General features: G+C 67.1%; 50 protein-coding genes (2 of these 50 cut by a window edge). 22 read left to right on the top strand and 28 right to left on the bottom strand.

All coding sequences use genetic code 11. The features are described from left to right. The 3 genes from dusB to phoU form a co-directional block, all read left to right on the top strand. Positions 1 to 1,127: the 3' portion of a tRNA dihydrouridine synthase DusB gene (dusB, locus tag ABZS43_RS04640; protein WP_355034690.1), read on the top strand. Its footprint begins 16 nt before the window's first position; the window shows 1,127 of its 1,143 coding nt (coding positions 17-1,143); its start codon lies beyond the left edge, outside the window; the stop codon is at positions 1,125 to 1,127. Positions 1,128 to 1,370: 243 nt separating this feature from the next. Next, positions 1,371 to 3,575 (top strand): LCP family protein, encoded by a 2,205-nt coding sequence (locus ABZS43_RS04645; protein WP_355034436.1) that lies wholly within the window; start codon positions 1,371 to 1,373, stop codon positions 3,573 to 3,575. Between the two features lie 98 nt (positions 3,576 to 3,673). After that, the gene (gene phoU / locus ABZS43_RS04650; protein ID WP_355034437.1) at positions 3,674 to 4,336 is read left to right on the top strand and encodes a phosphate signaling complex protein PhoU; all 663 of its coding nucleotides are present in this window, start codon (positions 3,674 to 3,676) and stop codon (positions 4,334 to 4,336) included. Positions 4,337 to 4,482: 146 nt separating this feature from the next. Here phoU and pstB read toward each other — a convergent pair whose 3' ends face one another. From pstB to ABZS43_RS04680, 6 genes are all read right to left on the bottom strand, one after another. After that, positions 4,483 to 5,259 (bottom strand): phosphate ABC transporter ATP-binding protein PstB, encoded by a 777-nt coding sequence (gene pstB / locus ABZS43_RS04655; RefSeq protein WP_355034438.1) that lies wholly within the window; start codon positions 5,257 to 5,259, stop codon positions 4,483 to 4,485. A 16-nt stretch (positions 5,260 to 5,275) separates the two neighbouring features. Continuing rightward, positions 5,276 to 6,181 (bottom strand): phosphate ABC transporter permease PstA, encoded by a 906-nt coding sequence (pstA, locus tag ABZS43_RS04660; protein ID WP_355034439.1) that lies wholly within the window; start codon positions 6,179 to 6,181, stop codon positions 5,276 to 5,278. After that, entirely contained in the window at positions 6,181 to 7,260 is a 1,080-nt protein-coding gene (pstC, locus tag ABZS43_RS04665; protein WP_355034440.1) for a phosphate ABC transporter permease subunit PstC, read from the bottom strand. Before pstC ends, pstA begins: the two co-directional genes overlap by 1 nt. A 10-nt stretch (positions 7,261 to 7,270) precedes the next feature. After that, positions 7,271 to 8,383, bottom strand: coding sequence for a phosphate ABC transporter substrate-binding protein PstS (gene pstS, locus ABZS43_RS04670; protein WP_355034441.1), 1,113 nt, complete (start codon positions 8,381 to 8,383; stop codon positions 7,271 to 7,273). Positions 8,384 to 8,626: 243 nt separating this feature from the next. Beyond that, complete coding sequence (gene mshD / locus ABZS43_RS04675; RefSeq protein WP_355034442.1) at positions 8,627 to 9,550, bottom strand: mycothiol synthase; 924 nt, start codon at positions 9,548 to 9,550, stop codon at positions 8,627 to 8,629. A 165-nt stretch (positions 9,551 to 9,715) separates the two neighbouring features. Next, positions 9,716 to 10,483 (bottom strand): response regulator transcription factor, encoded by a 768-nt coding sequence (locus ABZS43_RS04680; protein WP_355034443.1) that lies wholly within the window; start codon positions 10,481 to 10,483, stop codon positions 9,716 to 9,718. Positions 10,484 to 10,667: 184 nt separating this feature from the next. On the opposite strand from ABZS43_RS04680, the gene ABZS43_RS04685 reads away from it, so the two are divergent. From ABZS43_RS04685 to ABZS43_RS04710, 6 genes are all read left to right on the top strand, one after another. Then, positions 10,668 to 11,486: an LmeA family phospholipid-binding protein gene (locus ABZS43_RS04685; protein WP_355034444.1), complete on the top strand. Its 819-nt coding sequence runs from the start codon at positions 10,668 to 10,670 to the stop codon at positions 11,484 to 11,486. After that, positions 11,483 to 11,932, top strand: coding sequence for a thioredoxin family protein (locus ABZS43_RS04690; protein WP_355034445.1), 450 nt, complete (start codon positions 11,483 to 11,485; stop codon positions 11,930 to 11,932). Before ABZS43_RS04685 ends, ABZS43_RS04690 begins: the two co-directional genes overlap by 4 nt. A 279-nt stretch (positions 11,933 to 12,211) precedes the next feature. Next, complete coding sequence (locus ABZS43_RS04695) at positions 12,212 to 12,718, top strand: DUF4395 domain-containing protein (RefSeq protein ID WP_355034446.1); 507 nt, start codon at positions 12,212 to 12,214, stop codon at positions 12,716 to 12,718. A gap of 31 nt (positions 12,719 to 12,749) precedes the next feature. Beyond that, positions 12,750 to 13,583 carry a sulfurtransferase gene (locus ABZS43_RS04700; protein ID WP_355034447.1) on the top strand — a complete coding sequence of 278 codons (834 nt, stop codon included), beginning with the start codon at positions 12,750 to 12,752 and terminating at the stop codon, positions 13,581 to 13,583. 5 nt (positions 13,584 to 13,588) lie between these two features. Next, positions 13,589 to 13,894 (top strand): DUF1416 domain-containing protein, encoded by a 306-nt coding sequence (locus ABZS43_RS04705; protein WP_355034448.1) that lies wholly within the window; start codon positions 13,589 to 13,591, stop codon positions 13,892 to 13,894. Positions 13,895 to 14,075: 181 nt separating this feature from the next. Then, complete coding sequence (locus tag ABZS43_RS04710; RefSeq protein ID WP_355034449.1) at positions 14,076 to 14,774, top strand: FABP family protein; 699 nt, start codon at positions 14,076 to 14,078, stop codon at positions 14,772 to 14,774. Positions 14,775 to 14,796: 22 nt separating this feature from the next. On the opposite strand, the gene ABZS43_RS04715 is transcribed toward ABZS43_RS04710, so the two are convergent. From ABZS43_RS04715 to ABZS43_RS04740, 6 genes are all read right to left on the bottom strand, one after another. After that, positions 14,797 to 15,384: a Uma2 family endonuclease gene (locus ABZS43_RS04715; RefSeq protein WP_355034450.1), complete on the bottom strand. Its 588-nt coding sequence runs from the start codon at positions 15,382 to 15,384 to the stop codon at positions 14,797 to 14,799. A 284-nt stretch (positions 15,385 to 15,668) separates the two neighbouring features. Then, complete coding sequence (gene cydC, locus ABZS43_RS04720) at positions 15,669 to 17,378, bottom strand: thiol reductant ABC exporter subunit CydC (RefSeq protein WP_355034691.1); 1,710 nt, start codon at positions 17,376 to 17,378, stop codon at positions 15,669 to 15,671. A gap of 113 nt (positions 17,379 to 17,491) precedes the next feature. Next, a complete protein-coding gene (locus ABZS43_RS04725) occupies positions 17,492 to 19,330 on the bottom strand; it encodes an ATP-binding cassette domain-containing protein (RefSeq protein ID WP_355034451.1) in 1,839 nt (612 codons plus the stop codon). Between the two features lie 6 nt (positions 19,331 to 19,336). Then, positions 19,337 to 20,368 carry a cytochrome d ubiquinol oxidase subunit II gene (cydB, locus tag ABZS43_RS04730; protein ID WP_355034452.1) on the bottom strand — a complete coding sequence of 344 codons (1,032 nt, stop codon included), beginning with the start codon at positions 20,366 to 20,368 and terminating at the stop codon, positions 19,337 to 19,339. Between the two features lie 37 nt (positions 20,369 to 20,405). Further along, entirely contained in the window at positions 20,406 to 21,902 is a 1,497-nt protein-coding gene (locus ABZS43_RS04735; RefSeq protein WP_355034453.1) for a cytochrome ubiquinol oxidase subunit I, read from the bottom strand. A 242-nt stretch (positions 21,903 to 22,144) separates the two neighbouring features. Beyond that, on the bottom strand, positions 22,145 to 23,065 hold the full coding sequence (locus ABZS43_RS04740) for an aminodeoxychorismate lyase (RefSeq protein ID WP_355034454.1): 921 nt from the start codon (positions 23,063 to 23,065) through the stop codon (positions 22,145 to 22,147). Between the two features lie 284 nt (positions 23,066 to 23,349). Here ABZS43_RS04740 and ABZS43_RS04745 point away from each other — a divergent pair, with 284 nt between their 5' ends. The 4 genes from ABZS43_RS04745 (at position 23,350) to ABZS43_RS04760 (ending at position 26,624) form a co-directional block, all read left to right on the top strand. After that, positions 23,350 to 24,474 (top strand): folate-binding protein, encoded by a 1,125-nt coding sequence (locus ABZS43_RS04745; protein WP_355034455.1) that lies wholly within the window; start codon positions 23,350 to 23,352, stop codon positions 24,472 to 24,474. Between the two features lie 117 nt (positions 24,475 to 24,591). Continuing rightward, positions 24,592 to 25,290 (top strand): MOSC domain-containing protein, encoded by a 699-nt coding sequence (locus ABZS43_RS04750; RefSeq protein ID WP_355034456.1) that lies wholly within the window; start codon positions 24,592 to 24,594, stop codon positions 25,288 to 25,290. After that, positions 25,290 to 26,240 (top strand): asparaginase, encoded by a 951-nt coding sequence (locus ABZS43_RS04755; RefSeq protein WP_355034457.1) that lies wholly within the window; start codon positions 25,290 to 25,292, stop codon positions 26,238 to 26,240. Before ABZS43_RS04750 ends, ABZS43_RS04755 begins: the two co-directional genes overlap by 1 nt. Positions 26,241 to 26,411: 171 nt before the next feature. Further along, on the top strand, positions 26,412 to 26,624 hold the full coding sequence (locus ABZS43_RS04760) for a DUF3073 domain-containing protein (RefSeq protein ID WP_355034458.1): 213 nt from the start codon (positions 26,412 to 26,414) through the stop codon (positions 26,622 to 26,624). A gap of 233 nt (positions 26,625 to 26,857) precedes the next feature. Here ABZS43_RS04760 and purM read toward each other — a convergent pair whose 3' ends face one another. Continuing rightward, entirely contained in the window at positions 26,858 to 27,931 is a 1,074-nt protein-coding gene (gene purM, locus ABZS43_RS04765) for a phosphoribosylformylglycinamidine cyclo-ligase (RefSeq protein WP_355034459.1), read from the bottom strand. 184 nt (positions 27,932 to 28,115) lie between these two features. After that, the gene (purF, locus tag ABZS43_RS04770) at positions 28,116 to 29,720 is read right to left on the bottom strand and encodes an amidophosphoribosyltransferase (protein ID WP_355034460.1); all 1,605 of its coding nucleotides are present in this window, start codon (positions 29,718 to 29,720) and stop codon (positions 28,116 to 28,118) included. 217 nt (positions 29,721 to 29,937) lie between these two features. Between purF and ABZS43_RS04775 the strand changes: the two genes are divergently transcribed. The 5 genes from ABZS43_RS04775 to ABZS43_RS04795 all read left to right on the top strand — a co-directional run bounded on the left by ABZS43_RS04775 (position 29,938) and on the right by ABZS43_RS04795 (position 37,848). Further along, positions 29,938 to 31,206, top strand: a complete 1,269-nt coding sequence (locus tag ABZS43_RS04775) for an ABC transporter permease (RefSeq protein ID WP_355034461.1) — start codon at positions 29,938 to 29,940, stop codon at positions 31,204 to 31,206. 50 nt (positions 31,207 to 31,256) lie between these two features. After that, on the top strand, positions 31,257 to 32,267 hold the full coding sequence (locus ABZS43_RS04780; RefSeq protein ID WP_355034462.1) for an acyl-CoA dehydrogenase family protein: 1,011 nt from the start codon (positions 31,257 to 31,259) through the stop codon (positions 32,265 to 32,267). Positions 32,268 to 32,385: 118 nt separating this feature from the next. After that, positions 32,386 to 32,625 carry a hypothetical protein gene (locus ABZS43_RS04785; RefSeq protein ID WP_355034463.1) on the top strand — a complete coding sequence of 80 codons (240 nt, stop codon included), beginning with the start codon at positions 32,386 to 32,388 and terminating at the stop codon, positions 32,623 to 32,625. An 82-nt stretch (positions 32,626 to 32,707) separates the two neighbouring features. Continuing rightward, positions 32,708 to 34,063 (top strand): LLM class flavin-dependent oxidoreductase, encoded by a 1,356-nt coding sequence (locus ABZS43_RS04790; RefSeq protein ID WP_355034464.1) that lies wholly within the window; start codon positions 32,708 to 32,710, stop codon positions 34,061 to 34,063. Then, positions 34,060 to 37,848 (top strand): ABC transporter ATP-binding protein, encoded by a 3,789-nt coding sequence (locus ABZS43_RS04795; RefSeq protein ID WP_355034465.1) that lies wholly within the window; start codon positions 34,060 to 34,062, stop codon positions 37,846 to 37,848. The genes ABZS43_RS04790 and ABZS43_RS04795 overlap by 4 nt, the downstream gene beginning before the upstream one ends. Before the next feature lie 10 nt (positions 37,849 to 37,858). On the opposite strand, the gene ABZS43_RS04800 is transcribed toward ABZS43_RS04795, so the two are convergent. The 4 genes from ABZS43_RS04800 to purL all read right to left on the bottom strand — a co-directional run bounded on the left by ABZS43_RS04800 (position 37,859) and on the right by purL (position 43,277). Continuing rightward, complete coding sequence (locus tag ABZS43_RS04800; protein ID WP_355034466.1) at positions 37,859 to 38,248, bottom strand: sterol carrier family protein; 390 nt, start codon at positions 38,246 to 38,248, stop codon at positions 37,859 to 37,861. Between the two features lie 34 nt (positions 38,249 to 38,282). After that, a complete protein-coding gene (locus ABZS43_RS04805; RefSeq protein ID WP_355034467.1) occupies positions 38,283 to 39,017 on the bottom strand; it encodes a CPBP family intramembrane glutamic endopeptidase in 735 nt (244 codons plus the stop codon). After that, positions 39,014 to 40,792 (bottom strand): alpha/beta hydrolase, encoded by a 1,779-nt coding sequence (locus ABZS43_RS04810; RefSeq protein ID WP_355034468.1) that lies wholly within the window; start codon positions 40,790 to 40,792, stop codon positions 39,014 to 39,016. The genes ABZS43_RS04805 and ABZS43_RS04810 overlap by 4 nt, the downstream gene beginning before the upstream one ends. Before the next feature lie 190 nt (positions 40,793 to 40,982). Continuing rightward, a complete protein-coding gene (gene purL, locus ABZS43_RS04815; RefSeq protein WP_355034469.1) occupies positions 40,983 to 43,277 on the bottom strand; it encodes a phosphoribosylformylglycinamidine synthase subunit PurL in 2,295 nt (764 codons plus the stop codon). Between the two features lie 349 nt (positions 43,278 to 43,626). Here purL and ABZS43_RS04820 point away from each other — a divergent pair, with 349 nt between their 5' ends. Then, positions 43,627 to 44,916 (top strand): glycosyltransferase 87 family protein, encoded by a 1,290-nt coding sequence (locus ABZS43_RS04820; RefSeq protein WP_355034470.1) that lies wholly within the window; start codon positions 43,627 to 43,629, stop codon positions 44,914 to 44,916. Here the strand turns inward: ABZS43_RS04820 and ABZS43_RS04825 are convergent, their stop codons facing one another. The 4 genes from ABZS43_RS04825 to purS form a co-directional block, all read right to left on the bottom strand. Next, complete coding sequence (locus tag ABZS43_RS04825; protein ID WP_355034471.1) at positions 44,917 to 46,215, bottom strand: M18 family aminopeptidase; 1,299 nt, start codon at positions 46,213 to 46,215, stop codon at positions 44,917 to 44,919. It lies immediately after the preceding gene. A gap of 417 nt (positions 46,216 to 46,632) precedes the next feature. Next, the gene (locus ABZS43_RS04830; protein WP_355034472.1) at positions 46,633 to 47,208 is read right to left on the bottom strand and encodes a MarR family transcriptional regulator; all 576 of its coding nucleotides are present in this window, start codon (positions 47,206 to 47,208) and stop codon (positions 46,633 to 46,635) included. A gap of 144 nt (positions 47,209 to 47,352) precedes the next feature. Beyond that, a complete protein-coding gene (gene purQ / locus ABZS43_RS04835) occupies positions 47,353 to 48,030 on the bottom strand; it encodes a phosphoribosylformylglycinamidine synthase subunit PurQ (protein WP_355034473.1) in 678 nt (225 codons plus the stop codon). After that, a complete protein-coding gene (gene purS, locus ABZS43_RS04840; protein WP_355034474.1) occupies positions 48,027 to 48,263 on the bottom strand; it encodes a phosphoribosylformylglycinamidine synthase subunit PurS in 237 nt (78 codons plus the stop codon). The genes purQ and purS overlap by 4 nt, the downstream gene beginning before the upstream one ends. Before the next feature lie 114 nt (positions 48,264 to 48,377). Between purS and ABZS43_RS04845 the strand changes: the two genes are divergently transcribed. Further along, positions 48,378 to 49,049 carry an MBL fold metallo-hydrolase gene (locus ABZS43_RS04845; RefSeq protein ID WP_355034475.1) on the top strand — a complete coding sequence of 224 codons (672 nt, stop codon included), beginning with the start codon at positions 48,378 to 48,380 and terminating at the stop codon, positions 49,047 to 49,049. Here ABZS43_RS04845 and ABZS43_RS04850 read toward each other — a convergent pair. Beyond that, the gene (locus ABZS43_RS04850; protein ID WP_355034476.1) at positions 49,031 to 50,431 is read right to left on the bottom strand and encodes a dipeptidase; all 1,401 of its coding nucleotides are present in this window, start codon (positions 50,429 to 50,431) and stop codon (positions 49,031 to 49,033) included. The two genes, ABZS43_RS04845 and ABZS43_RS04850, sit on opposite strands and share 19 nt — an antisense overlap. A 189-nt stretch (positions 50,432 to 50,620) precedes the next feature. After that, positions 50,621 to 50,797, bottom strand: a complete 177-nt coding sequence (locus ABZS43_RS04855) for a hypothetical protein (protein WP_355034477.1) — start codon at positions 50,795 to 50,797, stop codon at positions 50,621 to 50,623. A 64-nt stretch (positions 50,798 to 50,861) separates the two neighbouring features. Between ABZS43_RS04855 and ABZS43_RS04860 the strand changes: the two genes are divergently transcribed. Next, positions 50,862 to 52,259, top strand: coding sequence for a glutamate decarboxylase (locus ABZS43_RS04860; RefSeq protein WP_355034478.1), 1,398 nt, complete (start codon positions 50,862 to 50,864; stop codon positions 52,257 to 52,259). A gap of 129 nt (positions 52,260 to 52,388) precedes the next feature. Here ABZS43_RS04860 and ABZS43_RS04865 read toward each other — a convergent pair whose 3' ends face one another. After that, a complete protein-coding gene (locus ABZS43_RS04865; RefSeq protein WP_355034479.1) occupies positions 52,389 to 53,090 on the bottom strand; it encodes a DUF2334 domain-containing protein in 702 nt (233 codons plus the stop codon). 72 nt (positions 53,091 to 53,162) lie between these two features. Beyond that, positions 53,163 to 55,307, bottom strand: a complete 2,145-nt coding sequence (locus tag ABZS43_RS04870) for a S9 family peptidase (protein ID WP_355034480.1) — start codon at positions 55,305 to 55,307, stop codon at positions 53,163 to 53,165. A gap of 38 nt (positions 55,308 to 55,345) precedes the next feature. On the opposite strand from ABZS43_RS04870, the gene ABZS43_RS04875 reads away from it, so the two are divergent. Next, positions 55,346 to 56,440, top strand: coding sequence for a DUF2330 domain-containing protein (locus ABZS43_RS04875; protein WP_355034481.1), 1,095 nt, complete (start codon positions 55,346 to 55,348; stop codon positions 56,438 to 56,440). A 4-nt stretch (positions 56,441 to 56,444) separates the two neighbouring features. Here the strand turns inward: ABZS43_RS04875 and ABZS43_RS04880 are convergent, their stop codons facing one another. Together ABZS43_RS04880 and ABZS43_RS04885 are read right to left on the bottom strand one after the other, a co-directional pair. Beyond that, positions 56,445 to 57,377 carry an alpha/beta hydrolase family protein gene (locus tag ABZS43_RS04880; protein WP_355034482.1) on the bottom strand — a complete coding sequence of 311 codons (933 nt, stop codon included), beginning with the start codon at positions 57,375 to 57,377 and terminating at the stop codon, positions 56,445 to 56,447. Between the two features lie 163 nt (positions 57,378 to 57,540). Then, positions 57,541 to 57,671: the end of an HIT family protein gene (locus ABZS43_RS04885; protein WP_355034483.1), read on the bottom strand. It continues 298 nt past the right edge of the window; the window shows 131 of its 429 coding nt (coding positions 299-429); its start codon lies off the right edge, out of view; it ends in the stop codon at positions 57,541 to 57,543.

Consider the following 57,671-nt stretch of genomic DNA (forward strand, 5'->3'; position numbering starts at 1 on the left):
AGACCACGCTGCGGATCGGACCGTATCCGGTCGATCCCCCGGTCGTGCTCGCGCCGATGGCGGGCATCACGAATCTGGCGTTCCGCAAGTTGTGCCGCGAGTTCGGCAGTTCCACCTCCATCTACGTCTGCGAGATGATCACCGCGCGCGCGGTGGTGGAGCGCAATGAGAAAACGCTGCACATGATGTCCTTCGACGCCGACGAGCATCCCCGTTCGATGCAGCTCTACGGCGTCGATCCGGCCACCCTCGGCGAGGCGGTGCGCATCATCGTCGGCGAGGGCTGGGCCGATCACATCGATCTCAACCTCGGTTGCCCGGTGCCGAAGGTCACCCGCCTCGGCGGCGGCGCGGCGCTGCCGTACAAGCGTGCCCTGTTCCGCCGGATCGTGCAGGCCATGGTCGGCGCGGCCGAACCGGCGGGGGTTCCGGTGACGGTGAAATTCCGCATCGGCATCGACGACGACCATCCGACCTACCTCGACGCCGGGCGAATCGCCGAGGCCGAAGGGGCGAAAGCCGTCGCGCTGCACGCCCGAACCGCCGCTCAGCGCTATTCGGGTCAGGCCGATTGGTCGGCTATCGCACGCCTCAAGGAGGCCGTGCGGACCATTCCGGTACTGGGTAACGGCGACATCTTCTCCGCCGCGGACGCTGTCCGCATGATCGATGAAACCGGATGTGACGGAGTCGTCGTCGGCCGGGGATGCCTCGGACGCCCATGGCTTTTCGGTGAATTGCAGGCCGCGCTGCGCGGTCAGCCGCTGCCGGAAGCGCCGAATCTGGGGCGCGTGGGCGAGGTGCTGTACCGGCACGGCGCACTGCTGTCCGAACATCTCGGCCAGGAGAAGGCCATGCGCGATCTGCGCAAGCATATGGCCTGGTACCTCATGGGATTCCCGGTCGGGGCCGATCTGCGCCGCGCCTTCGCCACGGTGTCGAGTCTGACGCAGTTGCGGGATCTGATCGAGCAACTCGACCCGAGCGCGCCGTTCCCCAAAGATGCCGAAGGACCGCGCGGACGGCAGGGTTCGCCGGGGAAGGTCGCGCTGCCGCACGGCTGGCTCGATAACCCCGACGACACCGCGGTGCCGACCGCCGCCGACGTCATGCACAGCGGCGGCTGATCCGCGCCGCGCCTCATCCAGAGCACACGAATGTCCATGCGCCGATTCATTGTGGCGATCGCCGCCCGTCCCGCCCGGCAAACTCGCTTGCGCGGCGAATAATCAGCGCCGAGGATATGGACATCGGAATCGCTAATATGCAGCTAACGAACTTCGGCGAGCGGCGGCCAGCACTGCGGGGTACCGCACCTCGCGCTGGGCTCGCTCGTCGTGGCGGAATCGTTATCATTGTCGGAATCGGTCATGCCGGTCGAATTCGGGCCGGGCGGCGACAAAGACGAAAAGCGAGGTTCGTTGGTGGGTGACGATCGGCACGGGCAATCGCCACGGCCCGGAGGTCGCGCCCCGTGGGAGCGCTATCCCACGGCGGATAACACCGAACGAGATGGCGCTCATACGTCGCGGCGGTCGAGGCACGACGCCCCGGACGATTCCGGCTCGACACCGCTGACGGTGCAGGATCTCGTCGAGAAGGTCGACAACGAACGCACCGGCCGCAGACGCCGGGCCCAGGAACCCGCCGCGCAGGCCAGGAACCCCCGTCGCCCCGACACCCCGCCGCAGGCCGATCCCGGCCAACGTCCCGTCGATCCCGCGGCGCGCGCCCCCGAGTCCGCCCGGCCGCCGCGTCCGGCGAGTGGAACGCGGGCACCGGCCCATCCGGGCGCCGCGCCGCCGCGCAGCGGGGGTAACTCGCGTCCCTCCACGGGTTCGGTGGTCGTCGACGATATCGCCGGGAAGAATCCCCCGGCACCGCCCCGCGGCGCCGGTAAGCGAGCGCCGAAGGCGGAACCCGCCGAGGCCGTCACCGATGTGATCGAGCCGGTCACCGACAGCCCCGTGGCCGAACCCAAACGGGCGAGGAAAGCCACGCCGTCGCCCGCCACACGTGCGTCCGCCGAGCCGAAACCCGTCGGGAAACCACCGCTGTCCCGGCTCGCCGCGGGGAAACAGCGCCGCAACCGCAGGCTCAAGACGGCAGGCCGGGTCTCCGCCACCCTGTTCGCGGTGCTGGCCCTGTTGATCACCGGCGGCGGCTGGAGCTATCTGCGCGCCACCAACAATTCCTTCACGCAAGTCTCCGCGCTCGACGACAACTCCGAGGACATCGTCGACTCGAACGCGCAGCTCGGCGACGAGAACTTCCTGATCGTCGGCACCGATACCAGAGCGGGAGCCAATGGAAGGATCGGCGCGGGCACGATCGATGACGCCGAGGGCGCACGCGCCGACACCGCCATGCTCGTGCACATCCCCAAGAACCGGAAACGCGTCGTCGTGGTGTCGTTCCCGCGCGACCTCGACGTGACCAGGCCCCAGTGCGCGGGCTGGGACAACGACAAACCCGGTTACACCGAGCAGACCTTCCCCTCCGCGATCGGTGACAAACTCAACGCCGTATACGCCCTCGGCGGACCCAAATGCCTCGTGAGCACGATTCAGCGGCTGACGGGCAGCACCATCAACCACTTCATCGGGATCGACTTCGCCGGATTCGAGGCGATGGTCGACCAGGTCGGCGGCGTGGAGGTCTGCGCGCCCAAACCCATCGTCGACGAAATTCTCGGGACGGTGCTGGAGAAGTCCGGCAAACAGCGCATCGATGGCGCGACCGCGCTGAGCTACGTGCGCGCACGGCATGTCTACGGGGAAGAACGCAGCGATTACGACCGGATCAACCGCCAGCAGCGTTTCCTCGCGTCGCTGTTGCGTGGCGCACTGTCGAGCAGGGTGCTGTTCGATCCGGGCAAGCTGAACGGTTTCATCCGCGCGTTCACCGAAGCCACCTTCGTGGACAAGGTCGCACCGGACGATCTGCTGATGCTCGGCCGATCGCTGCAGAAAATGGACGCGGGCACCGTCACCTTCCTGACCATCCCCACCGCGGGCACCACCTCCTACGGCAACGAGATCCCCCGCGAATCCGATATCAAAGCCATCTTCAAGGCCATCAGGGACGACCAGCCGCTGCCCGGCGAGAAACACGCGGCGACCGACGCCACCACCACCACGACGACGCCCGCCGCCGAGCCGCCGAAGATGGTCGCCGTCGACCCCAACAACCTCTCCCTGCTGGTGTCGAACGGGTCCGGGGTGCCCGGCGCGGCGAATACGGCGGCCAACAAGCTGACCAACTTCGGTTTCAACCTCTACAGCACCGGCAACTACTCGCTGGGCAATTCCGCCACCACCAAAGTCAGATACGCACCGGGGCACGAGGCCGAGGCCGCGACCGTCGCCAGTTCGGTGCCCGGCTCCACCCTGGAGTCCGACAGTGAACTCGGCAGCATCATCGAGGTCGTCATCGGCAAGGACTACACCGGCGTCATCAAGGCCCCGACCCCGGTGGGTGACATCATTTCGAATGTCGCCACCGCACCGTCCGCCCCCGCGGCACTACCGCCAGATCTGGAACATATAAACGCCGCCGACGACACCTGCGTGTAGCCGCGCCGCCGTCGACGCTGGTGACGGGCCCACATCGACACCGGCCATTAACGGTCCGTTCGTGACTTGGACAAGGCTGGGAACTAGTCTCTGCTGTCATGCGTGTCATCTACAACGAGCAAATGGCCGATCTCGCCCACCTGTTGGGCGAGATGGCCGGTCTCGCGGGTTCGGCCATGGAACGTGCCACCCAGTCCCTGCTCCAGGCCGATCTCACGTTGGCCGAATCGGTCATCTCCGAATACGACCGGATCGCGGAACTGATCGGCGAAGCCGAGGAGCGGGCTTTCGCCCTGCTCGCGCTGCAGGCGCCGGTCGCGGGCGATCTGCGCCAGGTGGTCTCCGCCATCCAGATCGTCCAGGATGTGAACCGGATGGGCGCGCTGGCCCTGCATGTCGCCAAGGTGACCCGCCGCCGCCACCCCAATCACGCGTTGCCCGAATCGGTCAACGGCTACTTCGCCGAGATGGGTCGCATCGCGGTGAACATGGGTTCCGGGGCACAAGAGGTGCTGGAAACCCGCGACCCCGAGCGCGCCGCCCAGCTCAACGTCGACGACGAAGCGATGGACGACCTGCACCGGCACCTGTTCACCCTGCTGATGGACCGGGATTGGAAATACGGTGTCGCCGCGGCCGTCGACGTCACGCTGCTAGGCCGCTATTACGAGCGTTTCGCCGACCACGCGGTCGAAATCGGTCGCCGGGTCATCTTCCTGGTCACCGGCGTGTTGCCGCCGGATACCGACGCAGAGGTCTGACACCGGCGGATTCACCCGTTGGCAATGGCATAGAGACGCGTATCGCCGCCCCGGATTTCCGGGGCGGCTTCGCGTAGCCGGTTCCGAAAACTATGGCTCAAATACGAATGGCCCGCGCGTTTCCGCGCGGGCCATCTTTTTCGCTCTTATCCGAAGCGGCCGGAGATGTAATCCTCCGTGGCCTTCTGCCCGGGGTTGGAGAAGATCTTCTCGGTATCGTCGATCTCGATCAACCGGCCCGGCTTTCCCTGGGCCTCCAGGTTGAAGAAGCCGGTCTTGTCGCTCACCCGCGCCGCCTGCTGCATATTGTGCGTGACGATGACGATGGTGAATTCCTTCTTCAGCTCGGTGATCAGATCCTCGATCGCCAGGGTGGAGATCGGGTCGAGCGCCGAACAGGGCTCGTCCATCAGCAGGACGTCGGGCGAGACCGCGATGGCGCGCGCGATGCACAGACGCTGCTGCTGACCGCCGGAGAGTCCGCCGCCCGGTTTGTCCAGGCGGTCCTTCACCTCGTTCCAGAGATTGGCCCCGCGCAACGAACGCTCGGCGACCTCGTCGAGCTCCTTCTTGTTGCGCACGCCCTGCAATTTGAGCCCGGCCACCACATTGTCGCGAATCGACATGGTGGGGAACGGGTTCGGTCGCTGGAAGACCATGCCGATGGTGCGGCGCACACCGACCGGGTCGACGGTCGCACCGTAGATGTCCTCGCCGTCGAGCAGAACCGCACCCTCGACGCGGGCATTCGGGGTCACCTCGTGCATGCGATTGAGCGAACGCAGCACGGTGGACTTACCGCAACCCGACGGACCGATGAAGGCGGTGACGCTGCGCGGCAGAACCGACAACTTGACATCGGCAACCGCGTGGAATTTGCCGTAGAAGATATTCAGATCTTTGACGTCGATGCGTTTTGCCATCGGAGTTTCCGTTCGGTTATCGGTTGCGGGTGAGCAGCTTGTTGACGACCGCCGCCGCCGCGTACAGCAGCGCGATCAGCAGGATCAGGGTCAGGGCAGCGCCCCACACGCGTTCACGGCCCGCGGCCTCCGGATTACCCAACTCCTGGTAGATCAGCAGTGGCAACGAAGCCATATTGCCGTCGAAGAGATTGGTATTGATGGATTTCGAGTAACCCACCAGCACCAGCACCGGCGCTGTCTCACCCATGACGCGAGCAAGCGCGAGCAGGATGCCGCTGATCATGCCCGGCGCGGCGGTCGGAACGACGATCCTGACGATGGTCTTCCATTTCGGCACACCGAGGGCGTAGGAGGCCTCGCGCAATTCGTCCGGAACGAGTTTGAGCATTTCCTCACTGCTGCGTACCACGACCGGCAACATCAGCAGGACCAATGCCAGCGACACCGCGAACGCGCTCTGCGGTGCGCCGAGGGTGGCGATCCACAGCGCGAAGATGAACAATGCCGCGACGATCGAGGGCACACCCGCCAGGATGTCCACCATGAACGTCGTCACCTTGGCCAGCCTGCCCCTGCCGTATTCGACCAGGTAGATGGCGGCCATGATGCCGAGCGGCACCGCGATCACCGCGGCGATCGCCGACTGCACGACGGTGCCGTAGATGGCGTGGTAGACACCGCCGCCGGTCTCATCCGGGAGGATGCCCTTCTGCGAATTCTGCCACCAGTCCAGCGAGAGGATCGCCGTGATGCCCTTGCTGACGACCATCCACAGCACCCAGACGAGCGGTACCAGGGCGATGGCGAAACAGGCGGCGACCAGACCGGTGGCGACATGGTTCTTGATGCGGCGGCTCGTGCTCACGTGGCGGAAGGTGGGCGCCTTGACCGGCTTGTCGAGCGTCGACGTCGTGGTCATCACTGGTTAACCTTTCCGCCTGCCGCGAGCCGGGCGAGCGCGTTGACGACGAAGGTCAGCGCGAACAGCACGAAGCCCGCCGCGATGTAGGCGCCGGTCGGCAACGGGGTACTGAATTCCGATGCCGCCGAGGCGATTTTGGACGCGAAGGTGTAGCCGCCGTCGAACAGCGACCAATGTCCCGCCTGCGTCGAGGTACGCAGCACGAGCAGTACCGCGATCGTCTCGCCGAGGGCGCGGCCGAGGCCGAGCATGGATCCCGCGATGACACCGGAACGCCCGTAGGGCAGCACGGTCATGCGCACGACTTCCCATTTGGTCGCACCGAGCGCCTGCGCCGCCTCGATATGCGTCACCGGGGTCAGGTTGAAGACCTCACGCGAGACCGAGGTGATGATGGGCAGGATCATGACCGCCAGCACGATGCCCGCGGTGAAGATGGTGCCGCCGCCGCTGACCGACACGTTGCCCTCGTCGAAGAGGAATAGCCAGCCGAGTTTGTCGTTGAGGAATTCCTGCACCGGTCCCAGTTGGGGAGCCAGCACCAGGAATCCCCACAGACCGAAGACGATCGACGGCACGGCCGCCAGCAGATCGACCAGCGAGGCGAACGGCCGCGCCATCGCCTTCGGTGCGTAGTGGGTGAGGAACAGCGCGATGCCGACGCCGATCGGCACCGCGATGATGAGCGCGAAGACCGAACTCAGCACCGTGACCATCAGCAGGTCCTTGATGCCGAACCTCAGGTTATTGGCATCGGAGGTGTTGAACTCCGTGCTCGTGAAGAAGTTGACCCCGTCGGCCCTGAGGGAAGGTACCGCGCGAATCAGCAGGAACAGCGCGATGAGTGCGATGGACGCCACGATGATCGCGCCCGCCGCGACGGCCATGGACCGGAAAATGGTCTCGGCTCGCTGACTGTGTGGCTGACGCGCTGCCGAGGTCCCCTTGGATTGAGGCTCCTTGGTGAGGCTCACGTCATCTCTCGGTTCGCTCGGCATAAGGGCAGTATCTCCAGCCGCGTTCGGGCCCGTCGAGTCCGACGAGCCCGCTGCGGTCACCTCAGGGTGCACGGTCATGACTATGCGATCAGGAGATGGCGTTGATCGCGGTGGTCAACTTGGTCTTGAACTGGTCCGGGATCGGGATGTACCCATTCTCGTCCAGACCCTTCTGGCCGTTGGTCACGGCCGAGCTCAGGAACGCCTTGACCGCCTTGGAGGTGTCCGCGTCGCTGTACTTGGAGCAGACGATCTCGTAGGTGGCCAGCAGGATCGGGTAAGAGCCTGCCACGGTCGGCTTGTAGAACGAGGTGGTGTCGAGCACGAGATCGTTACCCTCGCCCTTGATCTTCACACCGTCGATGGCCTTGCCCGCGGACTCGACCGTCAGCTTCACCGGGGTCTTGCTCGCCGAGGTGATGATCTGGGCGACCGAGAGGTTCTGCGACTTGGCGAACGACCACTCGTTGTAGGTGACCGAGTTCTTGGTGCTCTTGATCGCGGCCGAGGTGCCCTCGTTGCCCTTCGCGCCCTCGCCGATACCACCGTTGAAGGCCTTGCCCGCACCCTTGCCCCAGGCGCCGTCGGAGGCCGCGTCGAGGTAGAGCTGGAAGTTGTCGGTGGTGCCCGACTCGTCGGAGCGGAAGATCACGGCGATCTTGTCCGAGGGCAGTTTGGCGCTCGGGTTGAGCGCCTTGATCTCGGGGGCGTCCCAGGTGGTGATCGCGCCGTTGAAGACCTTGGCGGCGGTCGGCCCGTCGAGCACGAGGTCGGTCACGCCGTCGATGTTGTAGGTGACCGCGATCGGGCCGAAGACGGTCGGCAGGTTCCACGCGGGGGCGCCGCAGCGTTCCTGCGCCTTGGCGGGTTCTTCCTTCTTCGCGCTCAGCGGCGAGTCGGAACCACCGAAATCGGTCTGGCCGCCGATGAACTCGTTCACGCCCGCACCGGAGCCGCTGGAGGTGTAGTTCAGGGTGGAGCCATCGCAATTGGCCTCGTAAGCGGCGATGAAGCGCTCCATGGCGTTCTTCTGCGCCGACGAACCGCTGGCCTTGAGCGCCTTCTTACCGCCGCAGACGAGACTGCTGTTGGCGGTGTTGCCGGAATCGGCCGAGGTGTTGTCGTCACTGCCACACGCGGCCAGCGGCATGGCTACCGCGGCCAGCACACCGACGAGGGCGCTGCTGCGCTTGAGCTTCACTATTCCTCCGGGAATCACGTCATACGCGCCCGGTCCCTCACCGGCCCGGGCGGCTGTTGTGGTGCCGTTCGCGGGGAACTAGCGCACCGGGCAGCGGCTGTGCTGCCTCTAAGTAACGTAAAGTCGCCCGGTTGACAGTTGGACCAGTCCCGGTGAACGGAAAGTGAACAGGCTGGCGCGATTACTTCCGTCGTATGTGACGTTTGCCCCAGCGTTACTCGGGCGGCCCCGCAGCGCCTTTTCCTATTCGGATACCGCGTCCGTCGCGGCCGTGTAGGCGACATCGACGTGGGCGGTTTCGAAGCCGAGCCGAGTGTAGGTGCGCACCGCCGCGGCGTTGTCGGCCTCGGTGTAGAGCAGCACCTCGCCCAGCCCGCCGTCACGCAGATGACGCAACCCGGCCAGGGTCAGCAGGCGGCCGAGTCCCCTGCCCTGCGCGGCCGGATCGATGCCGACCACGTACACCTCGCCGACCGGCGGGTTCTCTTCGTAATGCACCTTGGTCCAATGGAAACCGAGCAGGCGCTCCGGAGCCTGCTCGGCGGTCACCAGGAACAGCCCCTCGGGGTCGAACCACGGCTCGTCGCGCCGCACCGCGATATCGCTCTCGGACCACCCGCCCTGTTCCGGATGCCAGGAGAAGGCGGCGTTGTTCACCCGCAGCAGTTCCGCGTCGTCGGAGGGACCGGTATAGGTGCGCAGAACAAGATCCTCCGGCACGACGAGCTCGGGTAGCTCCGGCATTGCCAGCGGACGGCGCATCTGCCAGAGTTCGCGAGCGGTCACCAGACCGAGCCGCGCGGCCACCGCCTCGGCAGCCGGCCGGTTACCGTGCGCCCAGACCCGAGTCCCCGCGCCGCCCTCGGCCAGTGCCGCGGCGACCAACTCCGTCCCCACCCCGCGACCACGCGCCCCCGGATCGACCGCGACCTCGGCCATCGCCGGGTGGTCACCGTTGCCCTCGACCAGATTGGCGTAACCGACCACGGAGCCGTCGCGTTCGGCGACCAGATGACGCGCCGAATCCGGCGCCGTCAGCGAGAGCACGGCCTGCTCGGATACCGGGGCGACACCGTCGGCGGCGGTCGCCCGCGCCAGCAGATCGCGTACCGCGCCTGCGTCCTCGGCCGTCAGGCCGGCACTCCATCGCCGTGCCGAATCCGTCATCGCGTCGCCTCCCTCGTTCGCGGCACTGCGAGTCGCCGCAGGTGGTGCCATGACATCGCGGATACGGATGCCACGTGTTCCCCGTCTCACAGCGTCGCGGGTGCCCGGCCCATTCCCGGCACGCGGGCATACGGCAGCGACGCACGTCCCGTGCCGGATCGGCGTCTACTGCTGCGCGGCCCCGTTGACGGGAGCCAGCGGGGAGCCATCGGCCTCCGCGGCGTCCTCATCGGGATACGGGGCGGGTTCGCCCTTAGGGGCGGTGCGCGACGGACGGACCGCCTTGTACCCGACATTGCGAACCGTGCCGATGAGCGACTCGTACTCGCTGCCGAGTTTGGCGCGCAGCCGCCGCACGTGTACGTCGACCGTTCGGGTGCCGCCGAAGAAGTCGTAGCCCCAGACCTCCTGCAGCAGCTGCGCCCGGGTGAAGACCCGGCCCGCGTGCTGCGCGAGGTATTTCAGGAGCTCGAATTCCTTGTAGGTCAGATCGAGCGGACGCCCGCGCAGCCGCGCGGTGTAGGTGCCCTCGTCGATCACCAGCTCGCCGAGGGTGATCTTGCCGGTGTTCTCCGGGCTCGCCACACCACCGTTGCGCCCGACGAGCAGGCGCAGGCGCGCGTCCAACTCGGCCGGGCCGGTTCCCGGCAGCAGGATGTCGTCCAGTCCCCAGTCGGCGTTCACGGCCACCAGACCGCCCTCGGTGAGGACCGCGACGACCGGGACCGACGATCCGGTGCTGCCGAGTAGCCTGCACAGTCCCCTGGCGGCTGCCAGGTCTGTGCGCGCGTCGACAAGTGCGACATCCGCGGTACCCGCTTCGAGCAGGGAGGCCACCTCGGTCGGCGCAGGGCGCACATTGTGCGCGAGCAACGCGAGCGAGGGCAGCACCGACTCGGGATTGGGGTCGGAGGTCAGCAGGAGCAGCTCCACAGCACTCCTCCTATCTCGTAGCTCCGCAGGACACAGCAACACTGCTAAGCCACGTCGCTGATCACAGGTGATTCCGGATGCAAGATTAGCGCGTCAACCCCGATGACCTCGCCATCCGGGTGACGGAAGTACCCATATACAGACCATCGATACTCGAAATGCACCGCCAAGTACTGTTTCTTTCATGCGCAAGCTGATCATCGGGCTCCTGGTACTGGCGGGCTTGGCCGTGGTCATCGATTTCGGTGCGGCCGCCTACTCGGAATACCGCGTGTCGCGGGCGCTGCGCGTCGGTGCCGATCTCAGCGCGGACCCCGAGGTGACCATCCACGGATTCCCCTTCCTCGGCCAGGCGCTCGACGGTCGCTACCAGAGTGTCGGCATCCGCGCGCAGGCGGTGCGGCCGGATATTCCGGGCCAGATCTACGTGGAGGCGAACCTCACCGGAGTACGCCTGCCGTTCCGCGATCTGTCCGACGGCAGGGTCCGCCGGGTACCGGTGGAGAAGCTCGACGCGCGCATGGTGATCGAACCGGTCGAACTCGGCCGGTTGTTCAATATCCCGGATCTGCAAGTGCATTCGCGTCCCGCCGACAAATCCGACGGCACCGGCGGATCGGGCGGTTCGGGTATGACCACTACCGCCGACGCGCTGATCCTCACCGGCACGCTGCCCGGCACCGGCACGAGGCAGGGCAGCAACGGCGCACAGCTGGCGGGCGACAAGGTGGCCGTACAGGCCGATCTGAAGCTGGTGGGCGATCAAGTGGAGATCACGGCGACCGGGTTCTATCGCAGCACCGGCCCCGACTTCCCGACCGACGTCGAGATCCCCGAAGCCGACCGCCCCGCGGTGCTCGCCAGGTTCTCGCGCACAATTGGCACCAAGGAACTCCCGTTCGGAATCAAGCCGACCCGTGTATTCGCCCTCGGCGGACAGATCCAGGTCGAGGGTAAGGGTGAGAATGTGACGATCGATTTGGACAGATTGCAGCGACCATGACGCAAATCACAATTCTACTGGTGATGCTGGTCGCCGCGACCGCGGTCGGGGTGGCGCTGCGGCGACGCGGCGGCGCGGTCCGTGTCACCGAGAAGGCCGCGCCGGAAGAGTCGGCTCGCGGGCAGCTGCTTGCCACCGTCGGCGTCACCGGCGCCGGGCCCGCCGTCCTGCACTTCTCGGCGGACTGGTGTGGGCCGTGCGCCGCGGTGCGCCGCGTAGTCGCCGGTGTCACCGAGGAATTGGCCGAATCCTCACTTCCTCCGCTCGATATCGAAATCGATATCGACGCCGAACCCGCCCTCGCGCGCGAGCTGAATGTGCTGTCACTGCCGACCACCTTCGTCTTCGACATCAGCGGCCGCGAACGGTTCCGCATCTCGGGGGTGCCGAAGGCGGGCGATCTCCGGACGGCGCTGGCCCCCTTGACAGTGCCCGACCGGGCCTGACATCCCCCGCATACGCCCTGTTTCGCACCCGGGGTCCAATTCTCCTGCCGAATTGGGTAAACTCCTCCTCGTGCAATCCGACCACGAGCTGATGCTCACCCGACGCCGCACAGTTGATCTGTGTCGGCTCGGTGGTTGTTGCTGCCTGTGCCGCTGACCGGTCGGCCGTTCCAGATTTCCTGAAGCCGACCTATGTTCACCGCGCGAGTGATCACTGCGATCCCCCGATGAACTGGCAAATTTCCGCCAACAGAGTCCTTCAGCGCAGGAGTACCTCCCATGCCCTTCGAAACCCCCGGCACTACCCCCGATCACGTTGACGTCCGCGGCCCGCGCTTCGCGGCGTGGGTGACCACGGCCGTCCTCGTGCTCGTGCTGCTCGCCGCGACGTTCTCGACCGCCCTCGCCGCCGTGCTCATCGCGATCCAGGGCGTCGTCTTCGCGGTCGGCGCGGCCCTCGGCCCGCGGCGGCACCCCTACGGCCGGATCTTCGCCGCGCTCGTCGCGCCGCGCATCGGTCCGACCACGGAAACCGAGCCGACGGCCCCGCTGCGGTTCGCCCAATTACTCGGCCTGGTCTTCAGTGCCGTCAGCCTGCTGGGTTTCCTGGCCGGCTACACCGTGGTCGGCGGGGTGTTCGCCGGCTTCGCCCTGTTCGCCGCGTTCTTGAACGCGGCGTTCGGGATCTGCCTGGGTTGCCAGATCTATCCGCTGGTAGCCCGCTTCCGCCGGACCACTCCGAGCGGCGGCGTTCGCGCCACCGAGTCTTCCCCGGCACAGAACTGACCCTGCAAGTCGAAATCCCGAAAGGAACAACATGGCTCGCTCCGATGTCCTGGTCTCCGTTGACTGGGCCGAAGAGAACCTCAACGCCCCCGGCGTCGTCTTCGTCGAGGTCGATGAGGACACCTCCGCCTACGACGGTGGGCATATCGAGGGTGCCGTCCGGCTCGACTGGAAGAAGGACCTGCAGGATCAGGTTCGTCGCGACTTCGTGAACCAGGAGCAGTTCTCCGACCTGCTCTCGGCCCGCGGCATCTCCAACGACGACGAGGTCGTGCTGTACGGCGGCAACAACAACTGGTTCGCCGCGTACGCGTACTGGTACTTCAAGCTGTACGGCCACAACAACGTCAAGCTGCTCGACGGTGGCCGCAAGAAGTGGGAACTCGACGGCCGTCCGCTCTCGCGTGACGCCGTGAACCGCCCCGCCACCCAGTACAAGGCCGCCGCGCCCGACCTGACCATTCGCGCCTTCCGCGACGAGGTCATCGCCGCCATCGGCACCAAGAACCTGGTCGACGTGCGCTCCCCCGACGAGTTCTCGGGCAAGATCCTGGCTCCCGCGCACCTGCCGCAGGAGCAGAGCCAGCGTCCCGGCCACATCCCCACCGCGATCAGCGTGCCGTGGAGCAAGGCCGCGAACGAGGACGGCACCTTCAAGTCCGACGAGGAGCTGACCGAGATCTACAAGGAAGCCGGTCTGGACGGCGAGAAGGACACCATCGCCTACTGCCGGATCGGTGAGCGTTCCTCGCACACCTGGTTCGTGCTGCAGGAACTGCTCGGCCACCAGAATGTCAAGAACTACGACGGCAGCTGGACCGAATACGGCTCGCTCGTCGGCGCCCCGATCGAGTTGGGAGAATAAGTCATATGTGTGCAGCACCTACCCAGGGTCAGGCAATTCCCGCCGGAGTCGACGTGGAGAAGGAGACGGTCATCACCGGCCGTGTCCTGAGCACCGACGGACAGCCGGTCGGCGGCGCCTTCGTGCGTCTGCTGGACGGCAATGGTGATTTCACCGCCGAGGTCGTGGCCTCCGGCACCGGCGATTTCCGCTTCTTCGCCGCTCCCGGCGCGTGGACCGTGCGGGCGCTCTCCTCGTCGGGCAACGGCTCGGCCGAGGTCCGCCCCGAAGGCGCGGGCATCCACAACGTGGAAGTCGCGGTCGCCAAGTAAGACGCGATCGACGGCCCCGGCGCTCCCCTGTGAGGGGAAGCACCGGGGCCGTTTGCGTCGAGTAGGGCAGTAGTCGTTAGACTCCGAGGGTGGTCCTCTTCTTCGAGATTCTGCTGGTGGCCGTAGCCATCCTCATCGGCTGGTTCGGCCTGTACGTCTTCTACCGGCTCTTCACCGAATCATGAGTGATCTCGCGAGCGAAGGTTCCAATCCGGCCGAGCACGCGAGTGAACACATGAACGGCAACGGGCGACAGTCCCGGCGCAGTGGCGACGAGGCGGTGGCCGAGGCGGCCGAACGGGCAAAGTCGACGGGTGCGCGCAACATTCCGGTCCTGCCGGATCTGCCGCTGCCCGAGGAGACCGCGAATCTGCGGCTCGGGCCGGATCTGAGCCCTGCGATGCTCGCACTGCTGCCGATGGTCGGCGTGTGGCGCGGCGAAGGCGAAGGCAATGCTCCCGAACGCGGCGACTACCGCTTCGGCCAGCAGATCATCGTCTCCCACGACGGCGGCGACTACCTCGCTTGGGAATCGCGCTCCTGGGTCATCGAAACCGACGGCTCCTACGGCGGGCCGGATCTGCGCGAGAGCGGTTTCTGGCGGGTCGGTATCGACGGCAACGACGAGGTAATCGAACTGCTGCTGACCCACAGCACCGGCATCGTCGAACTGTTCTACGGCACCGCGCTCACCCAATCGTCCTGGGAGCTCGCGACCGACGTCGTCATCCGGTCCCAGTCCGGGATCGTGGTCGGCGGAGCCAAACGGCTCTACGGCATCGTCGAGGGCGGTGACCTGGCCTACGTGGAGGAACGCGTAGTCGCCGACGGTCCCCTGGAACCCCGCCTGTCGGCTCGCCTCCAGCGCTACATCGGCTGAGCGTTCACCGAAGACACACCGCTCAACCGCGTCGGCCGACAGCCGTCAGATCGATATCGATCTCGAACGGCACGCTGATCTTCAGGCGGTCGTGAAAAATGCCCACCGGCACATACCGATTCGTCGCGGGATCGAGTTCGTAGACGTAGACCACAACCCGGTCGGCTTCGCCACGCTCGACCCGCCAGTAGTGCGGGATTCCGGCCTTGGCGTACTTCAGGGGCTTGGTTTCACGGTCGCGTTCTTCGGAACCGGGCGATACCGCCTCCACAGCCAGGACGAGATCCTCGGCAAAGTAGTACGTCGACGGTTCCCTTCGGTCGAGCGCTTCCGCGGTCACCACCATGACATCCGGCTCGGGCATCTGACGTTTGCCGAGCCTGACAGCCATTTCTCGGTCCGCTCGCAGGTGCTGGGGTGCCTGTAGGTCCAGTTCGCGGCGAAGAAGTGACAGTACCTGCCGGTGCCACTTCTCCTGTGGAATCACGAAGACCAGACCCCCGTCGATCAACTCGGTGTGCTTCGGAAGACCGGACAGCTCCAAGAAATCGTCGACGGTGAATCCGCCCACCGGCGGAATCACCCAGTCGGGTAACGGCTGAACGGTCATTTCCCCAGCGTAGCGCTCTCGGTACGGGTGACGACGGAAATGGAACGACCCCCGAGCCGTACCCGTGCGGGTGGAACCTGCACGAATCCCGGTCGGACTGGACCGGGGGCTCGGGGGCCGGGTGGCTGCTTTGGATTCGCGAGCGCTCGCCCGGTGGAATCCACCTGCAGCGGTGGCGCTAGCGGACAGCCACCTCACGCGTCCGTTGGATAACCATTCTTCGAACCACCTCCTTCCTTGTGTACAGACGAAGTTAGTGAAGACGTCGGTGGGTGTGCAACGGATTATTCGGCGAGCGGAACTCGGGGGCAGGGCCCGACGGTGACCGCGCCGGATGCGTCGACGCGAACCACCACGTCGGCGCGGTGATCGGCGGGCAGTTGGTGGGTGACCACCACGACGGTGCGGTCGGGGTCGACCAGCCCGCTCGACGCGTCGAGGAGATCGCGCAGGAGACGGGCGCCCGGTTCGGCTTCGAGATGTTCGGTGGGTTCGTCCAGGAGCAGGACCCTGGCCGGGGAGATGAGGGCGCGGGCCAGCAGGATGCGGCGGCGTTGACCGCCGGAGACCGCTGCCGCGCCACCGACGAGGTCGGTATGGATACCGTCGGGCAGGGAGTCCAGCCAGTCGCCGAGTCCGACCGCGCGCAGGGCCTTCTCGGCTTCGGGTTCGGCCAGATCGCCGCGGGCGACCCGCAGATTCTCCAGCACCGTTGTGCCGAAGAGGTGGGCATCCTCGGCGAAGAAGGTGGTTCCGGGGCGGGGGGTGTCGAACAGCCCGGCCCAGGACATGAGCAGCGTCGTCTTACCCGCGCCACTCGGCCCGATCACGGCGATTCGTCGTTCGTCGGGGCGGGCGGGAAAGCGGTGCGGCGATGTGCCGGTATCGGTCGTCCGCGTCCGATCGACCGCGGGACGCTGGCCGGTGTGGTCGTCGAGTCGGGTCAGGCGGTGCAGGGCGGCCCGGGCGGTGGTGAGGGTCTGAGCGGCGGCGGGAAGGGGGGCGACGGCTTCGAAGGCGGATAACGGGAGCAGGACGAGGATCGTGAGGGCCATGGGAGTCATGGCGCCGGGAGCGCCGCCGCCGTAAACGGTGATGCCGATGATCAGGGCCGCGAGGACGCTCACGCCGATCGAGAAGGGGGTCGCGGCGGCGGCCGAGGCGCTATGGGATGCGGCGGAATCCTCGGCGGCGACCGCTCGGTGGCCCGCTGCCTCCGCGGCGGCGACGGTTTCGTCCAGTCGGCCCGCGACGCGCAGTTCGGCCGCGTGATCGAGCACTGTCATGGCGTGGGCGGTGAATTCGGCTCGGTCCGCGCGCACCGCGAGTTCGGCCGCGCGCGCGGCCCGCGCCGACAGCCAGGGTGCGATGATTCCGGTGAGCGCTAGGGCCGCTGCCAGAATCGCCGCCGCCGGGACGGAAATCGTGGCAAGTAGACCGACGGCAGCGAGCGACAGAATCAGTGCCACGGCGACCGGTACGAACACACGCAGTACCACCGCGCCCAAATCATCTATATCGCTGCCGATTCGGACCAGCAGATCGCCTCGGCGCATATGTGCGGCACTCTCGTCCAGGCTCGAGGCTGGACGCGTACCCGCCCGCGTTGACCCGCTCGCGACTTCGGATGGCCGCACTCGCGCGTGATTCGCCTGTGGGGCAACGACTTCCGCGACCGGGGCCGAACGGCTTCGAGTCCAGATATTCGACCGTGCGAGAGCACGATAGACGGTGGTGCGCGCGATCGTCATCGAGCGCAGTGCGACATCGTGAGTCGCCAACCTTTCGAGGTATCTCGCCAGACCACGCGAGATCCCCAGTGCCCGCACCGCGACCACCGCGACACTCAAATCCAGTACCGGCGGCATCTCCCACGCCCGCGCGATCAACCACGCCGACAGCGCGGCCAATCCCAGCGCACTGCCGAGTGCGGCCACACCCCAGATGATCGCCACCAGAATCCGCCACGGCGACAACGCGAGCAATGCCCACATCCGGCCCAGATCGCCACGTAATGACTCCCGGCCGCCGCTGTCGCCGACAACTGGCACTCGGAACTCGGCACGGTCCGGCGCCGCCGGGGAAAACGCTCGCCCATCGATCCGGGTCATGAGCCGACCGCCATACCGACATCACTGCCGGTGGCTTGCACGTGGACGACGTGATCCGCGGCGGCGAGGACGGTGGGGCGGTGACCGACGACAACGACCGTCGCGCCCGCGGCCGCCCGTTCGCGCAGGGCGGTGAGGACAGTCAGCTCCGTCTCGGGGTCGAGGTGGGCGGTGGGTTCGTCGAGCAGGAGCACGGCGCGGTCGGCGGCCAGCACGCGGGTCAGTGCGAGACGTTGGCGTTGGCCGAGCGATAGGCCGACGCCCCCGGCACCGACGACGGTATCCCATCGGTGCGGCAATTCGTCGAGGACCGCGTCGAATCCGGTGGCGACGCACGTGGATTCGATATCATCGAGAACACGCGCCGCGCCATTGGCCGAAGTGTCGGTGGTGCGAGCGCCGAAGAGTTCCAGATTGGCGCGCAGGGTGCCGGGAACGAGTACCGGGCGTTGCGGCAGCCACGCGACCCGCGACCACCAGGTGTCGGGATCCAGATCGCCGACGTCGACCCCGTCGACGGTGACGCGGCCGCGATCGGGTGCGATCAGGCCCAGGATCGCCTGGAGCGCAGTGGATTTCCCGCTGCCGTTCGGACCGGCGAGTACCGTGACCGCGCCGGGCCGCAGCACCGCGGACAGGTCGGCGGGCGCGGATCCGAGGCGGGCGCCGACCGAGAGGTCGCGGATCTCGATGAGCGGGGCCGAGGTGCGGGCCCTGGCGTCCGACGCGATCCCCTCGGCGAGGGGATCGCCGGCGACAGTCGATATTCCAGTTCGCGTTGGTGACGCCGACCGGGGCTCCAAGACCGCGAATGCCCGATCCGCCGCCGCCATCCCGTCCTGTGCCGCATGGAACCGCTCCCCGACCGTGCGCAACGGCAGGTAGACCTCCGGGGCGAGGATGAGCGCGACGAGTCCCGCGTAGAGACTCATCCCCCCGTACACCAGTCGCAGGCCGATGGAGACGGCGATCAGCGCGACGCTCAGGGTGGCGAGCATCTCCAGCACCATGGAGGACAGGAACGCGATGCGTAACGCGCGCATGGTGCGTTGGCGCAGCGAGTCGCCCAGAGCCTGGACTCGGTGTTCCATGGTGCGCCCGGAGCCGACATTCTCGGCGTCCGACGCCGGGTTTCCCGCGTTCGGAGGTCGAGATCGTCTGTCCAGGCCGGGTCCGCTCTCGCGACCGAGCGCCCGCAATGTCGGCATCCCAGCGAACAGGTCGAGCAACTGGTCCGACAGCCTTGTCGTCGCGGCCAGGGTGGCTTCGGCGCGGCCCTGGGTGAGGTATCCGATGAGGATCATGAAGATCGGGATCAGCGGCAGCGTCACCACGGCGATCGCACCGGAGATCGGGTCGTGCACGGCGATGACGATCAGCACGATCGGGGGAACCAGGCAGGCCAGCAGCAGGGCGGGAAGGTATCCGGTGAGATAGGCGCGCAACCCGCTCAGCCCGGTGCTCACGACTACCGCGAGTTCGGTTCGGCGAGTGTCGAGTTCACGCGGCGGGAGTTCGGCGCCTGCGGCCAGGACCGCGGTTTCCAGTTCCGTCACCACCGTCGCCCCCGCCCGGTGCGCCGACCGCGACTGGATCCAGGTGGCGAGCGCCCGCAGGGCGATAGCCGCCGCGAGTACCGTCAGTTCCACCGTCCACCCGCCGAGCGCACGCCGCCCGGGATCGGTGACGACTCCGGCGAGCACCCGCGCCAGCGTGACCGCGGTGACCACGATGCAGATCGTAATCACCACCGAAAGCCCCACGCTCAGCGCCAGATACGGGCGCGCCGAGCGGGCGTACTTCCACAGGCGGGGGTCGACGGGTGGACGCGCCATGCCGGATCAGTCCCCGGCCGGACCCATCGGCAGGCCGACGGGAGCGGGAATCTGTTCGACGGTGATGCGTTTGCGGAACACCCAGTAGGTCCAGCCCTGGTAGGCCAGAACGACGGGGGTGACGATGACCGCCGCCCAGCTCATCACCTTCAGGGTGTAGGGCGTGGAGGAGGCGTTGTCGACGGTGAGGCTGAACGCGTCGCTGATGGTGGAGGGCAGCACATTCGGGAACAGCGAACCGAACAGCAGGACGGTAGCCGCGGCGATGGTGACGGTCGTGCCGGTGAACGCCCAGCCGTCGCGTCCGGCGAAAACCGAGATCCCGACCGTGACGAGCCCGATGACGGCCGCCACCAATGGAATCCACGTCCAGCCGGTACCGTAGGCCAGTTGGGTCCAGATGCCGAAGGCGGCGACGACCACCGCGGTCGGGACCAGCAGCACGCGCGCGATGCGCACCGAATCGGCGCGCACCTCGCCGCCGGTCTTGAGGTTGATGAAGATCGCACCGTGCAACGCGAACAGCAATCCGGTGGTCAGGGCGCCGAGCAGGGCATAGGGCCCGAACAGGTCCCAGACCGATCCGCCGATATTCTTGTCCGCTTCCAGCGGCACCCCGTGCACGACATTGCCGAAGACCCAGCCCCACGCCAACGCCGGCACCCAGGAACCGATTCCGATTCCGGCGTCGCACCAGCCGCGCCAGCGCGGGTCATCGATCTTGCTGCGGTATTCGATGGCGCAGATCCGCACGATCAGGGCGACGAGTACGAGCAGCAATGCCAGGTAGAGACCGGAGAACAAACTCGCGTACCACTCGGGGAAGGCCGCGAACATCGCACCGCCCGCGGTCAGCAACCAGACTTCGTTGCCGTCCCATACCGGTCCGATGGTGTTGAGCACCACGCGCCTTCGGGTATCGCTTTTTCTGCCGAGGATCGGCATCAGCATGCCGACGCCGAAATCGAAACCCTCGAGGACGAAGTAACCGGTGAACAGCACGCCGATCAGCAGGAACCAGAACTCTTGCAAATTCATCATCGACTCCTAGGACGATGGCAGGGCGGGGTCGGCATCAGTAGGCGAACGAAAGCTGTTCGACGGCAGGTTCTTCCGCGCTGCTGCCCGGAGTGTCATCGGAACCGTCGGGGCCGCCGCGCGGGGCGGTGATCGGCGGTTCCTCTGGCCCGACGATCACGTACCGGCGCATGAGGTAGAACCACACCACCGCGAGCGCGCCGTAGAGCAGCGTGAAAACCACCAGCGAGGCGATGACCGTGCCCGACGCGTGATCGGAGACACCGTCCTGCACCATCAGCCGCAGGTTCGGGTCGCCGGTCGGATTCGGGACGACCACCCAGGGCTGACGTCCCATCTCGGTGAACACCCAGCCCGCGCTGTTGGCCAGGAACGGGGTCGGTATGGCGATCAGGCACAGCCACGAGTACCAGCGCTTATCGGTGATCCGGCCGCCCCTGGTCAGCCACATGCCGACGAGCCACAGCAGGATCGCGCCCGCCGAGAGTCCGATCATGGCGCGGAACGACCAGTAGGTGACGAACAGATTCGGCCGATAGTCTCCCGGACCGAATTTCTCGGCATAGGCCTGCTGCAGATCCTGGACGCCCTCGAGGGTGACGTCGCTGAATCTTCCTTCGGCGAGGTAGGGCAGCACGTAGGGGACTTCGATCACATGGGTGACGCTGTCGCAGTTGTTGTGCGTACCCACCGTCAGCACCGAGAAATCCGGATCCGTCGCGGTGTGGCACAGAGATTCCGCCGAGGCCATCTTCATCGGCTGCTGTTCGAACATCAGCTTGCCCTGGATATCGCCGGTGAAGAACAGCGCGACGCCGGATATCACGATCACCCACATGCCCGCGCGACCGCCCGAACGCCACATCGTGCGCGCCTCGGCCAGTCTCACTTCGTCCCCGCTGCGGGCGTTGCGCACCATCCACCACCCGGCGATACCAACGACGAAGGTGCCCGCGGTGAGGAACGCACCGGCGACGACGTGCGGGAAGGCGGCCAGGGTCGTGTTGTTGGTGAGGACTTCCCAGATGCTGGTCAGTTCGGCTCGCCCGCGCTCCGGGTTGTATCGCGCGCCGACCGGATGCTGCATGAACGAATTGGCGGCGACGATGAAATAGGCCGAGGCGTTCACCCCGATCGCGACCAGCCAGATCGTGGCCAGGTGCAGCAGTTTCGGCAGCCGGGACCAGCCGAATATCCACAGTCCGAGGAAGGTGGATTCGAGGAAGAAGGCGACCAGCGCCTCCAGGGCCAGCGGTGCGCCGAAGACATCGCCGACGAATCGGGAGTATTCGCTCCAGTTCATCCCGAACTGGAATTCCTGCACGATGCCGGTCGCGACGCCGAGCGCGAAGTTGATCAGGAACAGCTTGCCGAAGAACTTGGTCAGCCGGTACCAGTGGTCTTTGCCGGTGACGACCCACGCGGTCTGCATGCCCGCGACCAGCGGCGCGAGTCCGATGGTGAGCGGGACGAAAATGAAGTGGTAGACGGTGGTGATACCGAATTGCCAGCGCGAGAGGTCGAGGACGCTCATGCCCGAGCCCCGCTGTCGGACGGGTTGGGCACAGGTACCGGACGCGGACACACCCTGCGCAGATTGCGTTCGCTCATACGACCCTCCAGGCGAGCTACGACATGACGTAGTAAGCATAGGCCGCAGGACAGCAGGGGCAACGTGCTTCAACTCACGACGCGCCACCCATTAGCCGTGTCGTCGCCCACATCGCGCGCAAGCCCCGTTTCCCGTGCGGACCGGGGCCGACCCGCACCGCGCGTTCACCAGTCGCCGATGGCCCCCGCGCGCTCGACACCCCGGTCGACCAGTTCGATGATCTCGTCGGCGTTATCCGGCGCCATCATGCGCAGACCGTCGAGCGAATTGACCCGCGCCGCGAGCGTGATACTCGACATCAGCCAAATGCTGTCGCACGTGAGCAGATCGGCGGTGAACAACTGGCTGTACTTGCACTCCCAGCCCGCCTTCTCCGCTTCGACGTACAGCGCGCGCTGGGTGACTCCTGGCAGCACGCCGTTCTTCGCGGGCGGGGTGAGCAACGTCTTGTCTCGCGCGATCACCACCGTGGAGCGCGGACCTTCCAGCACCCGGTTCTCGGTACTGGTGAAGATCACGTCGTCTGCGCCCATCCGATGCGCGAAACGCAGCGCGGCCATATTCGTCGCGTAGGACAGGGTTTTCGCGCCGAGCAGCTGCCACGGCGCGGCCTGCGCCAGATCGATCGAAATTCCCCGCGACAGACTCACCACCTTCACGCCCTCGGTCCTGGCCTGCTCCACCCGTTCCGGCACCGGCAGCACCAGCACATAGGACGTGGGGACGGGCACCGCGGCGGCGAGATCGCCAGAGGTGACGCTGGACCGCCCGCCCGAGAATTCGGTATCGCGGCCACGGGTCAGCACCAGCCGCATCATGCCCTCGCGGTCGGAGCCCCACTCCTTGGCAGCGGTCTCCACCGCCTCGCGCCAACGGCTCGTTTCGGGTTCCGGTAGGTCGAGCGCCTGCGCCGAACGCCGCAATCTTCCTAGGTGGAATTCGATCGCGCAGGCGGTACCGCCGCGCACAAGCACCGTCTCGAAGACGCCATCGCCGCGCAGCACCCCGATGTCGTCGGCAAACAGTAACGGCGCGTCCGCATCTCGGACCACGCCGTCGAGTGTTACAAGAACCCGATCTACCATGCGTCGAGCGTAGGCTAGTGAGCCTGCCCACGTCTTCAGGCGGGACACAGTCCCTGCGTTATTCGCGTCGACAGGGGCCATCGGGGGCGGTATACCGATCGGCGGGTATCGACGAGTCACCGTCTTCCGCGAAATCATCGGGCGGCGTGGCGGATACGACCGAGATATGAGATTCGTCGTTTCGACACGCGCGATATCGGGATGTCTCCGTGCGCGGCGCTCGCGCCGCCGAGCTCGCCCGCGTGGGAGGGGGTTCTCAGCGGACGCGCGCGCGGACGCCTACAGTGGTCGATGTGTCGGTGGATGTCGTGCCCAGCCCCATCCTGTCCGTCTCGGGTGCTGTCCCGGGTGCGCCCGGTTCCCCCGATGAGGCGGTCGCCTGGCATTACGGTGATCCGTTCGGGGAACAGAAGGCCGCCGCGGAGCGGGTCGCGATCGTGGATCGGTCGCATCGCTTCGTCCTGAGCATCACCGGCGCCGAGCGGCTCAGCTGGTTGCACACGATCACCAGTCAGCACATCGCGAATCTCGGCGATCGGCGATCGGCGGAGAATCTCGACCTCGATCTCAACGGCCGGGTGCTGCACCATTTCGTGCTCACCGATCTGGATGCCACGGTGTGGATCGACACCGAGGCCGATCGCGGGCCCGAACTGCTGGCCTTCCTGAGCAGAATGGTCTTCTGGGCCGATGCCCAACCGCGCGAGGCGGGCGATCACGCGGTACTGACGCTGCTCGGCCCCCGGGTGACCGCGTTGACCGAAACGCTGGGCCTGAGCGAGTTGCCCGGCGTCTACGAGGCCGCGCCACTCGAAGGCGGCGGCTTCCTGCGCCGCATGCCGTGGCCGAGCGCCGACTCCTTCGATCTGGTCGTCCCCCGTGCGCGACTGGCGGACTGGTGGTCCCGGCTGACCGAAGCGGGCGCCGAACCCGCGGGCATGTGGGCCTTCGAGGCACTGCGCGTCGCGGCGGTACGGCCGAGGATCGGCCTGGACACCGACGAACGCACCATCCCGCACGAAGCGCGCTGGATCGGCGGCGTCACCGAATTCGGCGCGGTCCACCTGGACAAGGGCTGCTACCGCGGACAGGAGACCGTGGCCCGCGTACACAATCTGGGGAAGCCGCCGCGCCACCTCGTACTCCTGCATCTGGACGGTTCGGCCGACGAGCGCCCGGCACCGGGGGACGATGTCACCGCAGGCGGCAGGACGGTCGGCCGTCTCGGCACCGTCGTCGACCACTACGAACTCGGCCCGATCGCGCTGGCCCTGGTCAAACGCAGCATTCCCGCCGACACCCCGCTCACCGCCGGCACCGCTGCCGCGGCGATCGATCCCGATTCGGTGCCCGACGACGACACCCCGCAGGCGGGCAGACTCGCCATCGACCGGCTACGCGGACGATGAACCCCCGATGCGCCGCGGTGGAATATCCGCGACGGTCGACTACTCCCCGCTCGACTACTTCCCGCTCGACGACGAGCACTCCCGCCCAGCCATCGTGCGACGAGAGGGACCGAGCCGATGCCATCCGATGACTCACCCCGCGTACTCGCGGTGTGCACCGTCCACGCCGAACTCGAGGTACCGACGCGCGTCGGCAGGACCGCCATCGACAAGCGGCCACGACAGGGCCGGGTCGCGGTCGGCCGACTCGGGATCGAAGGCGATCACGTCTGCGACACCGAATACCACGGCGGCGTCCACCAGGCGGTATACGCCTACGCCGAACAGGACGCGCGCCGCTGGGGTGAGGAACTCGGACGCGAGTTGCCCGCAGGCTGGTTCGGCGAGAATCTACGCATCGGCGGCCTCGCGGTCAGCGACGCGGTATTCGGCGCGCGCTGGGCGATCGGCGACGCCCTGTTCGAGGTGAGCGCCCCCCGGGTGCCGTGCGCCACCTTCGGACACTGGTCCGGCGAGCGACACTGGGTCAAACGGTTCGCTCTACGCGGCGATACCGGGGCCTACCTGCGGGTATTGCGGCAGGGATCGATCGGCGCCGGCGATCGGGTCGTGGTGGTGCACACCCCGGCACACGGTGTCACCGTCCGCGACCTGTTCACCGGCGCGGATATGGATCTGCTCGCGATCCTGTCCGCCGAGGAGCCGACGATCTCCGACGACGTGCGGATGCAGATCGAGCGCCACGCTCGCCGTCACGCGAATGCCGGACGCGCCGAGCGACAGCGCGCCGGGCAGCTGACGACGGGAGCGAACTGATGGGCGTCGAACTCGTCGAAGTGGTCCGCTCCGGATTCCGGGAGTGCGTGCACAGCGGCTCGGTGGTCATCCTCGACGCGGACGGCGAGCCGACGCACGCGCTCGGTGAGGTGCACGTGCCGATCTTCCCCCGTTCGACCAATAAGCCGATGCAGGCGGTCACCCTGCTGCGCAACGGCTTCGATCCCGTCGACGACGCGGAGCTGGCGATCGCGACGGCATCGCATTTCGGCGAAGCCGACCACATCGCCCTGGTACGGCGACTGCTCGATCGGTTCGGATTCGACGAGACGGCCCTGGAATGTCCGCCGGACTATCCGTTCGAGGAGCGGGCCCGCGCCGAGGCCCTGGCAGGCGCGCCGCGCTCGATCTTCATGAACTGCTCGGGCAAACATGCCGCCATGCTCGCCACCTGCGCGATCAACGGCTGGCCGACCAGGGGCTACCTCGAACAGAAGCACCCGCTCCAGCAGGCGGTGATCGCGACCGTCATCGAGCTGACCGGTGAACCCGAGACCGATCTCGGCATCGACGGCTGCGGACTTCCGATCATCCCGGTCTCGCTGGTGAATCTGGCCCGCGCCTTCTCGAATATGGCCACCGCCGCCCCGGAATCGGCGCAACGCCGGGTCGCCGAAGCGATTCGGGCCAATCCGCGAGTGATTTCGGGCACGGACGGACCGGATCTGCTGGCCATGCGGGCGACACCCGGACTGTTCTGCAAGATCGGCGCCGACGGCGTGCACGCCGGTGCGCTCCCGGACGGCCGGGCCTTCGCGTACAAGATCGATGACGGACACGACCGTGCGCGAATGCCCCTGACGCTGGCGATTCTGCATCGCATGGGCATCGACTGGACCGACGATCATGCCGCGTTGGCAGCTCCCGCGGTACTCGGCGGCGGGGCGAGGGTCGGGGTGATCCGGGCCATCCCGGGCGTCATCGAATAGCACTTCCGACGGCGACAGCCGGGCAAACGGCGTCCGTTCCGGAGTTCTTCCCCCACTCCTGGAAGCGCGACCGCCGGACACACGCTAAAGTGTCTGTCAGGAAGAGTATTAATTCGAACGGGGCCGCCAACACACCCCAGGCCGCCCCGCAGTGACGCGAGGGGGTCAGCCATGGGCCGTGGCCGGGCTAAGGCAAAGCAGACCAAGGTCGCACGCGAGCTGAAGTACAGCTCAGCGCCGACCGACTTCGCGAGCCTTCAGCGCGAGCTTTCAGGCAGCCCCAACTCCCAGTTGAGTCGTGGTGTGCTGTCCGATAAGCACGATGCTGACGCGTCCTCATCCCGGTGGGATGAGGACGACGACTACGACGACTGGCGCCGCTGACTCGGATTCACGTCTGAAGGGGGAGGCCGACGGGCCTCCCCCTTCAGACGTTGACACCGTTTTCGCGGACATCGTCCGAGAGGCTTGCCGTACGACATCGGTGTCCCGCATCCAAGGTGCGGGACACCGATGGTGATATTGCCGTCTCCATTGGGGGACAACGGATTCTGGCCGATCCGAGCAAAGAAGAACCCCGTGGGCAGCACCCACGGGGTTCTTTTCGCGTTCTCGGCTCAGAAGCGCGGGTGCTCGCCGACCAGGACCGCGCGCGGGGCGTCGGCGTCCTTGGCCTTCTTCACCGTGCCGAGGGTCCAGCATTCGATATGCCGCGCGGTCAGCACCGCGAGGGCGCGATCGACATCCTCGGGGGCGACGACGGCGACCATGCCGACGCCCATATTGAAGGTCTTCTCCATCTCGATCCGGTCCACCCGGCCGCGCTGGGCGATCATCTTGAAGACCGGGGCTGGGCTCCAGGTGCCGCGATCCAGTTCGGCGACCATCCCGGCGGGCAGCACCCTGGCCAGGTTGGCCGCCAGTCCGCCGCCGGTGACGTGGGCGAAGGTGCGCACATCGGTCTCGGCGATCAGGGCGAGGCAATCCTTGGCGTAGATCCTGGTCGGCTCGAGCAGTTCCTCACCGAGGGTGCGGCCGAATTCCTCCACGTGCCCGAGCAGCGACATACGGTCGATATCGAGCAGCACCTTGCGCGCCAGGCTGTAGCCGTTGGAGTGCAGACCCGAGGAGCCCATGGCGATGACGACGTCACCGGGGCGCACCCGGTCCGGTCCGAGTACCGAATCGGCCTCGACCACGCCGATACCGGTCGCGGACAGATCGTAATCGTCGGGATCCATCAGGCCGGGGTGTTCGGCGGTCTCGCCGCCGAGCAGCGCGCAACCGGCCTTGATACAACCATCGGCGATTCCGGAGACCAGTTCGGCGACCTTCTCCGGGACGACCTTGCCGATGGCGATGTAGTCCTGCAGGAACAGCGGTTCGGCGCCGCAGACCACCAGATCGTCGACGACCATGGCGACCAGATCGAGCCCGACCGTGTCGTGCTTGTCCATCGCCTGCGCCACCGCGATCTTGGTGCCGACACCGTCGGTGGATGCGGCGAGCAGCGGCTCGCGGTAACCACCCTTGAGCGCGAACAGTCCGGCGAATCCGCCAAGTCCGCCCTGCACCTCGGGACGGCTGGCCTTCTTCGCCAATGGTCCGAACAACTCGACTGCGCGGTCACCGGCCTCGATGTCCACGCCTGCCGCGGCGTAGGAGGCGCCGCTTGGTGTCTGTTCAGTCATTTTCGGGGAAAGCTCCAAACCGAATCGGCGGATAGATGCCTGCTCACGCTACCGGAGTCGGATAACGACTCCCTCGCCTCCCCGCGGCTGGCGATCGTGTATGAGAGCCACGCCACGGAGTGCGTGACCAGGAAATCATTGTGCCAGTTCGGCGCCGAACATGATGGCAGTCCGGGAACGCGGCCTACGGACGACTCAGCGCGCTCGCGTTCGCGTTCTCGCCCAGCAGCATCGCTTCGGACTGTCCGGCGAGTACGCCTTCGAGCACGTTCTTCCCGATGGCCGCCTCGGCGGGCAGCGGGATCGGATAGTCGCCGTCGAAACACGCGCAGCACAGGCGCGAACGCGGCTGTTCGGTCGCGGCGATCATGCCGTCGGTGGAGATATAGCCGAGGGTGTCGGCGCCGATCGAGCGGCGCACACCTTCGATCATGTCCTCGTAACTGTCGTGCGCGCCCGCACCGTTGGCGATCAGCTCGGCGCGCGAGGCGAAGTCGATGCCGTAGAAGCACGGCCACTTGACCGGCGGCGAGGCGATGCGCACGTGGATTTCCAGCGCGCCCGACTCGCGCAGCATCCGGATCAGCGCGCGCTGGGTATTGCCGCGCACGATGGAATCGTCCACGACGATGAGCCGCTTGCCGCGGATCACCTCGCGCAACGGATTCAGCTTCAGCCTGATGCCGAGCTGGCGGATGGTCTGGCTCGGCTGGATGAAGGTGCGCCCGACGTAGGCGTTCTTCATCAGGCCCTGCCCGTACGGCACGCCGGACCCCTGCGCGTAGCCGACGGCGGCCGGGGTGCCGGATTCCGGAACCGGGATCACCAGGTCGGCGTCCACCGGATGTTCCTTGGCCAAGCGGCGGCCGATCTCGACACGGGTTGAATGCACCGAACGGCCGGAGATCGTGGTGTCGGGCCTGGCCAGGTAGACGTATTCGAAAACGCAGCCCTTGGGCTCGGGGTTGGCGAAGCGCATCGATCGGACGCCGTCGGCGTCGATCGCCAGGAGTTCGCCCGGTTCGATTTCGCGCACGAAGGCCGCGCCGACGATATCCAGGGCGGCGGTTTCGCTGGCAACGACCCAGCCACGCTCCAACCGGCCCAGGCAGAGCGGGCGGACACCGTGGGGATCGCGTGCGGCGTAGAGGGTGTGCTCATCCATGAAGGTCAGGCAGAAGGCGCCCCTCAGCGTCGGCAGCAGCTCCATGGCGGCCTGTTCGATGCTGGAATCCGCCGAGGCGTGCGCGAGCAGCGCGGTCACCACGTCGGAATCGGAGGTGGCCCCGACCGGCTGCGTACGACCGGCCGACACCGCTTTCCCGGTGAGTCCGAGTTCCCGCGCACGACCGGCCAATTCGGCGGTATTCACGAGATTTCCGTTATGTCCAAGGGCAAGCCCGGAACCGACGGCGGTGGTGCGGAAGATCGGCTGGGCATTTTCCCAGGTCACTCCACCGGTGGTGGAGTAGCGGCAGTGGCCGACGGCGATATGGCCCGGCATGGCGGCCAGTGTCTGCTCGTCGAAAACCTGGCTCACCAGGCCGAGATCCTTGAAGACGAGAATCTGCGAACCGTCGGAGACGGCGATGCCAGCCGCCTCCTGTCCACGGTGTTGCAGCGCGTAGAGACCGTAATACGTGAGCTTGGCCACATCCTCGCTCGGCGCCCACACTCCGAAGACGCCACACTCTTCACGTGGCTCGTTCTCATCGACGTCCGGGCTTGCGGATATCGCGGTGGTGGACGTTAGAGACTCGCTGTCGACCGGCATGTCGGCGTTGGTCACCGTTTGCTCCCTGTTCGGGCGGGCTGGGGGCATTGCTCATTCTACGGGTGAAAGTGAATCGGCGATGACCACCACCGACTTCGGGCAGCAATCGTCCGGCGAAGCTGCCCGAATCCGGTCCCCTCAGCTGTTACCGTCCGAGACCGTGACCACTACCGGGAGCGGGAGCGACGCGGGGGAAGACAACGCGAGGCCGAGGCCGCGTTTCCGGCTCAGGATGGTGGGAGCTCCCCTCCTCGTGCTGACCCTGCTGACCACGCTGCTCGGCATCATGTACCTGGCCTATGTCGTCGACCCGGAAGGCAACCTGCACGACTTCCCCATCGCGCTCGTGAACCAGGATGTCGGCGAAACCCTCGGCGCTCCGGGTCAGCAGCAGCGCGTCGATTTCGGCAGCCAAGTGGCCGACGGGATCGCGCGGGCCGTCCCTTCGGACGAGATCGATCTGCGGGTGCTCGGCATCAACGAAGCCGAACAGCAGATGCAGTCCGGCAAGGTGTACGGCGCGATCATCATTCCGAGCGATTTCTCCAAGCGACTCGGCATCCTCGGCGTCGGGAGCGTCATCCCCGCCGATATCGAGCGCCCGATCATCACCCTGCAGACCAATCCGCGAACCGGGGCCTTCACCACCTCGATCGTCAACCGGATCGGCGCGAAGGTCTTTCCTCAGGTGAACGAGCAGGTCGGCAAGCAGTTGACCGAACAGATACAGGCCCAGCTGCGACCCCCGCCCGGTGGCGGATCCGCCACGGAACTGACCGGCGCGACCCTGCTGACCCTGCGGAGTCCGCTGCAACTGGTCGTCGACGAGTTCCGCCCGCTGCCCAGCGGCACCGGCGAGGGCCTGACGGCCTTCTTCTACGCGCTGCTGTTACTCCTGGCCGGCGTGATCGGCTCGATGACCATCCACACCATGGTCGACGCGGCCCTCGGCTTCGTGCCGACCGAATACGGCCCCTGGTTCGTGCACTACCCGCCGACACCGATCTCGCGGTTCACCACCCTGTTCGTCAAATGGGGCGTGATGGTGCTGGTGGCGAATATCGTCTCGGGGATCTACATGCTCATCGCCCACCTGCTCGGCATGCCGATCGAGAATCCGCTGGCGCTGTTCCTCTACGGCGCGTTCGCCATCCTCGCGGTGGGTATCACCGGGCTGTCGATACTCGCCGCGATCGGGTCGGCGGGTCTGCTGGTGAACCTGATCCTGTTCATCATTCTCGGCCTGCCCTCCTCCGGCGGCACGGTCCCGATCGAGGCGACGCCGAAGTATTTCGGGTGGCTGGCCACTTTCGAACCGATGCACCAGGTATTCCTCGGCATCCGCTCGATCTTCTATTTCAACGCCGATTTCGACTCCGGACTCGGCCGCGCGGTCTGGATGACCGGACTCGGACTGGCCGTCGGCCTGGTTCTCGGCGCGACGATCTCCCGCTACTACGATCACAAGGGTCTGCTGCGCGGCTCCACCGCGCACGCCTGACTCGCGCAGCCGGACCGGCCCGCCGCCGGTTCAGAACCCAGGAGAGTGTTGTGAATTCGTGGATCGAGCGCGCGCGGCAGCTGTCGGACGAAGTCTTCGCGCCGCATGCCGACGCGGTCGACGCCACCGGCGAAATCCCCGCAGGACATTTCGACCTGCTCGCGGCCAACGGGTTCTACGGCGTCACTCTCTCCGACGATCTCGACATCACCACCTTCACCGAGGTGGGTGAGATCCTGGTGGCCGCCTGCCTGGCCACGACCTTCGTGTGGGCGCAGCATCTCGGCGCCGCCCGCCGGATCGCCACCTCGCCGAATCACGGTCTCAGAGACAGGCTCACCGAGGATCTGCGCCGCGGCAGGGTGCGATGCGGGGTGAGTTACGCGGGCGCCGACGATCGGGCGGACCTGGTGGCCCGCCGAGTGGACGGCGGCTACGTGCTTGAGGGCGTCGCGCCGTTCGTGACCGGCTGGGGCATCGTGGACGTGCTCGGGATCATGGCGCGCGACGACGAAGATCCGCACGCGCTGATCAGCGTGCTGGTACCGGCCCAGGAAAGCCCCGCCCTCGTCGCGACGCCGTTGACCCTGGCCGCGGCCGACGCGAGTCGCACGGCGACCCTGCGTTTCGACGGCCTGTTCGTGCCGGATTCCGATGTCGACAACCGGATCTCGCTGCGCGGCTTCCACGCGTCCTCGATCCTCGCGGTCTGGCGCAACGGTTCGATGGCGCTCGGCCTGGTGCGCCGCTGCCGTGCCGAATTGGACCGCCTCGGCATCGACACCACCGCACTGGCGCGCGAATCCGCAACCATCCGTACCGAACTCGATGACGCGCTGAGCGGGCAGGCCGATATCGCGCTCGCCCGCGCCCGTGCCTCCGAACTCGCCGTGCGCGCGGCATCCGGGCTGGTCACCGCCGTGGGCAGTGCCGCGACACAGCGCGGCGGCCTCGCCGATCGCACGGTCCGCGAGGCGGCCTTCACCCTGGTCTTCGGATCTCGTCCACCGATTCGCACCGCCCTGCTCGACCGGCTCGTCGGACCGGGCGCGACGCACTGACACCTCCGCAGCACCGGCGCGATCCTGCCATGCTTGCGATCACGCTGCGCTGAACGCTTCGCGCGGGCCGAATCGCTGCGTACCGTGATCTCGCGGCGGTGGTGAAGAGGTGGCGGCGATGGTCGACAGGAGCGCGGGAGCGATATTTCCGGCAGTGCCCGGATCGGGGCAGGCGCCGCCCGGTGTGATCGCCCTCCGGGTCGGACTCTCCCCTCCCGCGGATGTCGGCCGGACTCGATCACGGTGGCGCGGGACGGTTCAGCGCACGGCGAGAACCGCGATCCTCACGCCCGAGCGGGTGCTCGCGCGCGACGGGGGCGGCGGCACTATCGAGGCGCCGGTCGAACTGTCCGCCTGAGGCGATCGCGTCCGCCGGAATTCCCGCGCGTTCGCCGCACCCGCTCGCCTCGCCCCGGCAACTGTGTGAAAGGAACCGAAATATGTCAGGTCAGAACGGCAGACAACTCCATCTCAACGCCTTCCTGATGACGGTCGGCCATCACGAAGCGGCCTGGCGGTTGCCCGAGAGCGATCCGCACGCCCACGTCGATATCGACTACTTCGTGGAATTGGCGCGCACCGCCGAACGCGGCAAACTCGATTCGATCTTCTTCGCCGATTCTCCTTCGCTGATGGGCGATCCCGGGCGCAGGCCGGGAGGCAAACTCGAACCGACGGTCATCCTGACCGCGGTCGCCGTGCAGACCAGCCGGATCGGTCTGATCGCTACCGCGTCCACCAGCTACAACGATCCGTACAACCTGGCGCGCCGATTCGCCTCGGTGGACTGGGTGAGCAATGGGCGCGCGGGCTGGAATATCGTCACCACCGCCGGAGCGGACGCGGCGCGCAATTTCGGCCTCGACGAAACCCCCGAGCACAAGCAGCGTTACGAGAAGGCCGCCGAATTCGTCGAGGTATCCACCAAACTGTGGGACAGCTGGGCCGACGACGCGGTGATCGCCGACAAGGCGCTCGGTATTCACGCCAATGCCGAGAAGGTCCGCAAGATCGGCCATCACGGGGAATTCTTCAAGGTCGAAGGCCCGCTGAACGTGCCGCGCTCGCCGCAGGGATATCCGCTGCTCGTGCAGGCCGGATCCTCCGAGAACGGAAAGGATTTCGCCGCCCGCTACGCCGAAGCCGTTTTCACCGCGCAGCAGACGCTGGAGGACGCCTCGGCGTTCTACACCGACCTGAAGGAGCGAGCCCGGTCGCTCGGCAGAGATCCCGACACCATCAAGATTCTGCCCGGTATCGTGCCCGTCATCGGCGATACCGAGCAGGAGGCCCGCGCGTTGGACGATGAACTGGCGCGGCTGATTTCGCCGGAGTTCGCGCACCGCCAGCTGGCCGAACGTTTCGATCTCCCGCTGGAGGCACTCGATCTCGACAGCGAACTCCCCGCCGATCTGCCCTCCGAGGACGAGATCGAAGGGGCGAAGAGCCGCTTCACCCTGATCGTGAATCTGGCCAGACGCGAACGACTGACCGTGCGTCAACTGATCGCGCGACTCGGCGGAGGACGTGGGCACCGCACCTTCGCGGGCACACCGGTCCAGGTCGCCGACACCATCGAGGACTGGTTCCGGCAGGGCGCGGCGGACGGATTCAACATCATGCCCGCGGTACTGCCATCGGGGCTGGAACGTTTCGTGGACCAGGTAGTGCCGATCCTGCAGGAGCGCGGCCTGTTCCGCACCGAGTACACCGAGACCACACTGCGCGGCCACTACGGTCTGGACCGGCCGGTCAACCAGTTCGACGCGGCGGGCACGCTCGTGACCGCCCGATGAGCGACGCCGAAGCGATCGCTTCGACCGGGCGCGAAACCGGCTGGCTCCGTTACCTCGCACGCCGCTGCCTGGCGCATCCTCGCCTGGTGGCGGCGGCGGTGGCCGGTGCGCTCGGCGCGGCACTGCTCACCGCGGCACTGCCTCTCATCGTCCGGCACGTGGTCGACACCCTGACGACGACCGCGGCCTCGGTGCTGCCGTGGTCGCTGCTGCTGCTCTGTATCGGGCTGGTGCGCTTCGGCGCATCATTCATCCGGCGCGTGAGTTCCTCGCAACTCTCGCTCGGTGTCCAGCACGACCTGCGCCGCGACGTGTTCGCGGCGTTGCTGCGTCTGGACGGGCGCGCACAAGCGGAACTGCGCACCGGACAGGTGGTCAGCCGCGCCATCACCGACGTGACGCTGATCCAGATGTTCCTGCAGTTAATTCCGATCGTCTTCGGCAATGTCGCGCTGCTCATCGCCGCGCTGGTGTTGATGGCGGTGATGTCACCGCCGCTCACCGTGATCGCCCTGCTGGTAGTGCCCGCGCTGTGGACCATCACCAGACGCAGTCAGCGCGAACTCTTCCCGGCCAACTGGGATACCCAGGCCGAAGCCGCCGAAGTCGCCATGCGCGTGGAGGCGGCGGTGGCAGGCGTGCGAGTCGTGAAAGGGTTCGGCCAGGAACAGCACGAACTCGCCGGGCTGACCGCCGCCGCGCGCGACCTGTACCGATCCCGGATGCGCGTCACCCGGATCACCAGCCGATTCACCCCGGCCATGCAGGCCGTGCCCGCGGCGGGTCAGGCGCTGATCCTCGTCGCCGGCGGGCTGCTCGCGCTGAGTCAGTCGGTATCGCTGGGCACCTTCCTGGCCTTCATGACCTATCTCGGCACCTTCGTCAGCCCGATCAGGCAGTTCTCCATGCTGCTGAGCGTGAGCCAGCAGGGCCGGGCCTCGCTCGACCGGGTGCGGGAGGTGATCGAGGCTCCCGCGCCGCCGCGGGAACCGGTGCGAGCGACCGAACCGAATACCGCGCCGCCTGCCATCGAATTCCGCGGTGTGCGTTTCGCCTTCGGCACCACCACGGTTCTCGACGGAGTGGATCTGTCGATCGAATCCGGCAGCACCGTCGCGCTCGCCGGTGGCGCGGGCAGCGGTAAATCCACACTGGTGCACCTGGTGCCACGCCTGTTCGTCCCGGACGAGGGCGCGGTGCTGTTCGACGGAACCGATATCAGGGCGCTGCCCGATGTGCGTGCCCGCGTGGCGATGGTGTTCGAGGACACCCATCTGATGGCCGACAGCGTGCGAGCCAACGTCGCCTACGGCGTGCCCGAGGCCGACGACGACCGGGTCTGGCACGCCCTGTATCTCGCCGCCGCCGACGATTTCGTCCGCGGTCTCCCCGACGGACTCGATACCAGGATCGGGGAACGCGGCCAGCGACTGTCCGGCGGACAACGGCAGCGCATCGCGCTGGCGCGCGCGCTGATCACCGACGCGCCCGTCCTCGTCCTCGACGACGCCACCTCGGCCATCGACGCCAGGATCGAGGAGCAGATCTTCGCCAGGATCGCCGCCGAAGTGCGCCGCCGCACGACAATCGTCGTCGCACATCGCATCTCGACGCTCGCACTGGCCGACCGGGTCGCGGTACTCGACGGCGGTCGCATCGCCGAATCCGGCACCCTCGAACAACTACGCGGCTCGGGTGAACTCTTCCACGCGCTGTTCACCCCGCCGGAGGTGGCCGGAATCGGCGTCGACCGCGACAGCGCCGCCGGACAACCGACGGCCGTGCTGTGGGTGGAACCCACCCAATCCGACGACGATTCGGCGACCCGCGCGCTGGAACAGGCCGCGACGGCCTTCGCCCAGCGCGCCGCGGGCGCGCCCACCGGCCTCGGCCGTGCGGGCGCGGGCGGCGGCATGATGGCCGCCGCGCCGCCAAGCGGCGATGTGCAGAAACTCATCGACCGGCTGCCGCCACTGCGCGGCGAGCCCGAGGTCCCCGAAACCTTCTCGCACACACCGGATCCGGAGTTCTCGCTGGCGCGATTGCTGCGCCCGTTCCGCTGGCCGCTGCTGGCCGGGCTCGGACTCGTCGCCTTGGACGCGTTGGCCCAGATCCTGATTCCCTTCCTCGTCCGCTACGGCATCGACCACGGTGTCCTCGTCGGCGCCCGCGAGGTCCTGATCACCGCCGCCGCGCTGGCCCTGCTCGTGACCGCGGTGGACTGGTTGCTCACTATCGCTCAGGTGCGGGTGGCCGGACGTGCGAGTGAACGGTTGCTGTTCGGGCTGCGGGTCAAAACCTTCGCGCATCTGCAGCGGCTCGGCCTGCGCTACTACGAGCGTGAGCTCGGCGGCCGGATCATGACCAGGATGACGACCGACGTCGACGGACTGTCCGCCTTCCTGCAGACCGGTCTGGCGACCGCGCTCACCAGCTCCCTCACCATCGGCGGTGTCGTCGTCGCGCTGCTCGTGGTCGATGTCGACCTCGCGCCTGTTGTCCTCGTGATGCTGCCGCTGCTCGCGGTGGCGACAGTGCTCTTCCGCCGCGCCTCGATCCCGGCCTACAACCTGGCGCGCGAACGCGTCAGCGCGGTCAACGCCTACCTGCAGGAGAACGTCGACAACATCGAGGTGACGCAGGCCTATCGGCGCGAGGACCGCAACCAGACCGAATTCGAGCGGCGCTCCTGGGCCTACCGCACCGCGCGGCTGCGCAGCCAGGTGCTGATGGCGGTGTTCTTCCCGCTCATCGAACTGATGTCGGTCTGCGCCACCGCGGCGGTACTGGCCGTCGGCGTGCACCAGGTCCGCGACGAGATGATCACCGTCGGCACCCTGATCGCCTTCCTGCTCTACATCGACCTGCTGTTCGCGCCGATCCAGCAGCTGTCGCAGGTTTTCGACAGTTATCAACAGGCCGTGGTCGGCGTCGACCGGCTCGGCGAACTGTTCCGCACCGAGGAGACGACACCGGACGATCCGCAGGCGCTCGCCGTCACCGAACTCGACGGCGAGATCGAGTTGCGCGGTGTGGGTTTCGCCTACGAGCCGGGGTCCGCGCGGGTGCTCACCGGCGTCGACCTGCGTATTCCGGCCGGGCAGACCGTCGCGTTGGTCGGCGAGACGGGAGCGGGCAAATCCACCCTCGTCAAACTGATCGCGCGCTTCTACGACCCGACCGAGGGCTCGGTACTCGTGGACGGAGTGGATCTGCGCCGCTACCGATTGCGCGATTTCCGCAAGCGGCTCGGCGTCGTCCCGCAGGAGCCCTTCCTGTTCGGCGATACCGTGCGCGCCGCCATCGCCTACGGCAAGCCCGACGCGACCCCCGCCGAGATCGAATGGGCCGCACGGGCGGTCGGCGCACACGAGATGATCGCGGCACTCGAACACGGGTACTACCAGCCCATCGGCGAACACGGGCGCAGTCTGTCGGCCGGGCAGCGTCAGCTGCTCGCGCTCGCGCGCGCCCAGCTGGTCGAACCCGACATCCTGATCCTGGACGAGGCCACCGCCTCCCTCGATCTGGCGACCGAGGCGAAGGTGCGCGCCGCCGTCGACGTGCTCACCGCGGGTCGCACCACCATCGTGGTCGCGCACCGATTGGCCACCGCGGCCGGCGCAGACCTCGTCGCCGTGGTCGGCGCGGGCGGATTGCTCCAGGTCGGGACGCACGGCGAACTCCTGGCCGTGGCGGGGCCCTACCGGGATCTCTGGGCGGCCTACGTCGGGGACGAACCCGAGCCGGTCACGCCGGTGCGTGAAGCCCAGAACGCGACCTGAGCCGGCCTCTTCAGCCGTTTACGGGCGCGACGACGGGCAGCCAGCGTGCCACCTCGCTCGCTCGGCTGCCCGACGCCGAGACCGCGCCGTCGCGGACGGCTTGATCGAATTCCAGCAGACCCGTGGCCAGTAGCAGCCAGGTACGCGAGTCTGTCTCCACCACATTCGGCGGCGTCCCCCTGGTATGGCGTGGTCCTTCGATGCACTGCACCGCGACGAACGGCGGAACCCGCACTTCCACCGCGTGACCCGGCGCGGTCGCGGCCAAGGTGCGCGCCGTGGCGCGCACCGCCGCGCCCAACTCGGCCCGGCCCGGCGTATCCGCGGTGTCCTCCAGCAACCACGCGCTCACCGCCCCCACGGCGGTCCGCAACTCGATCGGATCCACTGCTCGCACCACGGTTCGACAGTAACCGAGCGGACAAGCCCATCGACTATCCCGCCGGACGCCGCCGCTCGGCCAGCAAGGGCGCGACGACACCGCCCGCATTGAGGGCGAAGTGCAGGAGCGCGGGTGCGGTAACGCTGTCGGCGCGGCGGCCAAGTGTCGCGAAGACCAGACCGCCCAGGGTCGTCGCCGCGACGGTGGCGATCACGCTGTCCCCGGCGACGCGCGCGGGGTGGATATGCCAGAGGCCGAAAGTGGCGGCGGCGGCGACGGTGCCGACGCGAGGTCCCAAGGCGCTGTCCAACAGGGGATCCAGCGTGGCGCGGAAGATCAGTTCCTCGGTGTATACGGTGCCGATGGGAATATGGACGACGACCCGTTCGGCGGGGTCGATGACGGCGCCACCGACGGCCACGTCATCGGCGGCCACGTCATCGGCGGCCACGTCGTCGACAACAGGGCCGTCGACAACAGGGCCGTCGCCAAACGCGGCCTCGACGATCCGTCCGCGCTCGCCGAATTCCGCGAGCCGATCGCGAATCGCCGGAATTGCGAGCGCGACAGCGTATCCCGCACTCACCGCCGCCGTGGAAGCCAGCCCGTAGCGCACACCTCGTGGCGAACCCCAATTCGGGTGGCCACCCAGCATCACCGCGTACCCCGTCGCGAAGGCTGCGTGCGCAACGGTGCGCCCGCGCTGGTCCAAGCGAAGGTGCGGCAGCAACGTATTGTTCCAGAGCAGCGGAATAGCCACAGCGGCAATCACTTTCGTGATGCTCATTTGGTGACCCGCTCGAAATCCTCCGCCGACTCCAGCTGGAACCGCACCTTCTCGGCCAGTTCCGGATTCCAGTCGGGCGGCTGCGCGACGGCCGCCCAGCCGTCGAGTACCAAACTGCCGTACCTGTGCCCATGGCCGTCGGCGACGCCCTGGGCATTGGTGAGATCGGCGGCGACCTGCCAGAACGTGACGAACGGCCACCAGCGCATCTGCGTGGAGACATCCGATCCGCGCGGTTCGGAGAGCCAATCCGGTCGCGAGAAGATCAGATCCGTAGACCACCAGACGATGGGATCCGACGCGTGCTGCAGGTAGGCGATGCGCGGCGTGCGCCATTCGGTGGCGGGCCTGCCCAGATCGGCGCTGTCGGCGGCGAATCGGACGACGAGGCCGTCTGCGTAGACCGGCTCGACCTCCCGCGACCCCGGATCACGACGCGAGATCAACTGTTCCCACAGCCGATTCGAATTCGGCGGGCCGACCCACAGCGCTCCGTCCACTTTGGCCCGCAGATCGGCCAATCCGTCGAATGCCGCCTCCGAACCCTGCGAACCGAGACTCTCGCCGTAGACGAACAGTCGCGGGCGTTGCCCTTCCGGCCGGACCGACCAGTGCTCGTATACCGCGTCGAACAGTTCCCTGCCCGCGGTGGCGGCCTTGCCTCGGTCCGCGAGGAACGACAGCGCACTGGGCAGATACGAATACTGCGAGGCGACCACGGCGGTATCGCCGCCGTACATGTATTCGATGGACCCGGCCGCCATGGAGTTGACCCAGCCGGTGCCGGTGGTCGTGACCACCACGATCACCTTCCGGTCGAACGCGCCGGTACGTTCGAGTTCGTCGACGGCCAACTGCGCCTGATTCCCGCCTTCGGGGGCGGACTCGAGTCCGATGTAGGCCCGGATCGGCTCCCGAGCGGGTTTACCGGTCACGGCGGCGATCCGGCTGGCACTCGGGCCGTGCGAGACGAACCAGCGGCCCTCGAATCCCAGCGTCTCCCATTTCGCCAGCGACTGCGGGCTGCCCGAACGTTCCGGCTGTCGCGGCTGCACGGCATTGGGCGAGTTGTGATCGTTGCGCACGCTGAACGCCGAATTGGCGGCCGCGAAGAACGCGCGCGAGGCGACACCGTTGAACAACGTCACGGTGAGCACGACCAGCACCAGGATGCCCGCCGTCGGCGCCAGCTCGCGCGGCACCTTCACCCAGCGGTTGAGGTGATGGGCCAGGAACAGCACGATCTCGCGGACCGTCCGGTAGACCGCGACGACCACGACGCCGACCGACAGACTGAGCAGTCCGGTGCGCAGATAGGCGGCGGTATCGGTGCCCTCCATCCCCATCAGCGCGGTGATCTCGCGCTGCCACCTGGCCGATTGCACCAGCATGAGCCCGGCGCTCAGCGCACAGGCGAACAGGACAGCGGATTTGACCGCGTACTCGACCCGGGTCGGCGGGGCGGTGAAGGTGAACCTCGGCAGCCACAGCCGAAGTCTCGGCAGAATCCAGCGCCGCACCCACGGCCGTATCCAGGTCCGGTGCAGCCATTCGAGCAGACAGCCGAGACCGTAACCGAGTGCCGCGTTGACACCGCTGATCAGCCCCTGGAATATCCAGTCCCTCGGCACCAGCGACGGCGTCACCGACAGGGCGAAGAACAGGGTCGCGACCACAAGGCCGACGTAGTTCAGGTCGATGACGTCCTCGATGCGCCGGACCGCCACGACGCCGCGCGCACGCAGCTTCGCGAGTGTGGTGGCGGTGCGGAGCATTCGACCAGTATGGCGGGCGGTCACGGACATGGTGCCCCGCCCGGACCGCCGCGCGCTGGGTTTCGACCTAGATCACATCCGAAGACGCACCCGGGCGCGCCCACCCCGGCGTCGGACCGAAGAAACACGCGACGGCGCCGTCGGTTCGACGGCGCCGTCGCGAAGACGTTCCCTGACTACCCGGGCCCGGTCAGATCGCGCCCGCCCCGAACAGTTTCGGCAACGTGCCCTCGTACGCGGCACGCAGTTGCGCCAGGGGGACCGAGAACTGCCCCTGCACCTCGACCGAATCCGAACCCTGATCGACAACGCCGATCCGCACCCACGGCAGCCCGCGGGCGTCGCACATCTTGGTGAAACGGGTCTCCTCGGTGCGCGGCACCGCGACGAGCACCCGGCCCGCCGATTCGGAGAACAGCGCGACGAACGGGTCCACGCCCTCGGGAAGCAGGATGCGGCAACCGGTTTCGCCCGCGAGCGCGGCCTCGACCACGGTCTGCGCGAGACCGCCCTCGGACAGGTCGTGCGCGGCGCTGATCATGCCGTCGCGCGAACCCGCGGTGAGGATTTCGGCCAGCAGCTGTTCGCGCGCGAAATCGACCTTCGGCGGTACGCCGCCCAGATGATCGTGGGCGACCTGGGACCAGATGGATCCGCCGAATTCGTCGCGGGTGTCGCCGAGCAGGATCAGCGTTTCCCCCGGTTCGAGGCCGAGTCCGGTCGGGATGCGCCGGTGCACGTCATCGATGACACCGAGCACGCCGACGACCGGCGTCGGCAGAATGGCGTCCTGACCGGTCTGGTTGTAGAAGCTGACATTGCCGCCGGTGACCGGGATGCCAAGGGCCACGCAGCCATCCGCGAGTCCGCGCACGGCCTGCTGGAACTGCCACATCACGCCGGGATCTTCCGGGGAACCGAAGTTGAGGCAGTTGGTGACGGCCTTCGGCGTCGCGCCGGTGGTGGCGACATTGCGGTACGCCTCGGCCAGCGCCAGCTGTGCGCCGGTGTAGGGGTCGAGTTTGGTGTAGCGGCCCGAGGCGTCGGTCGCGAGCGCGATGCCGCGGCCGGTCTCCTCATCGATGCGGATCACACCGGCGTCGGCGTGTTCGGCCAGCACGGTATTGCCGCGCACGTAGCGGTCGTACTGTTCGGTGATCCATTTGCGGCTGCACAGCTGCGGGCTGGAGATCATCTGCAGCAGGGTGGCGCGCAGTTCGTCGGCCGTCTTCGGGCGCGACAGCCGGTCCGGGGTGTCGGCGATCAGCGCGTCCTGCTCGTCCGGTCGCCGCACCGGACGCTCGTAGACCGGGCCCTCGTGGGCGACGGTGCGCGGCGGCACGTCGACGACGGTTTCACCGTGCCAGGTGACGACGAGGCGTTCGCCGTCGGTGACCTCGCCGATCACGGTGGCCAGCACATCCCACTTCTTGCAGACCGCCATGAAGGCGTCCACATTCTCGGGGGTGACCACCGCGCACATCCGCTCCTGCGATTCGCTGGAAAGGATTTCGGCGGGAGTCATACCGGTCGCGCGCAGCGGCACCTTGGTCAGATCGATATGCATGCCGCCGTCACCGGCCGCAGCGAGTTCGGAGGTGGCACAGGACAGTCCGGCGCCGCCGAGATCCTGGATGCCGACGACGAGTTCGGCCGCGTACAGCTCGAGACAGCACTCGATGAGCACCTTCTCGGTGAACGGATCGCCGACCTGCACGCTCGGCAGCTTCTTACGCCCCCCGCCGGATTCGTCGCCGGAGAAGGTATCCGAGGCGAGCACCGAAACGCCGCCGATGCCGTCGAGGCCGGTACGCGCGCCGAACAGAATGATCTTGTTACCCGTGCCGGACGCGAAGGCCAGGTGCAGATCCTCGACCCGCATCACACCGGCGCACAACGCGTTCACCAGCGGATTGCCCTGGTAGGACGCGTCGAAGACGGTTTCGCCGCCGATATTCGGCAGGCCGAGCGAATTGCCGTACCCACCGACGCCACGTACGACACCGTCGACCACGCGCCGGGTGTCCGCCGCGTCCGCCGCGCCGAAACGCAGCTGATCCATGACGGCGATGGGCCGAGCGCCCATGGCCATGATGTCGCGCACGATGCCGCCGACGCCGGTGGCGGCACCCTGGTAGGGCTCGACGTAGGACGGGTGATTGTGGCTCTCCACCTTGAAGGTGACCGCCCAGCCGTCGCCGACATCGACCACGCCGGCGTTCTCACCGATACCCGCGAGCATCGAAGCCCGCATCTGTTCGGTGGTGGTCTGGCCGAAGTAGCGCAGGTGCACCTTCGAGGATTTGTAGGAGCAGTGCTCGCTCCACATCACCGAATACATCGCCAGTTCGGCATCCGTCGGCCTGCGACCGAGGATTTCCTTGATGCGGGCGTATTCGTCGTCCTTGAGGCCCAGCTCTTTGTACGGTTGCGGGGTATCGGGAGATGCTGCGGCTGCGCTGACGGTGTCGACCTGCGGAGTCACGGAGTACCAGGGTCCTTTCGGCCGGGCAGGGGGTCGGCAAGCCGGCGGAGCCGGCGGGGTGGCGGGCGAACCCAACGGAGCGACGAGCGTTGTCACTGGGCTGCGGCGAGATGCCTGGCCTCAGTCTAGAGGGAGGACGTCGCCCGCCCGCACCTGAGTGCCCCGCACGAGTCCGTCACACCCGTCGCGGTGATCCGCCCTGATCGCTGAACTATTGCTCTGCGGCCCCGCGCCCGTGGTCACCGGTCACCGATTCGCCGGTCAGCGGCGCGATAACCCCGCCGTTGCCGTCGATTGCGGAATCAGACCGGACGCCGGGACCTCATTGCCCCCCGATACGCTGTGCGGCGTGACGGAACGAGCGGGGGTTGTCCATTCGGCCGACGGGTCGGCAGCCGCGGATCAGGCACGCGCCGACGCCGCGTCGCAGGGACAGTCGCCGTTCTCCGCGCACCGGACGCGCTGGCTGCTCGCCGCCATCGGACTGTTCGCCGTCTCGGTACTCGTCTCCCTGCTCGTGCACTGGTGGAACGGTTATATCGACCTGCTGGTCTACCGCAACGGCGCGCGGGTCTGGCTCGACGGCGGCGAACTCTACGGCCCGATGCCGCCCGTCATGGGCATCGGACTGCCCTTCACCTATCCCCCGCTGGCCGCGTTGTTCTTCGCGCCGTTGGCGCTCATGCCGCTCCACGTGGCCGAGGTGCTGGTGGTGGTCACCAACATCGCGAGCCTGAGTATCGCCATCTGGCTGGTGCTGTCCCGGATCCGCCCCGGCCTCGACCGCATGAGCTCTCTCACCCTCGTGATCGGGGTGGTCGCCTTCGCGAATTTCCTGGAGCCGGTGCGGCAGACCTTCGGTTTCGGGCAGATCAATCTGGTGCTGATGGCGGCGATCTCCCTGGATTGCCTGGTGCGCAAGCCCTTCTGGCCGCGCGGCATGCTGATCGGCATCGCGGTCTCGGTGAAACTGATCCCCGCCGGATATCTGCTGTATTTCCTGCTGCGCCGGGACTGGAAGGCCGCGGGCACCCTGGTGGCCTCCGCCATCGCCGCCGTCGGCCTCGGTTTCCTGCTCTTCCCCAAGGATTCGGTCGAGTACTGGTTCGACACACTCGCCGATACCGGCCGCATCGGCCCGCCCTATTTCGCGGGCAACCAGTCCATCAAGGGCATGGCCTTCCGGCTCGGGGTCTCCGACTCGCTGGCCACCCTGATCTGGATCACGCTGTCGCTGGTGGCCGTCGCCCTCGCCGCGGTCTGGATGCGCAGGCTGATCGATGCGGGCGCGACGGTGGCGGCGCTGCTGGTGAACGCCGCGGCCGTGCTTCTGGTCTCGCCGGTGTCGTGGTCGCACCACTGGGTGTGGGTGGCACCCGCGCTTGTCGTCGCCGCCGACAGCATCGTGCGGGGCAGGCGTGATCGCTGGTATCTCGGCACTGTCGGCGCGTTGACGGTGCTGTTCCTCATCGGCCCGCAGTGGCTGCTGCCGCATTCGAAGGACCTCGAACTCGAATGGGCGTGGTGGCAGCAGCTCATCGGCAGCAGTTACGTCATCGCCACCCTGGCGGTTTTCGTCGCGGCGGTCCTCACCTATCGCCCTGTCCTCGACAGGGACCCCGAAACCGCGGCCGCGTGACTATGCCTCGTCTCCGACGGGGCTGAGGAAGGCGGCGAAGGCGGCGGCGTAGGTGACCACATCGTCGGCCCCCATCATCTCGCGCGCCGAATGCATGGCGAGTTGCGCGGCGCCGACATCGACGGTGGACATCCCCGTACGGGCGGCGGTCATCGGGCCGATGGTCGAACCGCATGGCAGGTCGGCGCGGTGGACGTAGCGCTGCAGCGGAACTCCCGCCTGCGCACAGGCCAGGGCGAACGCGCCCGCGCCCGCCGCGTCGGTGGCGTAGCGCAGATTCTGGTTGACCTTCAGCACCGGACCGCCGTTGACCTCGATGCGGTGGGCGGGTTCGTGCCGGTCCGCGTAGTTGGGGTGGGTGGCGTGGGCCATATCGCCCGAGGCGCAGACCGACCCGGACAGCGCGGCGAGGAATTCGGCGCGACCGCCCCCGCGTCCGAGCACGATCCGCTCCAGCACCGTCGGCAGCAGATCCGATTGCGCACCACGGTCGGACTGGCTGCCGACCTCCTCGTGATCGAACATCGCCAGCACGGGAATCGCCGCACCGGGTGCGTCCACCGCCGCGAGGAAGGCGCGCAGGCCCGCGTAGCAGGTGCCCTGGTTGTCCAGCCTCGGCGCGCTGACCAGATCGGCGTCACGACCGATGAGGCGGCTCGGCGTCAGATCGTGGGTCATCAACTCCCACCCGAGGACATCACCGGCGGACACCCCCGCGTGCTCCGCGACGTAGGCGAGGAACGAGCGCGGCTCGGACCCGATGCCCCACACCGCGTTCACGTGCCGTTGCGGATCGAGGGTGACACCGCGGCGATCCTCGGAAAGGTGGATCGCGAGCTGGGGCACCCGCAGAATGGGTTCATCGATACGGACGAGTGTGTCGCGCACGGTATTTCCTTCACGCACGCTCAGCCGTCCGGAAATCCCGAGTTCACGGTCCAGCCAGGAGTTCAGCCACGCGCCGCCGTAGGGTTCCAGCCCGACCATCTGCCAGCCCGCCACCACGTAATCGGGCTGCTGTTTGACCCGCAGATTAGGACTGTCGGTATGCGCGCCGACCACACGGAAGGGCGTCGCATCCCGCGCGTGCGCGGTGGCCCATGCCACCAGTGACCCGCCGCGCACCACGTAATGTTTCCCCGCCTTGCCCTGCGGCCAGGACGCCGATTCCGGCAACCGGGTGAAACCCTGCTCGTCCAGTTCGCGCGCGACGGTCCGGCAGACGTGGAACGGCGACGGCGACTCGTCGATGAAGGAGCACAGCCCACTCGCGGTGGCGGATGTAGTCGAAACCGGCATGCAGGCGATCCTAGGCACAGCCGACCGGTCGTCCCATCGACCACCCGCTCAGCGCCGGATACGACACGAGCCGCGACAAATCCGAACCCGGTTTCACAGACACCACCCGATCATCTTCGGGCGCGCATTCGTACTCGCAACGAGATCAGCAGAACGAATCCTCAATATGAAACCGTCGAAATGAGCTGGTCCGGTTAATATTTCACGACGCAAACGGCCCGGGATGTGTATTGTGCACATTCCTGATTGCCGATCATCGTGACCTCATCCGGATCCGGACATAAGCTCCGCACACCCGCATGACCCGAAACAAAATCCTCCCGCAGCCGACGAATCGGACAATCTGTAATTCGCCCCGGCTAATTCATCCGATGAATACGTCAGACCTTCTCCCGGACCGGCGAATACCGCGAGGAACTACTCCGGACTGGCCGCAACGAGATCGAGCAGACGCATCAACTCGCCGTAGCGACGCACCCCCATGCGTGCCTGCAATACCTGCTCAGCACGTATTTCCTCGGTCCTGACCGCTGCGACGAGATCGGCGCCGAGATTACTGAGCCCGATCAGGATTCGGCGCCGATCCTCCTCGGCGGCCACCCTGAAGATCAATCCGCGTTCGGCGAGATAGTCCGCATGCCGGGTAGCCGATGACGGTGGCAACTGCGACCGCGATGCCAATTCACTCATCGTCACACCAGCCTCAGTGGACAAATTAGACAACATTGTCCACTGGTCGGCCGAAAGCTGTTTCGCACACAATGCGGCATCGAGGTGACGCAGCCAGCGACGCTCCGCGGCCCGCAGTGCACCATGCAGCGTGGAATATCCGCTTACAATGGTCGTCATAATTTCCCGCCCGCCATGAATTCGCTCGAACGAGAAGCAGAGTACCGAATAGCCGCGTTCGGCGAGAGCCCAGACCGCACCGGGGACATTCTCGACATCGTCACGCGACAGGCCCCCGGCGATATCCTCGCTCCCCCACGACACCGCGATCGCCCCGGCGGTTCCCGAAATCGACAGCGGTACAGGTGTTCTCGGACGCGCGATCCACGCCCCGCAGCATCGCCCCGCCCGCACGGCGCGAGACGATCGCGGCCGAGCAGACGAGGCGCGGGCCCCGAGGCCGCCGAACTACACGGCTACCAGGCTGTCGAGCACCGAGAGGAAAAGTCCCATACCGTCATCACTCGGCCCGGTCAGCGGTTCGGTGGCATGCTCCGGATGCGGCATCAACCCGACGACACGTCCGTTGGCCGACGCGATCCCGGCGATTCCGCGCTGCGATCCGTTGGGGTTCTCACCCGCGTACCGGAACACCACGCGCCCTTCGCCTTCGAGCTCATCGAGCACTTCGGCCGATGCCTGGTACCGGCCTTCGCCGGATTTCAGCGGAATCAGGATCTGCGCACCGGGTTCGTAGCGCGAGGTCCACGCGGTGCCGACCGACTCCACCTTCAGCCACTCGTCGCGGCAGATGAAATGCAGACCTTCGTTGCGGGTCAGCGCGCCGGGCAGCAGCCCCGCTTCGCACAGCACCTGGAAGCCGTTGCAGATGCCGAGCACCGGCAGACCCTGTCGCGCGCCTTCGACGACTTTGCCCATGACCGGCGCGAATCGGGCGATGGCGCCCGCGCGAAGGTAGTCACCGTAGGAGAAGCCGCCGGGAACGACGACGGCGTCGACCTGTTTGAGATCGGCGTCGGCATGCCACAGATTCACCGCTTCGGCGCCGGCGCGCCGGACCGCACGGGCCGCGTCGACGTCGTCGAGCGTCCCGGGGAAGGTGATGATTCCGATCCGCGCGCTCATGAGACGCGGACCACCTTCCACTCCTCGATAACGGTGTTGGCCAGCAGCGCTTCGGCGATCTGCTCGAGTTCGGCATCGCTGACGCTGTCGTCCACATCGAGTTCGAACCGCTTGCCCTGCCGTACTTCCGAGACTCCGGCGAATCCCAGACGCGGGAGCGCACCGGCGATGGCCTGTCCCTGCGGATCCAGGATCTCGGCCTTCGGCATCACCTCGACCACGACCTTTGCCACGCGTTGCTCCTCAAGTGGTATTCGGGGGGTTACCAGCGAATCCTAATCGCCGTCGCTGTTCGAACCCCGTGCGGGGTGGGGTGCGAATGGGCACGCCGCCAATAGCATGGCTCCATGCGAATAGCTCACTTCGGCCACTCCTGCATCCTCGTCGAGTTGCACGGCAAGAAGGTGTTGTTCGATCCGGGCAATTTCTCGCACGGATTCGAAGGCATCACCGGCCTGGACGCCATCGCGGTGACCCACCAGCATCCCGATCACATCGACCCGCAGCGTATCGAGGCCCTGATCGACGCCAATCCCGGCGCGCGACTGTTCTGCGACCCGCAGACGGCCGCGCTGCGCGGCGAAGCGTGGGAGGCGGTGCACGCGGGCGCGGTCATCGAACTCGGCGATCTGCGGATCACCGGCGGTGGCGGCAGGCACGCGGTGATCCACCCGGAGATTCCGGTGGTCGATAACACCGTCTTCCAGCTCGGCACCGCGCAGGACCCGTCCCAGCTGGTCCACCCCGGCGATTCGCTGTGGGTTCCTTCCACCCCGGTGGGTGTGCTGGCGATTCCGGCGGCGGCCCCGTGGATGCGTATCAGCGAGGCCGTCGATTACCTGCGCGCCGTCGCCCCCCGCACCGCCCTGCCCATCCACTTCGGCATCCTCGCGCCGGAGGCCAGGGGCATCTATTTCGGACGACTCTCCGAGATGGGTCCGGCCGCAACGGAATTCACCGTCATCGCCCCCGAGGACGCTCGCGAATTCGCGACGTCGGATCAGGGACCGACCGGCTGATCCCAGCCGCCATCGGCGCCGAAGCGGGTGAGGAACAGCGCCAAGGCCAGGGCGACGCGCTCGATTTCGGAGGGGTCGACGCTTTCGTTGGGGGCGTGGATCAGGCAGCGCGGTTCCTCGACGCCGAGCAGCATGATTTCGGCGTCCGGGTAGGTGTCGGCGAATACCGTGCACAGCGGGATGGAACCGCCCTGCCCCTGGGTGGTGGTCGCGCGCCCGTAGGACGCGGCCAGCGCCGCCTCCATCGCGGCGCGGGCCGGTCCGCCGGAGCTCGAGCTGAACGGCGCGCCGGTCGCCTCGGTGGTCACCGTGATCTTCGCGTGCCACGGCGTATTCGTCTCGAGGTGTGCGGTGAGCGCTGTCAGCGCCACGTCCGGGTCGATGCCGGGCGGGATGCGCAGATTCAGCCGGGCCCGGGCCGAGGGCTGGATCGCTGCGGAGGAGCCGACGACATTCGGGGCGTCGATGCCGAGCACCGTCAGCGCGGGCCGGGCCCAGAGCATATCGGCGACGGTGCCGTCACCGGTCAGGCCGACTCCGCCGAGAACACCCGCGTCGCCGCGGAACTGGTCGTCCGGGTATCGCACCCCCGCCCATTTCTGATCGTTGGGCAGACCGGTCACCGTGGTATTGCCGCGCTCGTCCCGCAGGGTGGCCAGCAGATGGATCAGGGCGGCCAGCGCGTCCGGCGCCGCGCCGCCGAACATGCCGGAGTGCACCGGGCCCGCGAGGGTTTCGATGGTGACGACGACATTGACGTTACCGCGCAGGGTTTCGGTGAAGGTCGGCACGCCGACGGCGACATTGCCGCTGTCGCAGATCAACAGGGCGTCGGCGCGCAGCAGGTCGGCGTGGTCGGGCACGAAAGCCTCCAGGCCACCGGTGCCCTGTTCCTCCGATCCCTCGGCGACGAGCGTGATCCCGACCGGGAAATCGTCGCCGCAGACCTCACGCAACGCGCGCAACGCGGTCAGTTGAGTCACGATATTGCCCTTGCAGTCGGCACTGCCGCGGCCGTACCAGCGACCGTCCTTCTCGGTCAGCGTCCACACCGGAGTGCGCCACGCTCCGTCATCGAGCGGCGGCTGCACGTCGTAGTGGCAGTACAGCAGCACCGTCGGCGCGCCGGGCGGCGCGGGCCTGCGCGCGATGACCGCCTTACTGCCGTCGGGCGTTTCGTGCAGGCCGACATCGGTCAGTCCGACTCCGGCGAAGGCGTCGGCCACCCACTGGGCGGTCTTCTCGCATTCCTCGGCGGGGAACTGCCGGGGATCGGCCACCGATTTGAACGAAACCAGCTGCGCGAGATCCTGTTTCGCATTCTTCATCAGCGCGCGGACCCGGCCGCGCAACTCGGCGGTATGCGGATCATCGCCAGTCATGTCGGCCCCTCACTTCGTCGTATCGTTCAACGTTGAATCTTCCACGCGCCGCGGACGACCGCCGAGCCGACCTGGGCAGTGAGTCGCGGTGGGTCGCGGTGGCCGTTCCCATGATCCAGCACGCACCCAACGGCCTCGGGTTCGCCGTCGATTCACTCTGGCATGGACCGTTCGATCCTTCGGTTCGATTCAGCGGACCGCGCGGTCCGTGTCGCACGCGATGCCGAGCGATGAGCCGGCAATCGAAAACGATCGGGTCGCACCGTCTGCGGCCCGCGGCCCCATCACCACCTCCATGAAGTAAATAGCGATCATCGAGCAACACATCGTGTGGTATTGATAGGCAAGCAAGACAATCAGTTTCATCGGGTCGGCGCACAGAGGGCACAGACCCGGCAAATATTCTCCGCGAACGCGCTCTGGAGGCGAGATGCCCGAAGATATCGAAGCCGACGATCTGTTCGCCATGGCCGGGCTACAGCACGGCGCTCCCCGCGCCGGGTTTCCCGAGACGGAGATGTTCCCGGATGTGGCCTATCAGCTCGTGCACGACGAATTGCTGCTCGACGGCGTGTCCAGGATGAATCTGGCGACATTCTGCACCACCTGGAGCGACGACTACGCCCGCAGACTGATGGCCGAATCACTGGACAAGAACATCGTCGACAAGGACGAGTACCCGCAGACGGCGGAACTCGAGCAGCGCGGCGTGCGGATGGTCGCCGACCTGTGGAATTCTCCCGATCCGGCGGCGGGTATCGGCACCTCCACCACCGGTTCCAGCGAAGCGGCCATGCTCGGCGGGCTCGCCGCCAAATTCCGCTGGCGCAAACGCGGCGGTACCGGCGCACCGAATTTCGTCTGCGGGCCGGTGCAGGTCTGCTGGGAGAAGTTCGCGCGCTACTTCGACGTCGAGATCCGCCAGATCCCGCTGCGCGGCGATCGTCTGACCATGCATCCCGACGATATCGCCGCCTACTGCGACGCGAACACCATCATGGTGGTACCCACCTTCGGGCAGACCTTCACCGGCCTGTTCGAGGATGTCGCGGGGATCAGCGAGGCGCTCGACGATATCCAGGCCGCCACCGGCCACGACATCCCCCTGCACGTCGACGCCGCGAGCGGCGGTTTCCTCGCGCCGTTCTGCGCACCCGATCTGGTGTGGGATTTCCGCCTCCCCCGGGTGAAATCGATCAACGCCTCCGGCCACAAGACCGGCCTCGCCCCGCTCGGCGCGGGCTGGGCGATCTGGCGTGAGCCCGCCGACCTGCCCGAGGAACTGATCTTCGATGTCGATTACCTCGGCGGTTCCATGGCCACCTTCAATCTCAATTTCTCCCGGCCGGGTGGACAGGCCATCACCCAGTACTACGATTTCATCCGGCTCGGTCGCACCGGCTACACGCGGGTGCAAGCCGAGATCTATAGGGTGGCAAAGTATTTGGCCGACGGCCTGGACGCGACCGGACTTTTCGAGATGATCCACGACGGTGATCCGCGGCGTGGCATCGCCGCGGTGTCGTGGCGACTGCGCGGGGAGCAGAGTTTCAACCTCTACGACCTGTCGGATCGGCTGCGCAGCCGCGGCTGGCTGGTCGCCGCCTATCCGCTGCCCGCCGACCGGGGCGGGGAGACGATCATGCGCGCGGTGATCCGGCACGGCTTCACCCACGACATGGTGGAATTGCTCCTCGCCGACATGGATCGCTGCCTGACCATGCTGTCCAAACATGCACTCGGTCTGTCCAGCGCCGAGGCGGGCGGTTTCACACATACGGCGACCGCGGCCGTCCCCAGCGAACGGGCCACCCCGGTGCGGGGCTGATCAGGCCGCCGCACGCCGCCGCCCGTTCACGCCTGTTCCGGGCGGCGGCGCCGATCGGGCGTCCGCAAGGGTGGTCCCGACCGGATCCACCCGCGACGTCGCCGACCACACCGCACAGGGCGGCGTCTTCTACGCCGCCCGAGCGGCGGCGAGCGGCTCCCAGCGATAGACCTCGCTGGTAGCGCCGTGATAGCGGGCCAGATCGACGGCGTCGATCATGGCTTGGCGTGGACCCGAACGCTGCAATTGGGCGGCCGAGACCGCCAGGCGCAGAATGCCCCCGCGCCGGGAGGTGCGGGCCGCGCCCATCACCAGCGCGCGGCACCACCACGGTTCGGCGCGGAAACCCTCGCCGATGCCGTACACCCTGGCGCGCTGCGCGGTATTGCGTTCCAGATCCAGCACCGAGGTCAGGCCGAGCGCCAGCCGGAAACCCACCGAGGGCAGCGCCTCGATGGCCCCGGCCGAGGCGTCCCAGCGCGGCGCGGCGAACAGCCGGGTGCGCAGTTCGACCTGCTCCATCACCCGATCCGCGGCCGTCAACCGCAGCCGTGCCTCGTGCCCTGGCAGGGCGGAGAATTCGGCGCGACGCCGTTTGGTGGCGGCCTGGTCATAGCCGTGCAGCACGATGGCATCGCCCCTGGCCCGCCGCCCGCGCAGCCAGCTCTGCGTCGCGGGATCATCGACCAGCCGGTACTTACCCTTCAGCCGGGGCGCGACCAGCAGCGAGAGCCGTACATCGCGACGATCCATCTCGGCGGCGAATTCGATCGCGGCATCTCGGGTGGTGTCCCGGATACCCGACACGGACACGAGCAGCTCGGCGTTCATGGTCCCACGGTGTCAGGTCGATATGACGCGGACATGCAGCGGACATGACGACGCGACGAACTCGCGGCGGCACTACTTATCCGTCAGGCCGAGGGTGTCGAGCACCCACGCGTATTCGAACGCGACTTCCTTCCACTTCTCGTACCGGCCGCTGACACCGCCGTGGCCCGCGCTCATCTCCGTCTTGAGCAGCAGCGGAGAATCCCCCGTCTTGGTCGCGCGCAATTTGGCGATCCATTTGGCCGGTTCCACGTAGAGGACACGGGTGTCGTTCAGGCTGGTGATCGCCAGAATCGCGGGATAGTCCTTGGCCTCGACATTCTCGTACGGGGCGTAGGACTTCATGTAGTCGTAGACATCCTTGTCCGCCAGCGGATTACCCCATTCGTCCCATTCGATGACGGTCAGCGGCAGCGACGGATCCAGAATGGAGGTCAGCGGGTCGACGAACGGGACGTTGGCCAGGATGCCCGTGAACAGTTCGGGCGCGAGATTGGCGACCGCGCCCATCAGCAGCCCGCCCGCGCTGCCGCCGTCGGCGACCAGACGGTCCGCGACGGTGACCCCGGAATCGATGAGATGCCGTGCGCAGGAGACGAAATCGGTGAAGGTGTTCTTCTTGGTGAGGGTTTTGCCGTGCTCGTACCAGAGCCTGCCCATCTCACCGCCGCCGCGCACATGCGCGACCGCGAACACCATGCCGCGATCCAGCAGCGACAGCCGCGATGCCGAGAAGGAGGGATCCATACTGGCCTCGTAGGAGCCGTATCCGTAGAGCAGCAGCGGTTTCGGTCCTTCGGGCAGACCCTTCTTCCGCACCAGCGAGATCGGAACCCGCGTACCGTCCTCGGCGATGGCCCAATCACGGTGCTGCTCATAATCGGTCGCGTCGTAGCCGCCGAGCACCGGCTGCTCCTTGCGTAACAGCAGCGCGCCGGTCGCCGGCACGTAATCGAAGACCTGCATCGGGGTGATGAAGGAGGTCAGCCCGATCCGCAGGGTCGGCTGCTCCCATTCCGGATTGGCGCCCGGGCCGACGGCGAACAATTCCAGATCGAATTCGAGCTCGCGCAGTTCGCCGTATCCGCTGTCGGTCAACGGCCAGACCGCGACCCTGGTCAGCGCCTCGCGGCGGTAACTCAGCACCAGGTGATCGGAGAAGGGGTCGACATCCTCCAGCCGCACGTCGTCGCGATGGGCGATCAACAGGGTCATATTCGACGGATCGGCGACGGGGGCGTCGGCGAGCACGAAATTCTCCGCCTTCACCCCGTCCACGACATCGTTGTGCAGGATCAGCAACCGATCCTCGCCGCCGATCACCGCGTGTTCGGCGGAATATTCGACGCCTTCGCGGCGCGGCAGGATGACCCGGAATTCGCCCTCGGGATTATCGGATTCGAGTACCCAGCCCTCGGTGGTGATCTTGGATCCGACCCAGATCATCAGGTACTTCTCCGAGCGGGTGGCGCCGATACTCACCCAATAGCGCTCGTCGGGCTCGTGGAAAACCTTCACATCGGCGTTGGTCGCGGTGCCGAGACGATGGCGCCAGACGGTATCGGGGCGCCAGGATTCGTCGACGGTCTGATAGAAGACGTGCGTCCCGTCCAACGACCAGGTCGCGCCGGGCGCGGTACCCGCGATCTCGTCGCCGAGCAGTTCACCGGTGCGCAGATCCTTGAAGCGCAGCGTGTAGCGCTCGTCGCCTACGGTGTCGACCGAGTAGGCGAGCAACGTGCCGTCGTGGCTGAGCGAGAACGCGCCCAGTGCGAAGAACCCGTGTCCTTCGGCCAGCAGATTGCTGTCGAGCAGCACCTGCTCCCCCGCGACCTCGGTACCCGCTTCCAATCGAGGCGGGGTCCACGCGTCGATTCCCTCGGCGGCGGCGTCGATCGGGCACCGGCAGTGCACCCCGTACTGCTTACCCTCGAAGCTGCGCGAGTAGTACCAGTACTCGCCCATCCGAGTCGGCACGGAGAGGTCGGTCTCCTGGGTGCGTGACCTGATCTCGTCGAAGATCACATCCCGCAGCCCGCCCAGATGTGCGGTCCGCGCCTCGGTGTAGGCGTTCTCCGCCTCCAGGTAGGCGATGACCTCGGGATTCTCCTTATCCCGCAGCCATTCGTATTCGTCGACGAAGACGTCGCCGTGATGCACCCGTTCGGTCGGCACCGTCTTGGCGATCGGCGCCGCCACCACACTCTCGACAGACATGCGAACTACCCTACTGTTTCCCCGTTCCCGCCCTCCGGATGACGAGCGGACTCCACACCGACGGCGGCGCGGCCAACTATTCTCGCGGAATGCGCACCCATATCGCCGTTCGCCTCGCCGCGACCGCCGCGCTACTGCTGTCCGCGGTGGGTTTCGGCGCATTCGCGCCCGCCGCCGCCTGTGCCTGCGGCGGCGTGGTCAGTCCGGGGAATTCGGCCACCGTGCACGACGAAGTGGCGCTGGCGGGATGGGACGGACGTCGCGAGACCATCGTGATGCGGCTCGCCCTGGAGTCCGGCACCGACCACGCCGCGCTGATCGTGCCGACGCCGACCCCAGCGCGAGTGAGCGCGGGCTCGGCCGGAACCTTCCCCGAACTGGCACGCCTGACCGCACCCGAGATCGTCACCGAGCGGCACTGGTTCGCCGGCGACGGCGGCGGCGAGACCTCGGCCGCGGCGCCGCCCGGCCGCGGGCCGACGATCCTCGAGCAGGTGCGGCTCGGACCGATCGAGGCGACCACACTCTCCGGCGGCAGCCTGGACGGTTTGCGAAACTGGCTGGGCGCCAACGGGTACGAGATGAAACCGGAGGTGACCGCTACCCTCGACCCCTATCTGCGCGAGAACTGGTCGTTCGTCGCCGTCAAACTCACCGGCGCCGGAACGCTCACGGGCGCACTCGATCCGATCCGGCTGACCTTCGATTCGGATCGTTTCGTCTATCCCATGCGCATGTCGCGCGCGGCCGAAAGTCCACAGACCGTGCGGCTCTATCTGCTCGGTGCTCATCGCCTGCAACGCACCGACGCCGACGCGGGCACGCAGTACAACGGCGTCGAATTCGCCGGCCGCATCGGCGATATCGAGGATCAGGAACTCAGGGAGCTGACCGGAGGCGGCAACGACTACCTGACCGAACTCTCCGTCGGCATCCACCACCCCGCCTCGATCACCACGGATTTCGTCTTCGCCGCCGCGCCGGGCGATGAGACGTATCGTCGACGCGTCACCGATATCGAATATGTCGAATTATTCGGATTCCCCGCGGGCACAGTGATTCTCGGTGTCGTGTCCCTCGCGGCGGCGCTGGTGCTTTTCGCCGTCGTCCGCGTGGTCCGCAGACCTTCCTGAGGGATCAGGCCCCGATGGCGGGGCCGATGGTGGGCCAGGAGGCGTGCAATTTGTCCTGCCAGTAGGACCAGGAATGGGTTCCGGTGGAGCTGTATTCGATCCGCGCCGGAATGCCGAGCGAGCGCAGGCGCTGGTCGAAGGCGACGGTGCAGGTGTTGATCCCCACCTCGACCGGACCGCCGAGGACGATGTTCTCGGCCAGCTGCGGTTTGATCTCCGCCTCGTGCGGACCCGGCACCCCCGTGCCGGTGGACAGGTAGATCGTCTTGCCGCGCAAGCGGTCTGCCATCAGCGACGGGTCGTGCTCGGCCCAGGCCGCACTGCCCGGCGGACCCCACATATTGGCGGGGTTACCGCCGCGATTGGCGATGGAGAACATCACCCCGCCGGTGGCGAGCCCGGTATCGGGGCAGGCGCTGTACCCCGCGACCGCGCGATAGAGGCCAGGATTGCGCGCGGCGAGAATGAAGGCCGCGTTACCGCCCATGGACAGCCCGCCGATGGCGTTCACGCCGTTGCCGTCGAAACGGGCGTCGATGATCGGAGGTAATTCCTGGGTGAGAAAGGTTTCCCACTGGTACCGGCCGAAATGCGGATCGTCCTGCTGCCAATCGGTGTAGTAGCCTGCCTGGCCGCCGACCGGAAGCACCACGTTCAGGTTCTTGCCCGCGAAGAACGCCTCCGCGTCGGTGGCATTGAGCCAGGTGCTCTGCCCGACACCCGGATCGAGTCCGTCGAGCAGGTAATAGGACGGACGATCGCCGCCACCGGCCGGATGTAGGACGTCGACCTGGATGGTTCGGCCCATCGCGGGCGATTCGATGAAGACCTCCGAACGGGTCGGGCTCACATCGTCGATCCGGACGACTCGCGCGGCGGAGGCCGTCGCGGGCTCCGCGACCACCGGACCGAGCAGCGCGCCCGCGATCATCAGCATCGAAGCAGCAACCTTGACCGGCCGCACGTCCCCACCTCCATCACCACACGCCAGCAGCCCTCAACGTAACCCACGCGACAGTATCGTGGGAGCGAATTGCCGCCCTAGCGTCGCCGTAGCAAACTTTCCGGTCCGTAACCACGCCTACGGAAGCGCCGCGGGATCACCCTCGGCGATCGAGCGCGCCGCGGATCGAGCCCGCGAGATAGTCCAGGTCGACGCGATGCGGGCTGGTCGGGCGACCACGTAACCCGAAACCGTCGCCCGCTGTGCGCGGGATGACGTGCAGGTGCA

Source organism: Nocardia sp. NPDC005366, from assembly GCF_040606855.1.
Lineage (GTDB): Bacteria > Actinomycetota > Actinomycetes > Mycobacteriales > Mycobacteriaceae > Nocardia.

Coding starts and splice junctions, on each gene's coding strand:
- cydC (WP_355034691.1), bottom strand. CDS start 17,378: ATGTGGGCATTGCTCGCGTTGTCGCCGTGGCGGATTCTGGTGGCGATC.
- ABZS43_RS04795 (WP_355034465.1), top strand. CDS start 34,060: ATGAGCGACGCCGAAGCGATCGCTTCGACCGGGCGCGAAACCGGCTGG.
- ABZS43_RS04805 (WP_355034467.1), bottom strand. CDS start 39,017: ATGAGCATCACGAAAGTGATTGCCGCTGTGGCTATTCCGCTGCTCTGG.
- ABZS43_RS04870 (WP_355034480.1), bottom strand. CDS start 55,307: ATGTCTGTCGAGAGTGTGGTGGCGGCGCCGATCGCCAAGACGGTGCCG.
- ABZS43_RS04685 (WP_355034444.1), top strand. CDS start 10,668: ATGCGCAAGCTGATCATCGGGCTCCTGGTACTGGCGGGCTTGGCCGTG.
- purM (WP_355034459.1), bottom strand. CDS start 27,931: ATGACTGAACAGACACCAAGCGGCGCCTCCTACGCCGCGGCAGGCGTG.
- ABZS43_RS04750 (WP_355034456.1), top strand. CDS start 24,592: ATGCCATCCGATGACTCACCCCGCGTACTCGCGGTGTGCACCGTCCAC.
- ABZS43_RS04790 (WP_355034464.1), top strand. CDS start 32,708: ATGTCAGGTCAGAACGGCAGACAACTCCATCTCAACGCCTTCCTGATG.
- ABZS43_RS04725 (WP_355034451.1), bottom strand. CDS start 19,330: ATGGCGCGTCCACCCGTCGACCCCCGCCTGTGGAAGTACGCCCGCTCG.
- pstC (WP_355034440.1), bottom strand. CDS start 7,260: ATGACCGTGCACCCTGAGGTGACCGCAGCGGGCTCGTCGGACTCGACG.
- ABZS43_RS04880 (WP_355034482.1), bottom strand. CDS start 57,377: ATGCTGATGATCGCGGGCGCGCTGCTCGGTCCGGTGGTCGCGGAGCCC.
- purQ (WP_355034473.1), bottom strand. CDS start 48,030: ATGAGCGCGCGGATCGGAATCATCACCTTCCCCGGGACGCTCGACGAC.
- ABZS43_RS04845 (WP_355034475.1), top strand. CDS start 48,378: ATGCGAATAGCTCACTTCGGCCACTCCTGCATCCTCGTCGAGTTGCAC.
- ABZS43_RS04645 (WP_355034436.1), top strand. CDS start 1,371: ATGCCGGTCGAATTCGGGCCGGGCGGCGACAAAGACGAAAAGCGAGGT.
- ABZS43_RS04755 (WP_355034457.1), top strand. CDS start 25,290: ATGGGCGTCGAACTCGTCGAAGTGGTCCGCTCCGGATTCCGGGAGTGC.
- ABZS43_RS04860 (WP_355034478.1), top strand. CDS start 50,862: ATGCCCGAAGATATCGAAGCCGACGATCTGTTCGCCATGGCCGGGCTA.
- ABZS43_RS04855 (WP_355034477.1), bottom strand. CDS start 50,797: ATGAAACTGATTGTCTTGCTTGCCTATCAATACCACACGATGTGTTGC.
- ABZS43_RS04715 (WP_355034450.1), bottom strand. CDS start 15,384: ATGACCGTTCAGCCGTTACCCGACTGGGTGATTCCGCCGGTGGGCGGA.
- ABZS43_RS04690 (WP_355034445.1), top strand. CDS start 11,483: ATGACGCAAATCACAATTCTACTGGTGATGCTGGTCGCCGCGACCGCG.
- ABZS43_RS04825 (WP_355034471.1), bottom strand. CDS start 46,215: ATGCCGGTTTCGACTACATCCGCCACCGCGAGTGGGCTGTGCTCCTTC.
- ABZS43_RS04740 (WP_355034454.1), bottom strand. CDS start 23,065: ATGGTAGATCGGGTTCTTGTAACACTCGACGGCGTGGTCCGAGATGCG.
- ABZS43_RS04775 (WP_355034461.1), top strand. CDS start 29,938: ATGGTGGGAGCTCCCCTCCTCGTGCTGACCCTGCTGACCACGCTGCTC.
- ABZS43_RS04705 (WP_355034448.1), top strand. CDS start 13,589: ATGTGTGCAGCACCTACCCAGGGTCAGGCAATTCCCGCCGGAGTCGAC.
- cydB (WP_355034452.1), bottom strand. CDS start 20,368: ATGAATTTGCAAGAGTTCTGGTTCCTGCTGATCGGCGTGCTGTTCACC.
- phoU (WP_355034437.1), top strand. CDS start 3,674: ATGCGTGTCATCTACAACGAGCAAATGGCCGATCTCGCCCACCTGTTG.
- ABZS43_RS04865 (WP_355034479.1), bottom strand. CDS start 53,090: ATGAACGCCGAGCTGCTCGTGTCCGTGTCGGGTATCCGGGACACCACC.
- ABZS43_RS04760 (WP_355034458.1), top strand. CDS start 26,412: ATGGGCCGTGGCCGGGCTAAGGCAAAGCAGACCAAGGTCGCACGCGAG.
- ABZS43_RS04695 (WP_355034446.1), top strand. CDS start 12,212: ATGCCCTTCGAAACCCCCGGCACTACCCCCGATCACGTTGACGTCCGC.
- pstA (WP_355034439.1), bottom strand. CDS start 6,181: ATGACCACGACGTCGACGCTCGACAAGCCGGTCAAGGCGCCCACCTTC.
- ABZS43_RS04735 (WP_355034453.1), bottom strand. CDS start 21,902: ATGAGCGTCCTCGACCTCTCGCGCTGGCAATTCGGTATCACCACCGTC.
- ABZS43_RS04785 (WP_355034463.1), top strand. CDS start 32,386: ATGGTCGACAGGAGCGCGGGAGCGATATTTCCGGCAGTGCCCGGATCG.
- ABZS43_RS04700 (WP_355034447.1), top strand. CDS start 12,750: ATGGCTCGCTCCGATGTCCTGGTCTCCGTTGACTGGGCCGAAGAGAAC.
- mshD (WP_355034442.1), bottom strand. CDS start 9,550: ATGACGGATTCGGCACGGCGATGGAGTGCCGGCCTGACGGCCGAGGAC.
- ABZS43_RS04875 (WP_355034481.1), top strand. CDS start 55,346: ATGACGAGCGGACTCCACACCGACGGCGGCGCGGCCAACTATTCTCGC.
- pstB (WP_355034438.1), bottom strand. CDS start 5,259: ATGGCAAAACGCATCGACGTCAAAGATCTGAATATCTTCTACGGCAAA.
- ABZS43_RS04710 (WP_355034449.1), top strand. CDS start 14,076: ATGAGTGATCTCGCGAGCGAAGGTTCCAATCCGGCCGAGCACGCGAGT.
- ABZS43_RS04850 (WP_355034476.1), bottom strand. CDS start 50,431: ATGACTGGCGATGATCCGCATACCGCCGAGTTGCGCGGCCGGGTCCGC.
- ABZS43_RS04810 (WP_355034468.1), bottom strand. CDS start 40,792: ATGCTCCGCACCGCCACCACACTCGCGAAGCTGCGTGCGCGCGGCGTC.